The organism is Rhizobium pisi (assembly GCF_003938655.1).
GTDB classification, from domain to species: domain Bacteria; phylum Pseudomonadota; class Alphaproteobacteria; order Rhizobiales; family Rhizobiaceae; genus Rhizobium; species Rhizobium pisi.
The window spans coordinates 172,349-227,710 of record NZ_RJJT01000010.1; the positions used below are offsets into that span (position 1 = coordinate 172,349).

The following is a 55,362-nucleotide window of genomic DNA, read 5'->3' on the forward strand; positions in this document are numbered from 1 at the left end:
TTGCCGCGCACCGCCTGCTTGAAGTAGGCCGCGCGTGCGCCAAGCTGCGGCAGCCGATCGATGACGTCTTCGACAAGATGAAAGCGATCGAGCTGGTTCAGAACGACCATGTCGAACGGCGTCGTGGTCGTTCCCTCCTCCTTATATCCTCGAACATGCAGGTTCTTGTGGTTGGTCCGCCGGTAGGTCAGCCGGTGGATCAGCCAGGGATATCCGTGGAAGGCGAAGATGATCGGCTTGTCCTTTGTGAAGAGCGCATCGAAGTCAGGATCCGAAAGCCCGTGGGGATGTTCGCTCGATGGCTGCAGCTTCATCAGGTTGACGACATTGATGACCCGCACCTTCACCTGGGGAAGGTGCTCGCGGATCAGCTCGACCGCGGCGAGCGTCTCGAGGGTCGGCACATCGCCGCAGCAGGCCATGACCACATCCGGCTCCGCATCCCGGTCATTGCTGGCCCATTGCCAAATTCCGAGGCCTTCGGCGCAGTGCTTGATGGCTTCATCCATGGTGAGCCATTGCGGAGCGGGCTGCTTGCCCGCTACCACCACGTTCACATAGTTGCGGCTGCGCAGGCAATGATCGGTAACAGACAAAAGCGTATTGGCGTCCGGCGGAAGATAGACCCGGATGACCTCGGCTTTCTTGTTGATCACGTGGTCGATGAAACCAGGATCCTGATGAGAAAAGCCATTGTGATCCTGCCTCCAGACATGTGAACTCAGGAAGTAGTTGAGCGACGCGATCGGCCGCCGCCAGGGGATGTGGTTGCACACCTTCAGCCATTTGGCATGCTGGTTGAACATCGAGTCGATGATGTGAATGAAGGCCTCGTAGCAGGAGAAGAAGCCGTGGCGACCGGTCAACAGATAGCCTTCAAGCCAGCCCTGGCATTGATGCTCGCTTAGGACCTCCATGATGCGACCGTCGGGCGAAAGGTGATCGTCCTCGGGATAGATCTCGGCCATATAGCACCGATCCGTCACTTCCAGCACGTCCTGCCAACGATTGGAATTGTTCTCGTCGGGGCTGAACAGGCGGAAGTTCTTGCTGTTGAGGTTGAGCTTCATCACATCGCGCAGGAACTTGCCCATGACGCGAGCGGATTCAGTGACCACCGATCCGGGCTTGGGCACCGAGACGGCATAATCGCGGAAATCCGGCATCTTCAGATCGCGCAGCAAGAGGCCTCCGTTTGCGTGCGGATTGTCGCTCATCCGGCGATGCCCCGTCGGCGCCAGCGACGCGAGCTCGGCGCGTAGCGTCCCATCACCGTCGAAAAGCTCCTGAGGTCTGTAGGTGTTCATCCAGTGATGAAGGACCTTGATATGCTCCGGCTTGTCCATGTCGCCCATCGGTACCTGGTGCGAGCGCCAATAGTCCTCGCATTTCTTGCCGTCGATCTCGGGCGGGCAGGTCCAGCCCTTCGGCGTGCGGAAGACGATCATTGGCCAGGCCGGGCGGCTGACATTTCCTTTGTTGCGAGCCTCCGTCCATATCCTCTTGATCGTCGCGACGGCGGTGTCCATGGCGGCGGCGAGCTGCTGCTGTACCTGATCGGGCTCGTGTCCTTCGACGAAAAGAGGGGCGTATCCCATTCCCTCAAAGAACTTCACCAATTCCTCTTTGGGAATGCGGGCGAGGAAGCAGGGATTGGCGATCTTGTAGCCGTTGAGATGCAGGATGGGCAGAACGCAGCCGTCACGGGCAGGATTGAGAAACTTGTTTCCATGCCATCCCGTCGCGAGCGGCCCGGTTTCGGCTTCCCCATCACCGACGATGCAGGCGACGATCAGATCGGGATTGTCGAAGGCCGCACCATAGGCGTGGCTAAGGGCATAGCCGAGCTCGCCGCCTTCATGAATACTTCCGGGCGTTTCGGGAGCGACGTGGCTCGGGATGCCGCCGGGAAAGCTGAACTGCTTGAAGAGCCGCTTCATGCCCTCCTCGTCCTGGCCGATATTCGGATAGACTTCGCTGTATGTTCCCTCGAGATAGGCATGTGCAACAAGCGACGGGCCACCGTGGCCGGGGCCGATCACATAGATCATGTTGAGATCGTCCCGCTTGATCACCCGGTTGAGGTGCACATAGAGCATGTTCACGCCGGGCGAGGTTCCCCAATGGCCGAGCAGCCGCGGCTTGATGTGCTCCCGAGCCAAGGGCTTTTTCATGAGTGGATTGTCGAGCAGGTAGATCTGCCCGACCGACAGATAGTTCGATGCCCGCCAGTAGGCGTCCATCAGGCGAAGTTCCTCGGCGGAAAGCGTCGTCTTGGCACGCGATGTTACCGAGGCTGTTTTGTTCATCACTGCCGTTTCAGCCGAAGCCATCTCAGTCTCTCCATCAAAATGACATTGTTGAATCTCGCCGGTTCGGTTTCGCCAGGGCGGCGCCGTTCATGTCGACGCTGCGGCACTATTGAGGAGGAGATTCCGGGAAATGCTCCACCACCCCGCGAACACCGTTGACTCCCTCAGCCAGGACCCGCGCGGCCCGCCGGCAAGCGGATGTATCGACCTTGCCCCAAAAATGCACGATCCCTTCGGTGACCGTGACGGTCACATCCAGTCCTTCCAGACCGGTGTTTTCACCGAGCCGGATCAGAATGCTGCGCCGAATGGCTTCGTCGCCCGTTGCCGTGTCGTCTGGTTTTGCCGAGTAGATGACCTGCAAGAGATCGGCGCGGCTGACGATGCCGATGAGTTTGCCGTCCCGCAGGACGGGAATGCGCTTGATGCCACGGTCCTGCATCAGCGCGGCGACTTGGGAAAGAGGTGCATCCTCGTCGATGACAACAGGATCGGGCGTCATGACATCGCCTACTCTCCACCCGCATCGCTTTACAAAAGCGTTCGCCCTCTCATCAGGCCCAAGCCCCATATCCGCCTTCAGGACAAAGGCCCCGCTCGACAGTTCCGTTCGACGGATTAGATCGCCCTCGCTGATGATGCCCAGCAAGCGACCACCATCGTCGACAACAGGTATGCCGCTTACGTGTTGGTCGGACATCAGCCTAGCTGCATGCCGAACGCCATTGTCAGGTGATAGTGTGACGACCGTCGTCGTCATGACATCTTTGACGAGCATGTCGATCTACTCCGGCCGCGTCTCCTCAGGTTCGGAGACGTTATTGTCGGCACCTAGTGCCTTCCGACAAAACTCCAAGAGCCTAGTCGGATATCAGCCCGTTTTGCATTGAGCAGGATCAATCGGGCTCGGGAAATTTGCAACGAAAGACTCGAGAACGCGTAGCTTCAGGCAGCGGCTTATTTGATTTTGAAGATATCCGTGATGCCGATTCGGCGCAGCTGATGGCGACGCCAACACACGCCACACGGACGTTAATGCCCTTAGTGCGTCTCGCGTATTGACTTTCTTAGGAAAACTGGAGCGGGCGAAGGGATTCGAACCCTCGACCCCAACCTTGGCAAGGTTGTGCTCTACCCCTGAGCTACACCCGCTCAATCCGCATCGGTCCGGGGTAGTCGTTGGACCGTGGGCGCCGCCTCGTGGCGACGGGCGCTATATGGCCTAACGGATTTTCAAATGCAACAGGGAAATGACGAAGAGGCGAAGAAAAAATTCGGGCGCCTGTGCAGGCGGGGCGGAAAGGCCGCAAATGCAGGGGTAAAGCGTCGGTTGCGAAGATTGCCAAACGATGTGGACGGACTTAATCAGGACGCCTCGACTTTTCCCTATCCCATTCCATGGATTGCCCGATGCCAGAAAACGCGCCCAAGACAAGAGAAGAACTGTTCGCCTTCCTCGACGGGCACGGCATCGCCCACAAGACGGTCGATCATGCGCCTGTTTTCACCGTGGCCGAATCGGTTGCGCTGCGCGACGAGATCCGCGGCGGCCATACCAAGAACCTCTTCATCAAGGACAAGAAGGACCGGTATTTTCTGCTGACCGTGGAGGAAAATGCCGAGGTCGACCTCAAACAGGTGCATAATCTGATCGGCGGGTCCGGCCGCGTCTCCTTCGGCAGGGCGGAAAAGCTGATGGAATATCTCGGCGTCATTCCCGGGGCCGTTACCGCGTTCGGCGCGATCAACGACACCGCCGGGAATGTCACTTTCGTGCTCGATGCCGATCTGATGCGCGAGGAGATCGTCAACTGCCACCCGCTGTCCAACGATGCGACGACGTCGATTGCGAGTGGCGACCTCATCCGTTTCATGGAAGCGACCGGACATAAGCCGCTTGTCTTGAAAGTGACGTCCTGACATACGATTTTAGCGCTCAAGCGCGTCGTGGTCGTTTAGATTGGCCTGTCGCGCTTGAGCCTCTGGTTTTGCGCATGTCTTTATCGCAAAACCGCAAGACAGTTTTGCGCGATATGCTTTAGCAAAAGATGCCGGCAGGATCGGCGCGGCGGGAGACACCTATGAGCGGCAGCAACAATCCCTATAACGGTTCCTTCGGAAATCAGATGTCGGCGACGGCAAGCTTCGGCGCGACACCGGAACCCGCGGCGGCGGCCGGCAGCTACATCAAGGACACGACGACCGCGACTTTCGGCAGGGACGTCATCGAGGATTCGCGCAACCAGCCGGTGCTGGTCGATTTCTGGGCGCCCTGGTGCGGTCCGTGCAAGCAGCTGACGCCGATCCTGGAAAAGGTGGTCAACGAAGCCAAGGGCCGGGTCCGGCTGGTCAAGATGAACATCGACGATCATCCCTCGATCGCCGGCCAGCTTGGGATTCAGTCCATCCCCGCCGTCATCGCCTTCGTCAACGGCCGCCCGGCCGATGGCTTCATGGGCGCGGTCCCGGAGAGCCAAGTCCGCCAGTTCATCGATCGCATCGCCGGTCCCGCCGGCGCCGATGAGGCAGCCGAGATCGAAGCCGTGCTCGCGGAAGCGGCGGAGTTGCTTGCAGCCGGCAATATCAACGAAGCTGCACAGCTTTACGCCGCCGTGATGCAGGCCGCGCCCGAGAACGCCAAGGCGCTTGCCGGAATGGCCGAATGCATGATCGCCGCAAACCAGCATCAGCGGGCGCGCGAAACTCTGACCGATCTGCCGGAAGAGGTGGCCAAGGATGCTGGCATTCAGGCCGTGCTGAAGAAGCTCGATCAGATCGAAGAGGCCCGCAAGCTCGGCGATCCCGTCGCTCTCGAAGGTGAGCTGGCGGCAAATCCCGATAATCACGAGGCGCGGCTGAAGCTCGCCAAGATCCTCAATGTCGAGGGCCGGCGCGACGAAGCGGCCGAACACCTGCTTCAGATTATGCGCAAGGACCGCGCCTTTGACGATGACGGCGCCCGCCGCCAGCTGCTGCAGTTCTTCGAGGTCTGGGGTTTCAAGGATCCGGCGACCGTTGCTGCCCGCCGCAAGCTTTCGGCGATGCTGTTCTCGTAGCGGCTACGCGTCTGGCCGGACGCGCTGGGGATGCTCTATCGCTTTGACGCCACGCATCGTCCTTTCGAAAATCGATTCCGATTTCGGGTTATGCGCCAAGTTTCGAGTATCCGCTCTTGCGTTTTCCGACGAGGGCACCACATTCTCGTGAGGAACGGGCATGCCCGTTACAAGAATGCGGGACGGTTTCATGCAAGTCGGGAATGCCAGATACCTGAAGCCGGGCGATCTGCCTGATGCGATCGCCGTCTTCCCCTTGACCGGTGCCCTTCTCCTGCCGGCTGGGCAGCTCCCCCTCAACATTTTCGAGCCGCGTTATCTTGCGATGCTCGATGCAGCCCTTGCCGGAAACCGGCTGATCGGCATGGTGCAACCGGCGCTCGGCGAACATGAGGACAAGGGCGGCGAGCACAGTCTTGCTGCCGTCGGCTGCCTTGGCCGCATCACGTCCTTCGCCGAGACGGGCGACGGGCGTTACATCGTGTCGCTGACCGGTGTTTGCCGCTTCCGGCTGCTGGAGGAGAAAGCGACAGGCGATCCCTTCCGCACCTTCCGCATCGCTCCCTTCATCGCCGACCTCTCGGCTGAAAACGAGGAGGAGGCCGTCGATCGCGCCGCGCTTCTGACCGCCTTCAAGGCCTACCTCGATGCCAACAAGCTTGAGGCAGACTGGGAGAGCGTCGAGCGGGCGAGCAATCTGACGCTCGTCAATTCGCTCGCCATGATGTCGCCCTTCGGGCCGGCCGAAAAGCAGGCGCTGCTCGAGGCGCCCGACCTGAAGACGCGGGCGGAAACGTTGATCGCCATCACCGAGATCGTGCTGGCGCGCGTCTTCGGTGACTCCGACACGGTTCTGCAGTAGACTTCGGCCATGGACGAAAAACTCAGCCGCGTCGATCCGAAACTGCTCGAACTCCTGGTCTGCCCGCTCTCCAAGGGGCGGCTTTCATATGATCGCGAGCACAATGAACTTGTTTCGGAAAAGGCTCAGCTTGCCTATCCGATCCGCGATGGCATTCCAATCATGCTGGTGTCCGAGGCCCGTCGGCTCGACGAGTGATGTCTCTTAAAAATCGTCTTTAAATCGTCTGGCCGGCCAGCAGGCGCGGATTGTCCTTTGCCGTCGTTCCCGCAGCCTGGCCGATGAAGAAGGATTTGAGACGCGGCAGGCGGTCGACGATGCCGAGGCCGACGTCGCGGGCGATGCGGATCGGCGTCGCGTCGTTGGAAAAGAGCCGGTTCAGCACGTCTGTTGTCACGCCCATGCGGAAGGTGTCGAAGCGCCGCCAGGTCTGGTAACGCTCGAGAATGTTGATCGAGCCGATGTCGAGGCCGAGGCGATCGGCCTCCACCACGGTTTCGGCGAGTGCCGCCACATCCTTGAAGCCGAGATTGAGGCCCTGCCCGGAAATCGGGTGAATGCCGTGGGCTGCGTCGCCGGCAAGCGCGAAACGCGGCGCGACGAAGGAGCGGGCGAGCGTCAGGCCGAGGGGAAAGGCGCGCTTGTCGCCGATGACCTTCAGGCTCCCAAGCTTGTGGCCGAAACGGCGTTCCAATTCCTCCTCGAAGATCAGGTCGTCGGCGGCAACCAGCCGGTCGGCGTCATGCGTCAGCTCCGTCCAGACGAGCGAGGAGCGATTGTTTCTGAGCGGCAGGATGGCGAAGGGGCCGGCCGGCAGGAAATGTTCTTCGGCGCAGCCCTCGTGCGGCCGCTCGTGTTCGACGGTCGCGACGATGCCGGACTGGCCATAATCCCAGGTGACGGTCCTGATGCCGGCGAGATCGCGCAGTTTTGAGCGCACGCCGTCGCAGGCGACCAGCAACCGGGTTTCCAGCGCGCTGCCGTCGGAAAGCTTGACCGTGACATGGCTGTCCTGCGTCTTCAGTTCCGTGGCGCCGAGCCCATGGCGGATCTCGATGCCGAGCCGCTCGCAGGTGCGGCGCAGGGCTGCGACCATGGCGACGTTCGGGATCATGTGGGCAAAAGGCCGGCCTTCCGTCACTTCGCCATCGAAGGTGAGAAAAACCGGGCGCACCGGATCGGACGTCCTTGAGTCGGTGACGATCATCTTGTTGATCGGCTGGGCTTCGGGCTCGATCTCGTCCCAGATGCCGAAGACCTCAAGCATTTTCGCAGCCGCCGTGATGATGGCGGAGGCGCGCGTATCGCCTTTCCAGACATGCTCGGGGGCCGCCTCGACGACCGCGACATCAAGATGCGGCGCCGCCTGCTTGACCGCTACAGCGGCGGAAAGGCCGACATAACCCCCGCCCACAACCAGCATGTCCAGCATCGCGCCGCTCCCGTACCTTGTACCTCAGATGTGATCTATATAGATCATCGCAACCTCACTTCCTACCACCGGGAGACGCACAAAATGACGCGCGAGACATCAGGGCCTTCGGCGATGGAGACGCTGCTTGCCACACTCGACCTGGAGCCGATCGAGGTCGATATCTTCCGTGGTAGGAGCCCTCAGGCCGGCTGGCAGCGGGTCTTCGGCGGCCAGGTGATCGGCCAGGCGCTGATGGCGGCGCAGCGCACCATCGAGGGCGACCGTTTCGTGCATTCGCTGCATGCCTATTTCATGCGCCCCGGCGATCCCTCGGTGCCGATCATCTACCAGGCGGAGCGCATCCGCGACGGATCGAGCTTCAACACCCGGCGCGTCGTGGCGATCCAGCATGGCAAGGCAATCTTCGCGCTGTCGGCTTCCTTCCAGGGGGAGGAGCCCGGCTTCGACCACCAGATCGCCATGCCCGAAGTATCGGCGCCGGAGACGCTGCTCGGCGAGCAGCAGATCAAGGAGCAATATCTCGCGCATGCGCCCGAAGCGATCCGGAAATACTGGCAGCGCGAGCGGCCGATCGAGATCCGCCCCGTTTCGCTGACGCATTATTTTTCCGATAAGAAGCTCGATCCCAAACAGGACGTCTGGGTGCGCGCCACTGGCCCGGTTCCCGACAACCGGCTCGACCAGGCGGCGGTGCTTGCCTATCTCTCCGACATGACGCTGCTCGACACCGCGCTCTATGCGCATGGCACGTCGATCTTTGACCAGAGCCTGCAGGTGGCGAGCCTCGATCATTCCATGTGGTTCCACAGGCCCTGCAAGCTCGACGACTGGCTGCTCTACACGCAGGATAGCCCCTCGGCTTCGGGCGCCCGTGGATTGACTCGGGGCAGCCTGTTTACGCGATCGGGCGAGCTGGTCGCCTCCGTCGCCCAGGAGGGTTTGATTCGGAAAAAGGCAAATGAATAAATAATGTGCATCTTGATAAATTTGCGCATTATTTGTGCGCTTATCGGCCGGTCATTTGCCTGTTTATTAGCATCCATAATTATAATATTTATTTTTCAATAAGTTAGGTCCTGCTTCGAATCTGGCACGTCCCTTGAATGTATATCGCCGGTCGCTGTTCAGGAACGTCAGCGGCAAGGAGAGTCGGCTCCGCGCCGAGGATAACGAAGGATGGGAAACCAGATGAAAATTGTGATGGCTATTATCAAGCCGTTCAAGCTCGATGAGGTCCGCGAAGCCCTTACGGCGATCGGCATTCAGGGCCTGACCGTGACCGAAGTGAAGGGCTACGGCCGCCAGAAGGGGCACACTGAAATCTATCGCGGCACCGAATATGCGGTCAGCTTCCTGCCGAAGCTCAAGATCGAAATCGCGGTTGCATCGGAACTCGTCGACAGGGCCGTCGAAGCCATCGCGGCCTCGGCCAAAACCGGCCAGATCGGCGACGGCAAGATTTTCGTCTATTCGATCGACCATGCCGTACGCATCCGTACGGGCGAAACCGATTCAGAAGCGCTGTAAGAGCGGCAGATCAAGGAGCTTTATTCCATGTCAATTTCGAAGTTTTCCTCTACCATTGCGCTGGCTTGCGCAGCAACGGCTGCGCTTCTGGCGCCCGCCGTCGCTTTCGCGCAGGAGACCGCGCCAGCTGCTGCCGCCGCTGCTGCTCCCGCCTTCACCATGGACAAGGGTGACAACACCTGGATGCTCATCTCCTCGGCGCTCGTCCTTTTGATGACGATCCCGGGCCTTGCGCTTTTCTACGGTGGTCTCGTTCGCGCCAAGAACATGCTCTCCGTGCTGATGCAGGTCTTCATGATCACTGCCGTCGTGGCGCTGATCTGGGTGACCTACGGCTATTCGCTGGCCTTCACCGACGGCGGCTCGCTGAACAGCTTCGTCGGCGGCTTCTCCAAGGCGTTCCTTGCCGGTGTCAATACCTCGTCGCTTGCCGAAACCTTCTCGAAGGGCGTCGCCATTCCGGAATACACCTTCATCGTGTTCCAGATGACGTTCGCCTGCATCACGCCTGGCCTCATCGTCGGCGCATTCGCCGAGCGTGTTAAGTTCTCGGCCGTTATGCTCTTCGTCGTGCTCTGGGTCACGTTCATCTACTTCCCGATGGCGCACATGGTCTGGTTCTGGGGCGGTCCGAGCTCCTACACCTCGCCGGCCGGCCTGATCTTCTCCTACGGCGCAATCGACTTTGCCGGCGGCACGGTCGTTCACATCAATGCCGGTATTGCAGGCCTCGTCGGCGCCATCATGCTCGGCAAGCGCACGGGCTATAAGAAGGAAATCATGGCTCCGCACTCGATGACGCTGACCATGGTCGGCGCCTCGCTGCTGTGGGTTGGCTGGTTCGGCTTCAATGCCGGCTCCAACCTCGAAGCCAACGCTTACGCCTCGCTTGCCTTTATCAACACCTTCGTTGCGACGGCCGCTGCCGCCGTATCCTGGTGCATCGTTGAAAGCCTCGCCCGCGGCAAGGCTTCCATGCTCGGTGGCGCTTCCGGCGCTGTTGCCGGTCTCGTCGCCATCACCCCGGCAGCAGGCTTTGCCGGCCCGATGGGCTCGATCGTTCTCGGCCTCATCGTCTCGCCGGTCTGCTACTTCTTCGTCGACGTCGTGAAGAACAAGTTCAACTACGACGACAGCCTCGACGTCTTCGGCGTGCATTGCATCGGCGGCATCCTCGGTGCTCTCGGCACCGGTATCCTCGTCAACCCGGCCCTCGGCGGCGCCGGCATCGTCGATTACTCGACGGCCGACTTCGCTGCCTCCTATGCCGGTACGGCAACCCAGGTCCTGGCCCAGGCCAAGGGTGTCCTGACGACGCTCCTGTGGTCGGGCATTGGTTCGGCGATCCTCTACAAGATCGTCGACGTCGTCATCGGCCTGCGCGTGAGCGTCGAAGCCGAACGCGAAGGTCTCGACCTCTCGACCCACGGCGAAGCCGCCTACCACTCTTCCTGATCACAGGGTTTGCGGCGCCCGTCATAAGGGCGCCGCTGCACAGCCCGTCGCGGCCTATCTAACAATAAGCCGCATTTGGCCCGGACCATCCAAGGTTCGGGCCTTTTTCATTTCCCCGTCAGGAATGCGCATCCGGGCATGCATGGTTAACATCGCTTTAACCCGGCTCTGGTTAGGTAGAGCGGACGCATTTTGGCACGGCGAAGCTTTAGCGATTCGCGTGTCCTCAGGCATTGGACGGGTTAGACACATGGCAAGAAGCACGTCGCCGGCAATGGATGGCCGTCCGGATCGGTTCTCCTTCTCGGCATTCATGCTGCGGCAGATCCAGGCGCTCATCGGCTTTGCGATCTTTCTGCTGCTGGCGCTCTGCGTCGCCGCGCTGGCGACATGGAATGTCGCCGATCCCAGCTATTCCTATGCCACCGCCAACCTGCCGACGAATGTCCTCGGTTACAGCGGGGCCGCCTTTGCCGATCTCGTCATGCAATTCCTGGGGCTTGCCAGCGTCGTTTCGATGCTGCCGATCGTCGCTTGGGCGCTGGCGCTGATCTCTGGCCGCTGCTTCAGCCGTATTCCCGCCCGCATGGGCGCCTGGCTCGCCGGCTCGGTGCTTTCCTCGGCTGTCATCGGCTGCTTTCCGCCGCCGCTCACCTGGCCGATCCCGAACGGCATCGGCGGTGTCGTCGGCGACATGATCCTGCGTTTTCCCGCGCTCTTCGTCGGCGCTTATCCCACCGGCACTTTTGCCATGGTCGTCGGCTGCATCTTTTCCCTGCCGACAGCGTGGCTGATGCTGTTCGCATCGGGCATCGTCGGCCATAGCGATGCTGACGAGATCGAAGAGGATTACGTGGATACGACAAGCAAGGCTCGTGTCGTCGGAGACGAGGACGAAGAGGATGAGTCCCGCTGGGTTGCTCTGAGCGGCGCCGTCACGCATGCCTGGTATATGAGCCAGGGCCGCCTGCGCCGGCTCTTCGGCATGGGGCCGCGCAAGCGCCGCCAGGGCGATTTCGAATCACCCTATGATTTCAACGATGACGAGTTCGGCACGCTGAACGAACCGGTTCGCGCCAAGACGCCGATGGTCCGGGGCGAGCGCATGGAGCCGTCGATGGAGCCGCGGGCGGCTTCGCCGCGGCGCATCGTCGCTGCGCCGTCGCTTTCGGTCGACGACGATGATGATGACGACAATCTGCCCTTCGATACCGATATGCCGCCGCGCCCGGCCGATATCCTGCCCGACGACGATGACGACGAGTGGATGATCCGCGCGCCGGCAAAGGCCGCCGGCAAGCCGGAACCGCGCGTCGTCCCCGCGGTCACGCGTCCGAAGCCCGGCGCCCGTGTCGAGCGCGAGGCGCAAGGCTCGTTCATCCGTCCCGAAGGTTTCCAGCTCCCCTCGATGCATCTGCTCGCCGAGCCAAAGAATGTTGTCCGCGATTCCACGCTTTCGGCCGACGCGCTGGAGCAGAATGCCCGCATGCTCGAAGGCGTGCTCGAGGATTTCGGCGTCAAGGGCGAGATCATCCATGTCCGCCCGGGTCCTGTCGTCACCCTCTACGAGCTCGAGCCGGCGCCCGGCATCAAATCGTCGCGCGTCATCGGCCTTGCCGACGACATCGCCCGCTCGATGAGCGCGATTGCCGCCCGCGTCGCCGTCGTGCCCGGCCGCAACGCGATCGGCATCGAACTGCCCAACCAGACGCGCGAGACCGTCTATCTTCGCGAACTCATCGCTTCCCGGGATTTCGAGGGCAGCAAGGCGAAGCTCGCCATGGCGCTCGGCAAGACGATCGGCGGCGAAGCCGTCATCGCCGACCTCGCCAAGATGCCGCACCTGCTCGTCGCCGGCACCACCGGCTCGGGCAAATCGGTCGCCATCAACACGATGATCCTGTCACTGCTCTACCGCATGACGCCGGAGCAATGCCGCCTGATCATGATCGACCCGAAGATGCTCGAACTCTCCGTCTATGACGGCATTCCGCACCTGCTTTCGCCTGTCGTGACCGATCCGAAGAAGGCCGTCGTCGCGCTGAAATGGACCGTGCGCGAGATGGAAGAGCGCTACAAGAAGATGTCGAAGATCGGCGTGCGCAATATCGACGGCTTCAACACCCGCGTCGAGCAGGCGCTGTCGAAGGGCGAGGCGATCTCGCGCACGGTGCAGACCGGCTTCGACCGCCACACCGGCGAGGCGATGTACGAGACCGAAGAATTCGATCTCAGCCCGATGCCCTATATCGTCGTCATCATCGACGAGATGGCCGACCTGATGATGGTCGCCGGCAAGGATATCGAAGGCGCCGTCCAGCGTCTGGCGCAGATGGCGCGCGCCGCCGGCATCCACGTGATCATGGCGACACAGCGTCCGTCGGTCGACGTCATCACCGGCACGATCAAGGCGAACTTCCCGACCCGCATCTCCTTCCAGGTGACATCGAAGATCGACAGCCGCACGATCCTCGGCGAGCAAGGCGCAGAACAGCTGCTCGGCATGGGCGACATGCTCTATATGGCGGGTGGCGGGCGTATCCAGCGCGTGCACGGGCCGTTCGTCTCGGATGTCGAAGTGGAAGAGATCGTCTCCTACCTGAAGACGCAGGGCTCGCCGCAATATCTCGATGCGATCACCGCCGATGACGACGAGGACGGCGATTACGGCGGTGGCGGCGGCCCGGCCGGTACGTCGAACCTTTCGGATTCGGAAGATCCCTATGATCAGGCCGTCGCCATCGTGCTGCGCGACGGCAAGGCCTCGACCTCCTATGTCCAGCGCCGTCTCGGCATCGGTTACAACAGAGCCGCTTCGCTTATCGAGCGCATGGAGAAGGAAGGCATCATCGGGCCTGCCAATCACGCCGGAAAGCGCGAAATTCTTGTTCCGACCGAGGCCGATATCCTCGACCGCTGAGATAACGGCCATATATTTCCAATGCGGCCGTTTTTGCGGAACCTGACGGTATGGAAGCCGTTCGCTCTCGCGAGGCTGATCGCGGCCTTGAAGACGCCGCCTTTCGACGGCATGCAGATCTCATAAAGGAGATTTAGATGAGTAACTCCAGTTCCCTCCTCTCCGGCCTGACGATGACGCGCCGCGAAATTCTGGGCGCCTTTGCCGTTGCTGCGATGGCGACCGCCGTTCCTCTCGGCGCCTTCGCGCAGGCGGCAGCGCCGGCTTCCGGCACCGCGCAGGCGATCGCCGACCATTTCTCCGGCGTGACGACGATGCAGGGGGAATTCGTGCAGTTCGGTCCGCGCGGCGAGCAGACCGGCGGCAAGTTCTTCATCCAGCGGCCCGGCAAGCTGCGCTTCAACTATGACGATCCGTCGCCGATGCGGGTGATCGCCGACGGCAAGAACGTCGCCATCGGCAACACCAAGCTCAAGACCTGGGATCTCTATCCGCTCTCCAAGACGCCGCTCAGCCTGTTGCTGGCGCAGCATATCGACCTGTCGGCCGGCATGGTGAAGGGCGTGAAGGAAGAATCGGACCTGACGACGATTGCGCTTGGCAACAATACGGTGTTCGGAAACTCGACCATCACCATGATGTTCGACCCCAAGACCTATGACCTGCGCCAGTGGACCATCACCGACAATCAGGGCAAGGACACGTCGGTGATGATCTTCAACGTCAAGACGGGCGTGCAATTCGACGACCGGGTCTTCCGCGTGCCTTACGAGAACATCCCCGGTACGGCGGCCTCGCGCGACTGAGCCTTTTCGGTTGATCGCCGGCCGCTCCCTCAAGTGGGTTCCCTCCCGCCTGCCTTTGTTTTAAAGCCCTTTCATGAAAGCGCGTCGCATCGAACATCGCCGCGCGGTTCACGTTGAGCATTGGCCGTGAAGGGGCATGGGGAATGGGCTTTTCGATTACCACCTGGAACATCAACTCGGTGCGGCTGCGCATGCCGATCGTCGAGCAGCTCGTTCTCAAGCACAGGCCGGATATTCTCTGCTTGCAGGAAACCAAGGTGCCGAACGAGCTCTTTCCGGCAGCCCCCCTGCGAGCCATGGGCTATGACCACATCATCATCCACGGCCAGAAGGGCTATCACGGCGTGGCGATCGCCTCGCGCATTCCGCTGACGGAGGATCACCGGCAGGATTATTGCGGCGTCGGCGATGCCCGCCATATATCGGCGATCTTCGAGCGCGGCAATCGCCGCGTCCGGCTGCACAATTTCTACGTCCCGGCAGGCGGCGACGAGCCGGATCGCACCATCAATCCGAAATTCGGCCACAAGCTCGATTTCATCGAGGAGATGAAGCAGCTGAAAGCCAATGGCGAGGCCAACACCTCCGCCATCCTCGTCGGCGACCTGAACATCGCGCCGCTGGAGCACGACGTCTGGTCGCACAAGCAGCTCCTGAAGATCGTCAGCCACACGCCTGTCGAGACCGACGGGCTGCTCGAGGTGATGAAGCGCGGCGCCTGGCTCGATCTCATGCGTCATCATGTGCCGGCCAGCGAAAAGCTCTATACTTGGTGGAGCTACCGCGCCAAGGACTGGGAAGCGGCCGACCGCGGCCGCCGTCTCGACCATATCTGGTCGTCCTCCGATCTCGGGCCGCATCTCAAGCGGATCGAGATCCTGAAGGAAGCGCGCGGCTGGGATCGCCCCTCCGACCACGTGCCGGTGACGGCGCATTTTGATCTCTGACAAAGATCAAAGGATCAGCTGAAGCGGTAGAACTGGCTAGCGGCCTTTGCCGCGAGTTCGGCGAGATTGTCGCGGATGCGGTTTTCGATCAGCCGGGCCGCGTCCGGATATTCCTCGATCAGCCGATGGAAGAGGGCGCGGGTGATGCGGATGATGCTGGTATCCTCGCGGGCGATCGCCGTGAACTTGCGCTCTACCAGCGTAACCAGCGCAAGCTCTGAGATCATCGTTCCGGGGCCGGCGACGGCCTCGGCCCTCTGCATGCCGTCGCTGCTCGTCGTCATCAGCTCAAGGCTGCCGCTGATGACGACATAGGCGCTCTCGGCCGGCGAGCCCTGGCGAAACAGCATCTGGCCGGCAGCGATCATGCGGCGGTCGGCGCCGAAGGCGATCAGCCGCAGCTGATCCTCGTTCATGTCCTTGAACAGCGGAAGCTGCGAGAGCAGATTGATATCGTCGGTCAGCGCCATACGGGCTTTTCGCCTTAGAGCAATTCCAGCAAAGGTGCTTGGCGGTTTTGCCAGGCAAAGCGTGAAACGCTTTTGCCGGGAATTGCGTGAAAACAAAGAGATAGAGCATTACCGCGATTCGGGGAACGGAAATGCCCTAGGGTATGATCTTGTAGCCGCCGTTTTCCGTCACGAGGATTTCGGCATTCGAGGGGTCGCGCTCGATCTTCTGGCGTAGCCGGTAGACATGGGTTTCCAGCGTATGGGTCGTCACGCCGGAATTATAGCCCCAGACTTCTTCGAGAAGCACGTCGCGGGTAACGACCTTCTGCTCGGCGCGGTAGAGGTAGCGGATGATCGCCGCTTCCTTTTCCGTCAGGCGGATCTTCTGGCCATTGTCGGTGGTGAGCAGCTTCTGGCTCGGCTTGAAGAGATAGGGGCCGACGGTGAAGGTTGCGTCCTCGCTCTGCTCGTGCTGGCGCAGCTGCACGCGGATGCGCGCAAGCAGCACGGCAAAGCGGAAAGGCTTGGTGACATAGTCGTTGGCACCGGCTTCGAGGCCGAGGATCGTGTCCGAATCGGTGTCGTGGCCGGTCAGCATGATGATCGGCGCCTTGAAACCGCCCTTGCGCAAGAGCTTCACCGCTTCGCGGCCGTCCATATCGGGCAGGCCGACATCCATGATCAGCAGGTCGATCGGCGTCGATCGGGCGGTCGAAACGCCCTTGCCGGCATTGGCTTCCTGCAGAACCGTGAATTCCTCATAAAGCGACAGTTGTTCCGTCAGCGTCTGCCGAAGGTCATCGTCGTCATCCACCAGAAGAATGGTGCGTGCGGTCATGCCGTTGTGTCCTCAAGTTCGTTCTCTAGTCCTACGCCAAATTCGTGGTTTGGCAAGGATCGGCCGGCGGGGCTGTTGCCGGGCAGGTTTTCATATGATTTCAATCAAAACGTCAGGCAATGCAAGACATGCGAGAAAAATGGAAAAAGCAAGGCGTGAGCCGGGGATGAGGCCGTCCACGGTCGTGGTGCGCCCCGCGCCGGGTAACAAGAGCCGCGCGATCGTCCGGCTCGGCGCGATCACCGTGCCGGCCGCGATCGGCCGCTCCGGCCGCACCATACTGAAACGCGAGGGCGACGGCGCGACGCCGATCACATCGATGAGGCTGATATCGGGCTTCCGTCGCGGCGAGCGGAACGGCCGCCTTGTCACGCCGCTTGCCCTTCGCCGCATTCGCCCTGACATGCTCTGGTGCGATCAGCCTGATAATGCGAGCTACAATCGCCTTGTCAGGGCGCCGTTTAACGCCAGTCATGAGGAGATGCGGCGCAGCGACATGCTTTACGACGTCTGCCTGGTGATGGACTGGAACATTTCCTCGCGGGCGCGTCATCGCGGCTCGGCGATCTTCTTCCATCTCATCCGACCGGGCTACGAGCCGACGGCCGGCTGCGTGGCGGTGAGCCTGCGCGACATGCGCCGGCTTCTGCCCCATCTTCGAAAGGGAACGATTGTCCGCGTGCTCTGATTGTTTTGTGGATGCGGCCGCCTATATGCTCTCGGTGACCGAACGCTCCGGCTGAAATGCGTTCAGGGACGTCCGCATGCGCGGACGCAATCCATGCCTCGTCCAATTCTTCAAACTTCCGGAGATATATTGTGACCGCTCAACCCATCATCACTTTCCATGACGGACATTCCATTCCCCAGGTCGGCCTCGGCGTCTGGCAGACGCCGCAGGAGATTGCCGCTCCGACGGTGCGCACCGCCATTGCCGCCGGCTATCGCCATATCGATACGGCGTCCGGCTACGACAATGAAGAAGGCGTCGGCGAAGGTATCCGCTCCTCAGGTCTCGACCGCAAGGACATCTTCGTCACCACCAAGCTCAGGAACACCGACCAGGGCTACGACAATGCGCTGCATGCCTTTGACGGCAGCCTGAAGAAGCTCGGCTCCGAATATGTCGACCTTTACCTCATTCACTGGCCGTCGCCGCATCGCGGTCTTTATACCGAGACCTGGAAGGCTTTCGTGCGCATCCGGGAAGAGGGCCGCGCCCGTTCGATCGGCGTATCGAATTTCTACCCTGAACATCTGGAACGCATCATCGGCGAAACGGGCGTCGTTCCCGTCATCAACCAGATCGAACTGCACCCCGATTTCCAGCAGAAAGCGGCGCAGGAGGTTCATAAGAAGCTTAATATTGCCACCGAATCCTGGAGCCCGCTCGGGCAGGGCAAGTTTATCTCGAACCCCGTCATCGGCGAGATCGCCAGGAAGCATCGGAAGACGCCGGCCCAGGTCATCATCCGCTGGCACATCGACACCGGCCTCGTCGTCATCCCGAAGTCGGTTACGCCGTCGCGCATCGAAGAGAATTTCCAGGTGTTCGACTTCAAGCTCGATGCCGATGATATGGCCGCGATCGCAAAGCTCGACAGCGCCGGCGCCCGCATGGGACCGGATCCGATGACGGCGTCTTTCTGACCAGTACCCAACGCATCAGCGGCCGCCGCGGAGGAGAGACCAACCGTGGCGGCCGCCGCTTGACCGAGGCATGCAGCCTTCAGTCAATAGTTGCAATTGGACGATCCGTTGGTCGGGGTGAAACCGTAATTGCAGGTATTGCTTGGGTTTTGCGGCCGTCCAATTGAGCCGGTATAATCGTCGAAGGCGCGCGCGGGATACCAATAACCGTTCGAGCTCTTGATATAGCCGGGCCGGCCACTGCTAGAGCCGCGATATCCGTTGAGCGACGGTATCTTCTTCTGCGCAACCTGCTGCAGTTGGTCCGAAGCAACGGTGATTGGAGGCATGCTTGGATGCATCGGCCCGGCGCCGGCGGCGTCGATCGATGCCAGCGGTGCAAAAATCAGGCCGGCTTGGAGTAAACTCCATACTAATTTCTGCCTCATGGCGCTTCCCCGATGGCGCGGTGTTCGCGAAGCCTGAACGGTATCTGTCGGGTGTCGCGCCTGATTATCGATGAGGCCACAGGACTTTATCGATGTCGATTGCCCGAAAGGATGAAATTGGGAATGCGGGCCATGCACAAAAGGGCTCGCCCGCCATGACATAAGTAAATCGCAAGCGATTTAAAGAATCAGGGCAACAATCCGGACGTCGAAGCGACAGGCGCGCCAAATGCGAAGCCGCCCGACGCGCTAGGAGCGCATCGGGCGGCTTTCATTCTCGTCCGTCGAGCGGATCAGATCAGTTCCACTCGCGGATATCGACGAAGTGTCCGGCGATCGCAGCGGCGGCGGCCATGGCTGGCGAGACGAGGTGCGTGCGGCCCTTGAAACCCTGGCGGCCTTCGAAATTGCGGTTCGAGGTCGAGGCGCAGCGCTCGCCCGGCTTCAGGCGGTCGTCGTTCATGGCAAGGCACATGGAGCAGCCCGGCTCGCGCCAGTCGAAGCCAGCGGCCTTGAAGATCTTGTCGAGGCCCTCGGCTTCCGCCTGTTCCTTGACGAGGCCGGAACCCGGCACGATCATCGCGTCGACGGTTGCGGCAACCGTCTTGCCCTCGACGACCTTGGCGACTTCGCGCAGATCCTCGATGCGGCCGTTGGTGCAGGAGCCGATGAAGACGCGATCGAGGGTGATGTCGGTCATCTTGGTGCCCGGCTTCAGGCCCATATAGTCGAGCGCGCGCCACTTGGAGGTGCGCTTGGTTTCGTCCTGGATATCGTCAGGGTTCGGAACGATGCCCTGGACGGAGATGACGTCTTCGGGCGAGGAGCCCCAGGAGACGATCGGCGGCAGGCTGGCAGCATCGAGCACGACGACGCGGTCGTAGTGGGCGCCTTCGTCGGTCTGCAGCGTCTTCCAGTAGGCGATCGCCTGTTCCAGCGCTTCGCCCTTTGGCGCGCGCGGCTTGCCCTTGATGTATTCGAAGGTCTTTTCATCTGGCGCGATCAGACCGGCACGGGCGCCGCCCTCGATCGTCATGTTGCAGATGGTCATGCGGCCTTCCATCGACAGCGCGCGGATCGCTTCGCCGGCAAATTCGATGACGTGGCCGGTGCCGCCGGCCGTGCCGATCTCGCCGATGATGGCGAGAATGATGTCTTTGGCGGTGACGTGCGGCGGAAGCACGCCGTCGACACGCACCAGCATGTTCTTCGCCTTCTTCTGGATCAGCGTCTGGGTCGCCAGCACATGCTCGACCTCGGAGGTGCCGATGCCGTGCGCCAGCGCGCCGAAGGCACCATGTGTCGAGGTGTGGCTATCGCCGCAGACGATGGTCATGCCGGGCAGGGTGAAACCCTGTTCCGGACCGACGATGTGAACGATGCCCTGGCGCTTGTCGCTTGCCGAATAATATTCGACGCCGAATTCGGCGGCATTGGTGGCCAGCGCCTCGACCTGGATGCGGCTTTCCTCGTTCTTGATGCCGAGATGGCGATCGGGCGAGGTCGGAACGTTATGGTCGACGACGGCGAGCGTCTTTTCCGGCGCGCGAACCTTGCGGCCGGTCATGCGCAGGCCTTCGAACGCCTGCGGCGAGGTCACTTCGTGGACCAGGTGGCGGTCGATGTAGAGAAGACAGGTGCCGTCTGCCTGTTCGTCGACCAGATGATCGTCCCAGATCTTGTCGTAGAGGGTACGCGGTGCGCTCATGGCGTTAAGTCCGTTTTTGAAAGCCTTGGAAAATCGGAAAATGGCGGATCAGGCTCCGCCGGCCGTCATTCGTTCAACGAAGTCGGCTGTTGAGCGCACCGGACACGCACGCAAAAAACCGCGCCGGCAGGCGATAATGGTCCTGCAGCACGAAAATATGCGCGCCAATGCATCTGAACTTGGATTCCATGGCTTGCATATAACGATTTTTCGCGGCGGCTTCAATTTGAATCATCAGGAGCGCTTCGCGACGCCTTCAGCGCGATTTCATCCATTTCTCGGTTCGCCGCAATGCCAGCGAAAGTCCGATCGTCAGGATCAGGTAGATATAAGTGACGATCGAATAGGTCTCGAAGAAGCGAAACGAGCCGGCGGCGTAGACCTTGCCCATCTGGGTGATGTCGGCGACGCCGAGCACGGAGACGAGCGAGCTGTCCTTGACCATGGAGACGAAATCGTTGGAGAGCGGCGGAAAGATCACCCGGATCGCCTGCGGGAAGATGACGGAGCGGAAGCGCCGGTAGCGCGAGAGGCCGAGCGCCTTGGCCGCCTCGATCTGACCGAGATCGACCGACTGGAAACCGGCGCGGAAGATTTCGGCGATGAAGGAGGAATAACCGATCGTCAGCGCGATGATCGCCCGCCACATCAGCGAGAGATCGCGGACTAGAATGGGTTCGGCCATGCCTGCCGTCACCAGCGGCGAGATCAGGAAATTATAGGCTGCGACCAAAGCCGGCGCGCCGACGAAGGCGACATAGAACAGGAGCACGAGCATCGGGATGCCGCGGATCATCTCGATGTAGAAGCGTGCGATCTGGCGCAGCACCGGATTGTCAGCCATGCCGAGCAGGCAGATGCCGAGTCCGAGTACGGTGGCAAGCACGAAGGCGACCAGCGTGACGAAGACGGTGATGCCGACGCCGTTGACGACGGTGCGGAAAACCTGGGCATAGATATCGTTGGCGACGATGACGGCGGCAAGGACGATGCCGATCGCGACGAGCGCGACCAGCCACCAGGGATAATCGTCCTTGACGTGTCTGTCGGGAGATGGCCTCAACGCCATTAGCGGCTGCTCGGCGTCATTCGCCCATCTTGTAGTCGAGGAACCACTTCTTGTTCAGCGCATCCAGCGTGCCGTCGGCCTTGAGTGCTGAAATGGCGGCATTGACGGGGGCGACGAGATCGGAGCCTTTCGGGAAGATGAAGCCGAAATCCTCGGTGCCGAGCGGCTCGCCGATCAGCTTCAGAGCGCCGTTCGAAGCATCGACATAACCCTTGCCGGCGGTGCCGTCGGTCAGCACGACGTCGACGTCGCCGGCTTTGAGCGCCTGGACAGTAGCGCCGAAGGTTTCGAAGAGCTTGATGCGCGGATTTTGCTCGTTACCGTCGAGCACTTCATAGACGGCTGTGTAGAAGGGCGTGGTACCGGGCTGAGCGCCGACCAGGCCGTCCTTGAATCCGCCGAAGGACTTGGCGTCGGTGAAGCGCTTCTCGTCGCCGCGCACCAGCATGAACTGCTGCGAGCGCATGTAGGGATCGGAGAAGTCTACCTTCTGCTTGCGGTCTTCCTTGATGGTGATGCCGGTCATGCCGATGTTGTACTGGCCGTCGGAAACCGCCTGGATCATCGCGTCCCAGCTGGTGTTCTGGTATTCGACCTTGAAGTTCAGCCGCTTGGCGATCTCGTTCATCGCATCATATTCCCAGCCGATTGCCTTGCCGGATTTCGGGTCGACGAACTGCAGCGGCGGATAGGCATTCTCGGTGACGATGACGACGCTCTTGCCGCCGAGATCGGGCAGGCCGGCGGCCGATGCGGTGAGGGGTGCGAGAGCAAGGGCGGCGAAGCTCGCAAGGACAGTACGACGAAACAACATTGAACGGCTCTCCGGGATTGAACGGCGAAAATTGTCACGGAAGGCGTGCAGAAGGCAAGGCCGCCGGCTGCGTGCCGACGCAAAAAATAGAAAAGGCGACCCGAAGGCCGCCTTTCCAAGCGAAGAATTTTGCGTGGCGCAGATCTTATTCCGCAGCCGGTTCCGCTGCGGCTGCTGCTGCTTCCGCGGCGGCCTTTTCGGCAGCTGCCTTTGCTTCCGCAGCTTCGGCTGCTGCCTTTTCGGCGGCGAGCGCCTGGGCTGCTGCAACCTTTTCAGCTTCGATGCGTGCCTTTTCCTCAGCAATGGCGGCGCGCTCGGCGTCGTTGAGCTTGCGGGCGCGGACGCCGGTGTCTTCAACGATACGGGCGGACTTGCCGCGACGGTCGCGGAGGTAATAGAGCTTGGCGCGACGGACCTTACCGCGGCGAACGACGTCGACGCTTTCGATCATCGGCGAGTAGACGGGGAATACGCGCTCGACGCCTTCGCCGTAGGAGATCTTGCGGACCGTGAAGTTTTCCTGCAGGCCGCCGCCGGAGCGAGCGATGCAGACGCCTTCATAGGCCTGAACGCGGGTACGGTTGCCTTCCGTGACCTTCACGTTGACGCGGACGGTGTCGCCCGGGGAAAATTCGGGAAGGGTGCGCTTGGCTTCGATCTTGGCGGCCTGTTCGGCCTCAAGCTGCTGAATGATGTTCATCGTCTTAACCTTTGGTTCTTCTGAAACAGCCAGAGCGCTCTCACTGTCCTTCGGTCTCAAGCCTCCGGAGTTTGCCCTTGCAGGCGGGAGCGGATTCGCCATTCTTTGTTTACTGGCAGACGGGGATAACCCCATTTCCGCGTGCGCCAATACACCAAAGGCCAGGGCTTGTCATCCCTCGCACGACATTTTTGTGAAAAGGGCGGTGAAATCAGCCGTTTTTCTCAATTTTGGCGCTTTCGAGCAGATCCGGGCGCCGTTCTCGGGTCAGGCGCATCGCCTCTTCATGCCGCCATTTCTCGATAGCACCGTGATTGCCTGAGGTGAGGATCGGGGGAATCTCGCGGCCTTCCCACTCCTGCGGACGGGTATAGTGCGGATGCTCGAGCAGCCCGCCTTCAAAGCTTTCGTGCAGGCCGGAAAGATCGTTGCCCATCACACCAGGCAGGATGCGGATGATCGCATCGAGCAGGATCAGCGCCGCCGGCTCGCCGCCTGACAGCACATAGTCGCCGATCGAAACCTCTTCCAGTCCGCGCGCCTCGATCACCCGCTGGTCGACGCCCTCGAAGCGGCCGCAGACGATGATGACGCCTTCGCCTGCCGCCAGCGCGCGCACGCGCTCCTGGGTCAGGGGCCGGCCGCGCGGGCTCATCAGCAGCCGTGGGCGGGCATCGTTTTCCGAGGCGCTGTCGATCGCGCGGGCGAGAACGTCCGGTTTCAGCACCATGCCCGCGCCGCCGCCGGCCGGGGTGTCGTCGACGGTGCGGTGCCGATCGGTGGCGAAGTCGCGGATCTGAACCGCATCCAGCGACCATTGCCCGCGCTCCATCGCCTTGCCGGCGAGCGAGAAGCCCAGATGCCCCGGAAACATCTCCGGATAGAGTGTCAGTACGCTCGCCCGGAAAGCCATGGCGTCACTTCTTCTTTTTCGGCTTGTCCGGCGTGAATTTCGGAGCTTCTTCCGGATCATCGACCAGCCCAGCCGCCAGCGGATCGATCAGCAGCGTGCCGGCTTCGAGGTCGATTTCCAGCACCGAAGCTTCCGAAAAGGGGATCAGTACCGGGCGCTTGCCCGGGCCTTTGAGCTCCAGGAGATCGCCGGCGCCGAAATCGAAAACGCCGGTGACCGTGCCGTAGCTGACGCCCTTGTCGTCCCGCGCTTCCAGCCCTTCGAGATCGGCATAGTAGAACTCGTCGTCCTCCAGCTCCTCGTCGGGCAGGTTGTCGCGTTCGATATAGAGTTCCAGCCCGTTCAGCGCCTCGGCGGCATTGCGGTCGTTGATGCCGCGGAAACGGACGACGACCATATTCTTCATCTCGCGGATTTCGAGGATTTCGAAGCTGCGACCGTCCATGCTGTGGAGATGGCCGTAGTCGCCAAGCGCAGCCGGATCGGCCGTGTAGGCCTTGGCGCGCACTTCGCCGCGCAGGCCCTGCGCGCCGCCGATCGTCGCCATCAGAACGGGGTTTTCAAGCTTTGTCATGGGTTCCTTCATGTGAAGCCGGAAAAGACAGGCTTCTCATAAACGAAGTGCGGGCGATTGGAAACGAAAACGGGCGGCATGTTGCCATGCCGCCCGGTCCAATAAGGGGATATCCCGATTATTCCGCTGCGTCGGCAGCAGCAGCGGCGTCGGCCGCCTTCTGAGCCTTCTCGGCAGCGCGTTCCTGGGCGCGCTTGCCCGGCTTTGCCTTGATCGGGTTGTTCTTGGTTTCGCGCTTGGCAACGCCGGCTTCGTCGAGGAAGCGCAGAACGCGGTCGGTCGGCTGGGCGCCGTTTTCGATCCAGTGCTTGATGCGCTCGGCGTTCAGCTGAACGCGCTTCTCGTCATCCTTGGCAAGCATCGGGTTCCACGAGCCGAGGTTTTCGAGGAAGCGGCCGTCACGCGGGCTGCGCGCATCGGCGAGAACGACGTGGTAGTACGGGCGCTTCTTGGAGCCACCGCGGGCGAGACGAATTTTCAGTGCCATGTTCTTTACTCCTTAGGCTTTTCTTGACCGCTTCGTGAGGCGGTAACGGTTATCGGGCAGCGGCGCTCTGTTCAGCGTGATCCGCAGCGATCTGCTCATGATGCCGGATGACTTCCTTGATGACGAAGTTCAGGAACTTCTCGGCGAAATCCGGGTCCAGATGCGCATCTTCGGCAAGCTGACGAAGACGAGCGATCTGGTATTCCTCGCGCGCCGGATCGGCCGGCGGCAACTTGTACTTAGCCTTCAGCACGCCGACCTCTTTGGTGCAGCGGAAGCGTTCGGCCAGAATGTGGACGAGCGCCGCATCGATATTGTCGATCGACTGGCGGTAGCTCGAAAGCTGGGCTTTGACGTCTGGATCAATCATGGGGCAGGCGATCCTTTCACTTCTTCTTGGGCAATCCGGGCAGGCCCGGGAAACCACCACCGAGGCCCGGCAGCTTTGCGCCGCCAAGACCGGGCAATCCGCCCGGCAAGCCTCCGCCTAGACCGGGCATACCCCCACCCGGCTTTCCGAGACCCGCGGCTTCCGCCTGCTTCTGCAGCGCTTCAAGCTGCTTCGGGTCGATATTCGAGAGATCGGGCATGCCGCCACCCATGCCGCCTAGGCCGCCGCCGAGCCCCATCTTACTGGCAAGGCCGCCCATCATCTGCTTCATCATGCCGCCTTTGCCCTTGCCACCCATCATCTTCATCATGTCCGCCATCTGGCGGTGCATCTTCAGAAGTTTGTTGATGGCGGCGGCATCGGTGCCGGAGCCGGCGGCGATACGCTTCTTGCGCGAATGCTTGAGCAGGTCAGGATTGGCGCGCTCGGCTTTGGTCATCGACTGGATGATGGCGATCTGGCGGCCGAAAAGCTTGTCGTCGAGGCCGGCTGCGGCCATCTTGTCCTTCATGCCTGACATACCCGGCATCATGCCCATGATGCCGCCCATGCCGCCCATCTTCTGCATCTGGCGCAGCTGGTCGGCGAGGTCGTCAAGGTCGAACTTGCCCTTCGCCATCTTGGCCGCCATGGCGGCGGCTTTTTCGGCGTCGATATTCTCCGCCGCGCGCTCGACGAGCGAGACGATGTCGCCCATGCCCAGGATGCGGTCGGCGATGCGACGAGGATGGAATTCCTCGAGCTCGCTCATCTTCTCGCCGACACCGATCAGCTTGATCGGCTTGCCGGTGACGGCGCGCATCGAAAGGGCCGCACCGCCGCGGCCGTCGCCGTCCATGCGGGTCAGAACGAGACCGGTGATGCCGACGCGTTCGTCGAAGTTGCGGGCGAGGTTGACGGCATCCTGACCGGTGAGGCTGTCGGCGACCAGCAGGATTTCATGCGGATTCGAGCGCTTCTTGATGTCGGCCATCTCGACCATCAAGGGCTCGTCGATATGCGTACGGCCGGCGGTATCGAGGATGACGACGTCATGGCCGCCAAGCTTGGCCGCTTGCACGGCCCGGGCGGCGATATCGGTCGGAGACTGGCCTGCGATGATCGGCAGCGTGTCGATGCTGGCCTGCGCGCCAAGCTGGCGAAGCTGCTCCTGTGCTGCCGGACGACGCGTATCGAGCGACGCCATCAGCACTTTCTTCTTGTCGCGTGTCGACAGGCGGTTGGCGATCTTGGCCGTCGTCGTCGTCTTGCCGGAGCCCTGCAGGCCGACCATCATGACGACGACGGGGGCCGGTGCATGCAGGTCGATGCCGACACCTTCGCCGCCCAGCATCTCGATCAGTTCGTCATGGACGATCTTGACGACCATCTGGCCGGGCTTGATCGACTTCAGGATCTCAGCGCCGACGGCTTTTTCCCGCACGCGGTCGGTGAAGGAGCGCACGACGTCGAGCGCGACGTCGGCTTCCAGCAACGCACGGCGAACCTCACGCAACGCTGCGGAAACATCGGCTTCCGAAAGCGCGCCACGGCCTGTCAGTCCATTCAGAATGGATCCAAGACGGTCCTGGAGGTTTTCAAACATCGGCTCTTCCTTGATACGTTTCGGGCGGGTTCGATATGCCCGGAAACGTCGTGCTTTTCCTTGACGAAAACAAGACGCAAAGCCAAAAAGCACCCGAGGGCGCATCGCGCTGTCGGGTGTTGACCTCCGGGATCTCAAGGTCCCGGTCGGCGGCTCGGAGTCATGCGGCTCGTCGCGGATTGGGCGCGATAAACAGGAAAGCAATGGGAAAGTCAAGGCGAATGCGCGGAATGACCGCGCTGCAGGCTTTCCAGAAGCCGCGCGACGTGGCGCGAACAGTTAAAAATTCCGGCCGCCAGTCCAAATTCGCTATAGAGGCCAGTTGCAAAATATTCCACTTATGATTCTACTTTCTATTCAAGTGCATCCTGTAAAATGATTCGTAAATATCCTTGATGCCGAATGATTCGGCGGAGATATCGAATGATAAAGCCTGATATTGAGAGCTGGGCGCTGGCGCGGGCTCATCATATTGTCCTGAATGAAGGCCTGAACCTTGCAAAGGCGGCACAGGACCTGGACCGCAAACGGTCCCGCTCCCTGGTCTACGAGCTGAGAAAAGTCATCACCGCCGCGATCGTCGAAGCCCATGCGGCATCGTTCAATGCCGACGGTACGCAGCGCTAAAAGCCGCACAGCCTCGAGGGTTGGTCTTCGCAACCCACGCCTGGCACTCACCCACTGGTAATTCCCACGCATTTCCGCCATATACACCGGAAAAGCAGACGGAATGATATCATGAGCGCAACGGTCGAATTCGCGAGGATGAACGGGCTTGGCAACAAGATCCTGGTCGTCGACATGCGCGGGCGGCCGGACAAGGTGACGCCTGCGGCGGCGATCGCGCTCAATGCCGATCCGCAGACCGAGTTCGACCAGATCATGGCGATCCATGATCCGAAGGCCGAAGGCACGGATGCCTTCATCGATATCCTGAATTCCGACGGCTCGAAGGCGCAGGCCTGCGGCAACGGCACGCGCTGCGTCGTGCAGGCGCTTGCCGCCGAAACCGGCAAGAAGGTTTTCACCTTCCAGACGGTCGCGGGCATCCTCAATGCGGTCGAGCACGAGGACGGGACGATCTCTGTCGATATGGGCCGGCCGGTCTTCGATTGGAACAAGATCCCGCTGGCGGAAGAATTCCACGACACCAGCCGCATCGAGCTGCAGATCGGCCCGATCGACGATCCGGTGCTGCATTCGCCGTCCGCCATGTCGATGGGCAATCCGCATGCAATCTTCTGGGTGGACCGGGACGTGATGTCCTACGATCTCGCCCGCTTCGGGCCGCTGCTCGAAAACCATCCGATGTTTCCGGAGCGCGCCAATATCACCCTGGCGCAGGTGACGTCGCCGACCTCGGTGACGACGCGGACCTGGGAGCGCGGCGCGGGGCTGACGCTCGCCTGCGGCTCGGCCGCCTGTTCCGCTGCCGTCAGTGCTGCACGCACCGGCCGCACAGGCCGCGAGGTGACGATCAATGTGGCGAGCGCAAGGCCTCCGGCCACGCTTTCCATCGAATGGCGCGAGCGCGACGACCACGTCATCATGACCGGCCCGGCCGAATGGGAATGGTCCGGCCGGCTCGATCCTTCGACCGGTCTTTGGTCGCGCGATGGTACCCGAGAGGCGGGGGCGCAGTGAGCGGCATCGAGGTCATTACCTTCGGCTGCCGCCTCAACACATATGAATCCGAAGTGATGAAGGCGCAGGCCGAGAAGGCGGGGCTCAACAACGCCATCCTGGTCAATACCTGTGCCGTAACAGGCGAGGCCGTGCGCCAGGCCCGCCAGGCGATCCGCCGCGCGCGGCGCGACAATCCGCATGCCCGCATCATCGTCACCGGCTGCGCCGCGCAGACGGAGAAGCAGACTTTCGCTGAAATGGCAGAGGTCGACGCCGTGCTCGGCAACGAGGAGAAGCTGACAAGCGCTTCCTATCGCAGCCTGCCGGATTTCGGCGTTTCGGCCGAAGAGAAGCTCCGCGTCAACGATATCATGAGCGTCAAGGCGACGGCGCCGCAGATGGTCAAGCACATTGACGGCCATGTGCGCGCCTTCATCCAGGTGCAGAACGGCTGCGACCACCGCTGCACCTTCTGCATTATCCCCTATGGCCGCGGCAATTCCCGCTCCGTGCCGATGGGGGCTGTCGTCGACCAGGCCCGCAGACTTGCCGACAGCGGTTATCGCGAGATCGTGCTGACCGGCGTCGACGCCACCAGCTATGGCGTCGATCTGCCGGGCGGGCCGACGCTCGGCTTTCTGGCGAAGACGCTGCTGAAGCATATCCCCGATATCCGCCGCCTCAGGCTTTCTTCGATCGACAGCATCGAGGCCGACGCCCATCTGATGGATCTGATCGCCGACGAACCCCGCTTCATGCCGCATCTGCATTTGTCGCTGCAGCATGGCGACGATATGATCCTCAAGCGCATGAAGCGCCGGCATTTACGTGCCGATGCGCTGCGTTTCATCGAGGAGGCGCGCCGGCTTCGCCCCGAGATGAGCTTCGGCGCTGATATGATCGCCGGCTTCCCCACAGAAACCGAAGAGATGTTCGATAATGCCGTGCGACTGGCCGAAGAGGCCGATATCGCGCATCTGCACGTCTTTCCCTACAGCCCGCGCCCCGGCACGCCGGCAGCCCGCATGCCGCAGCTCGACCGGTCGCTCGTCAAGGATCGCGCCGCAAGGCTGCGCGCCATTGGACACGGGCTGCATCAGTCCCATCTCGATCGCATGGTCGGAACCCGGCAATGGCTGCTTGTCGAAAACAACGGCCTGGCGCATACGGAAAACTTCACGCTGGTCGCAGCCGCCGGGCTTCGTCCCGGCGAACTTGTGCCGGCCACGATCACCGGCCACAATGGCAAGCATCTCGACATGCAATTGACGGCCGCAGCGGCCTGACTTTCACGGAATCCCCATGGCGCTCAGTTTCATCAAAAAGGTCTTCACCTTCGGCAAGGACAAGCCGGCGGGGACGAGTGCCGTGGAGGTCGAGCTGGAACAGCGGTTGCAGGACGAAGCTCTGCCGATCGCCGCGGATCCCGTTCTGCCTGAAGAAATGGACACGGCCGGCGGCCCGGCTCCGGATGTCGGCGAGGGTGGGGTCGAGGCGCCTATCGCCGAAGATGATGCGGAACCCGCAATCCTGCCGGCCGTCGACCAACTGAGCGACATGGGTGTCGTGCCGCTTTTATTGCTGGAAGCCGAGGCGGCAGCGGAGGCGCAGACCGAAATTCAGGCACCGGTCGAACCCGTTGCCGAAATACCCCCCTCTGTCCCTTCCGAACGTCTCCTCCACAAGGGGGGGGATCATTTGGAGACCGATGCGCCGGAACAGCCGGATGACCTCGAAGACATCATTGAAAAGCTTACGGAAGAGATTCCGACTGAGAGTGATGCAGAGCTGAATTCGCCCGCCCAGCCAATCTCCCCACCTGTGGGGGAGATGCCCGGCAGGGCAGAGGGGGGTAGCCCCACAGCAGAATCGGAGACCCGCTCTCCCGCCCTCCCCAAAGGTTTCGCCACCGGCCCGAAGATCGCCGAACCGGAGCCCGTTGCCCCGCAGCCGAGGCTCAGCTGGTTCCAGCGCCTGCGCAATGGGCTGGCGCGTACGTCCTCGCAGCTGACCAGCCAGATCACCGCGCTCTTTACCAAGCGCAAACTCGACGACGAGACGCTGCAGGATCTCGAAGACCTGCTGATCCAGGCTGATCTCGGCGTTGAGACTGCGCTGCGCGTCACCGATACGCTGGCTTCCGAGCGCTACGGCAAGGACGTGACCGGCGAGGATGTTAGCCGGATCATGGCGGCCGAAATTGCCAAGGTCCTGAAACCGGTCGCCAGGCCGCTGCAGCTCGACCTGTCGCACAAGCCGCATGTCATCCTCGTCGTCGGCGTCAACGGCACCGGCAAGACGACGACGATCGGCAAGCTTGCAGCGAAACTCTCTGGCGCCGGACTGAAGGTGATGCTGGCCGCCGGCGACACCTTCCGCGCGGCGGCGATCGAGCAGCTGAAAATTTGGGCCGACCGGACGAATTCCGAATTTATTGGCACCAAGCTCGGCGCCGATGCCGCCGGCCTTGCCTATGATGCCTTCGAACAGGCGAAGGCGAAAAAATGCGACGTGCTGATCGTCGATACCGCCGGCCGCCTGCAGAACAAGGCCGAGCTGATGGCCGAACTCGAGAAGATCGTACGCGTGCTCGGCAAGCTCGATCCGGATGCGCCGCATACCGTGCTGCAGACGCTCGACGCCACGACGGGACAGAATGCGCTGAGTCAGGTCGAGATCTTCCGCAATATCGCCGGCGTCAACGGGCTGATCATGACCAAGCTCGACGGCACGGCGCGCGGCGGTATCCTCGTCGCCATTTCCGCCAAGCACAAGCTGCCGGTCTATTTCATCGGCGTTGGCGAGGGTGTCGACGACCTGGAGCCGTTCGAGGCCGAGGATTTCGCCCATGCCATTGCCGGACTTGGGCAATGATGCCACAGATATGCCGCCGAAAGCCTGCAAGGCACGGCAGAAGCAGGTTCCAGGAATAGCAGGTTTGAAGAACGCATGAGCACCGAAAGCGATATCACCCCGTCGGCGGCCGACCGGCATCATCCGCTGCTGAAGCTGGCGCTGGAACTCGGACCACTGCTGATCTTCTTCTTCGCCAATCTGCGCGGTCAGTGGCTGGTGGAGCGGTTTCCTGCGCTTTCCGAGCTGGGCGGCCCGCTGTTCGTCGCAACCGGGCTCTTCATGGCGGCGACGGTCACGTCGCTGGTCGTTTCGAAGATCGTGCTCGGCCATCTGCCGATCATGCCCTTCGTTTCGGGCATCGTCGTCCTCATCTTCGGCTCTCTGTCGATCTGGCTGCAGAACGAGACCTTCATCAAGATGAAGCCGACCATCGTCAATGCGCTGTTCGGGGTCGCGCTGCTTGGCGGGCTTGCCTTCGGCCGGTCGCTGCTCGGTTATGTCTTCAACGCCGCTTTCCAGCTCGATGCTGAGGGATGGCGCAAGCTCACCATCCGCTGGGGCATCTTCTTTCTTTTCCTTGCCGTGCTGAACGAAGTCGTCTGGCGCAACTTTTCGGACGATACCTGGGTCGCCTTCAAGGTCTGGGGCACGATGCCGATCACCATCATCTTCACGCTGGCGCAGATGCCGCTGGTGCTGAAGCATAGCCTCAACCCGGAAACGGACGGCGAAAAGTGAGCGCTGCAGATGCCGAATATCGCGTGAGACACCAGACCTTCTGGTTCGTCGCCTGCCTCGCGGTTCTGGTCACCCAGGTCGTCGTCGAATATCTGATGGGGCGCGTGCCGATTTGCGCCTGCGGCTATGTCAAGCTGTGGGAGGGCGGGGTCAATACCAGCGGCAACTCGCAGCATCTGTCGGACTGGTACACGCCATCGCACATCATCCACGGCTTCCTGTTCTACGGGCTCGGCCATCTCATTCTGCGTCGCAAGCCCTTAGCGGCACGGCTGCTCCTGGCGCTGTTCATCGAATCCGGCTGGGAGCTGCTGGAGAATTCGCCTCTCATCATCGACCGCTATCGCACGGCGACGATTGCGCTCGACTATTATGGCGACAGCATCCTGAATTCGGCGATGGACACAGTCTTCATGTGCCTCGGCTTCCTCTTCGCATCGCGCGCGCCGGTGGCGCTGACGGTGGCGATCGCGATCTTCTTCGAGATTTTCACCGGCTACATGATCCGGGACAACCTGACGCTCAACGTGCTGATGCTGATCTGGCCGGTGGAGGCGATCAAGGTCTGGCAGGGTGGGGTCTAACGGATCACCTGTTATGAAGCGGGCTTGCCGAGCGCCTTTTCCATCGCCGGAAACAGCCCTTCCTTCAGGCTGATATCGTCGAAGGGGCCGACGCGCTTGTAGAGGATCGTGCCGTCGGGGGCGACGAGATAGCTTTCCGGAATGCCGTAGACGCCCCAGTCGATCGCCGCCTTGCCGTTCGGGTCGATGCCGATGGCATGATAGGGATTGCCGAGCTCGCCGAGGAAACGCAGGGCGTTCTCGTTCTTGTCCTTGTAATTGATGGCGACGATGTTCAGCCGTCCGTCCTTCGCCAGTTCCTTCAGAACAGGATGCTCGTCCCGGCAGGGAATGCACCAGGAGGCGAAGACGTTGACGAGGGTGAGCTTGCCCTTGACCGCGGCATCGGTCAGTGCGGGCAGGTTCGCGCCGTCGAGCGGCGGAAGGTTCAGCGCCGGTGCCTTGGTGCCGATCAGGGCGGAGGGGATTTCGGCTATGTCCTTGCCGTGGAAATCCTGGTCGTAGAGCATCTTGGCGGCGGTTGCCGCGATGCCGCCGAAGACGATCAGCGGCAGAAGCGCCAGCACGTAACTGCCGCGCCCGCGCGGCTTGACGGTCGTGATTTCCGGTGTCTCGCTCATTGCCCGTCCCCAGTGCGTGCTGAGCGGCGGCGGATGCCCGCGGCTTCGAGCGCTGCGAGTTCCCGGCGGCGCGCACGACCGTCGGCCCAGGTCCACAGGATGACCGCAGCAGCCACCAAGGCGGCGAAGCCATAGGATGTGTAGACGTAGAAGGCATGCGTCACGGCCTATTCCTCCCGGCTCGCCATGCGGGCGGCGAGACGGCGCTGGGCGGCGATGCGGCGGCGCCAGATCTCGTTCCTCATCGCCATGATGTGCAGCGTGAAGAAGAGCAGCGTGAAGGCGATCGCCATGACGAAAAGCGGGCGCAGGAATTCCGGATCGATCGCCGGGCCGTCGAGGCGCAGCACGCTTGCCGACTGATGCAGCGTGTTCCACCATTCGACCGAAAACTTGATGATTGGAATGTTGACGAAGCCGACGAGGATGAGCACGGCGGTAACGCGCGCCGCCTTCGACGGATCGTCGATGGCGCGGCCGAGCGCAATCAGGCCGAGATACATCAGAAAGAGAACGAAGACGGAGGTCAGCCTGGCATCCCAGACCCACCAGGTGCCCCACATCGGTTTGCCCCAGAGCGAGCCGGTGACGAGCGCAAGCAGGGTGAAAGCGGCGCCGAGCGGAGCTGCGGCCTTGGCGGAGACATCGGCGAGCGGATGGCGCCAGACGAGCGTGCCGATCGCTGAAACACTCATGATCGTGTAGCACATCATCGCAAGCCAGGCGGATGGCACATGGACATACATGATGCGCACGGTCTCGCCCTGCTGGTAATCGCCTTCTGTGGAGAAACTGAGATAGAGGCCAACCGCGAAACAGAGGGCGGTAATGCCGGCCAGCCACGGAATGACACGTGCCGCCAGCGCCAGAAACCGTGTCGGGTTGGCGAGGTCGCTGAATTTGCTGATGGCAAGGCTCGTTTCGCTCATGTCCGCTTCCTTATCTTGATCCGGCTTTTCCCGCAATCGAACGGTCCATCAATCCGCTGTGTTTCGCAGCGCAAGGGCGGCCGCTGCCGGGCCTATGACGGCGAAGAACAGCGTCAGCGCGATGAGGATGAGGAAGGGCGGCAGGAACGGCGCGGGCTCTTCCACTGCGGCATAGGTGGCACTGACGCCGAAGATCAGCACCGGGATCGTCAGCGGCAATACGAGGATGGAGACCAGGAGGCCGCCGCGGGGCAGCGCCACTGCGACGGCGGCGCCGACGGCGCCGATGAAGGTGATCGCGGGCGAGCCGACAAGCAGCGTCAGCATGGTGGCGCCGATCGCCGCCTCGTCCATATTCATGAAGAGGCCGAGCAGCGGCGAGGCGACGACAAGCGGCAGGCTGGTGGCCGTCCAGTGGGCGAGACATTTGACGAGCACGGTGAGGACGAGCGGCGTTTCCTGCATCAGCATCAGGTCGAGCGACCCGTCATCGCGCTCGGCCTGGAACAGCCGGTCGAGGCCAAGAAGCGCGGCAAGCAGCGCGCCGATCCAGACGATTGCGGGCCCAATGCGCGAAAGCAGCTTGAGATCGGGACCGACGCCGAAGGGGATGACGGCGACGACGGTCAGGAAAAACAGTACGCCGATCAACGCACCGCCGCCGGCGCGGATCGAGAGCTTGAGGTCGCGGAAGAAGAGGGCGGTCATGCGGGGCGCTCTGTATGGAGGCGTGAGAAAGCGCCCTTGCTGCGGGTGGGAGAAACCCCCTCCCCAACCCCTCCCCACAAGGGACGGGTGGGAGAAACCCCCTCCCCAACCCCTCCCCACAAGGGTGAGGGGCTAAGTTGTGGTTCGCGGCGGCGGCCAAAAGCGAAGATCTCGCAGGCGGTTACCGTTCTGGGAATTGCAACGATGAGGTTTGCATGGGACAGCGCGGCGTCATAGTCCCTCCCCCTGGTGGGGAGGGGTTGGGGAGGGGACTTCACGTCATTCACTGGCAAACATCCGCAGACCATCAACCCCATACCCCATGATCCACGCCGGCAAAGCCCGTCATCTTCAATTCCCGCGCATTCTCCAGCCCCAGCGGCTGGTGCGTCGCCGCCAGCACGATGCCGCCCTTTGCCTGATGCGCTGCGATCAATTGGGCCAGCAGCCGGTCGGCGCTGGCATCGAGTGCGGCGGTCGGTTCGTCGAGGATCCAGACGGGGCGGTGGGCGACCAGCAGTTTGGCGAAGGCTATCCGGCGTTGCTGGCCGGCGGAGAGATAGCCGAAGGGAAGGTGGGTAATTCCGGAGAGGCCGACTGCTTCGGCTGCGTCCTCGACAGGAAGACCGGCAGCGTCGGGATTGGCGAGGAAGGACTGCCAAAAATCCAGATTCTCTACAACTGTAAGTTCATTCTTCATCGCGTTTCGATGGCCAAGGTAGTGGCTGACCTCGCCGGGATGCCGGCCTTCCGGGCTCCCTTCGTCGCGGAAAATGACAGTACCTTTTTCCGGCCTCAGGAGGCCCGCGACGACACGCAGCAAAGTGGACTTTCCCGATCCATTTCTCCCCGTGAGGACAAGGGCCTCGCCTGCTGCCAAGTGAAAGGAAATGTTAACGAAAATGAGATCCTCACCGCGCCTTGCAGCCAGATTTTCGGCGGTGAGATGCATGCTTCGGCTCTTTCTTCGTTTCGGCTTCCGGAGGGGTCAAAAAATGTCCGATTTTGACCGTGCTCGGGTATGGCAAGTTTTTAGGAAATTATCTATAAGACCTGCAACCACGCCAGCGGTCGGCGTGAATTTCATCCTTGCGCCGAACTTGGAGCGTCTCCTCCACGTGCGGACAGCGGAAATGGCCGTACCCGCATCCTGATGTGCATTAAGTGCATAGGCGTTCGCACGACTGTGTTGGCTATCAGAAACGGGGTCTCTCGTGTCTAAATCTCTTGACAGTTTCAATTGTCGTTCCACGCTTTCCGTGAACGGGAAGGACTATGTCTATTACAGCCTGCCCAAGGCTGAGGCAAACGGTCTGGCCGGCGTGTCGAAGCTTCCCTATTCGATGAAGGTGCTGCTCGAAAACCTGCTGCGCTTCGAAGACGGCCAGTCGGTCACCAAGGAGCACATCCTGGCTGTTGCCGAATGGCTGAACAACAAGGGCGCGGTCGAAAACGAAATCGCCTATCGCCCGGCGCGCGTGCTGATGCAGGACTTCACCGGCGTTCCCGCCGTCGTCGATCTTGCCGCGATGCGCGACGCGATGGTGTCGCTCGGCGGCGATCCCGAGAAGATCAATCCGCTCGTTCCCGTCGATCTCGTCATCGACCACTCCGTCATCGTCGACGAATTCGGAACGCCGCAGGCTTTCGCGAGGAATGTCGAGCTGGAATATCAGCGCAACGGCGAGCGCTACCGCTTCCTGAAATGGGGCCAACAGGCTTTCAAGAATTTCCGCGTCGTGCCCCCCGGCACCGGCATCTGTCACCAGGTCAATCTCGAATATCTCGGCCAGACCGTCTGGACCAAGGAAGAGGACGGCGAAACGATCGCCTATCCGGATACCTGCGTCGGCACCGACAGCCACACGACGATGATCAACGGTCTCGGCGTTCTCGGCTGGGGTGTTGGCGGTATCGAAGCGGAAGCAGCCATGCTCGGCCAGCCGGTCTCGATGCTCCTGCCTGAAGTCATCGGTTTCAAGCTGACCGGCAAGCTGAAGGAAGGCGTCACCGCGACCGACCTCGTTCTGACCGTCGTGCAGATGCTGCGCAAGAAGGGCGTCGTTTCCAAGTTCGTCGAATTCTTCGGCCCCGGCATGGACAACATGCCGCTCGCCGACCGTGCGACGATCGGCAACATGGGCCCGGAATACGGCGCGACCTGCGGCTTCTTCCCGGTTGACGGCGAAACCATCAACTACCTCACCATGTCCGGCCGCACGCATGACCGGATCGCCCTCGTCGAAGCCTATTCGAAGGCGCAGGGCATGTGGCGCGAAGGCGACGGTTCCGAGCTCGTCTTCACCGACACGCTGGAACTCGACCTCGGCGATGTCGTGCCGTCGATGGCCGGCCCGAAGCGTCCGGAAGGCCGCATCGCGCTCGAAAACATCGCGTCCGGTTTCGCCGGCTCGATGGATGCCGACTACAAGAAGCCCGGCCAGCTTACCAACCGCTATGCGGTCGAAGGCACGGATTTCGATCTCGGCCATGGTGACGTTGCGATCGCCGCTATCACGTCGTGCACCAACACCTCCAACCCGTCGGTGCTGATCGCTGCCGGTCTTCTCGCCCGTAACGCCGTCGCCAAGGGCCTGAAGACCAAGCCGTGGGTCAAGACCTCACTGGCGCCGGGATCGCAGGTGGTTGGCGAATATCTCGCCAAGTCAGGCCTGCAGGCCGACCTCGACAAGCTCGGCTTCAACCTCGTCGGCTTCGGCTGCACGACCTGCATCGGCAATTCCGGCCCGCTGCCGGCGCCGATCTCGAAGACGATCAACGACAAGGGGCTCATCGTATCCGGCGTTCTCTCCGGCAACCGCAACTTCGAAGGCCGTATCTCGCCGGACGTCCAGGCGAACTACCTGGCCTCCCCGCCGCTCGTCGTCGCTTATGCGCTGGCCGGCACGGTGCAGAAGGATCTCACCAAGGAGCCGATCGGCGAGGACCAGAGCGGCAACCCGGTCTATCTCAAGGATATCTGGCCGACTTCGAAGGAAGTTCAGGAATTCATCCTGAAATACGTCACCCGCGAGCTCTACGAATCCAAGTATGCCGATGTCTTCAAGGGCGACGTCAACTGGCAGGCCGTGCAGGTTCCGCCGGGCCAGACCTATGCTTGGGATGACAATTCGACCTACGTGCAGAACCCGCCCTACTTCGTCGGCATGGGCAAGAAGGGCACCGGCGTCTCCGATATCAAGGGCGCTCGCGTCCTCGGCCTGTTCGGCGACAAGATCACCACCGACCACATTTCCCCGGCCGGTTCGATCAAGGCTGCTTCGCCGGCCGGCGCCTATCTGATTGGTCACGACGTCGCCGTTGCCGACTTCAACCAGTACGGCACGCGCCGCGGCAACCATGAAGTGATGATGCGCGGCACCTTCGCCAACATCCGCATCCGCAACCACATGCTCGGTCCGAACGGCAAGGAAGGCGGATACACCATCCACTACCCGTCGAAGGAAGAGACCTCGATCTACGACGCCGCCATGCAGTACAAGCAGGAAGGCGTGCCGCTCGTCATCTTCGCCGGTGTCGAATACGGCAACGGCTCCTCGCGCGACTGGGCTGCCAAGGGCACCAACCTGCTCGGCGTCAAGGCTGTCATCGCCCAGTCCTTCGAGCGTATCCATCGCTCGAACCTGGTCGGCATGGGCATCATTCCCTTCGTCTTCGAAGAGGGCACGACCTGGCAGAGCCTCGGCCTCAAGGGCGATGAACTCGTCACCATCGAAGGCCTGGAAAAGATCAAGCCGCGCGAGAGGAAGATCGCCAAGATCACCTATGGCGACGGCTCCGTGAAGGAAGTTCCGCTGCTGTCGCGCGTCGATACGCTCGATGAGGTCGTCTACCTCAACAATGGTGGCATCCTGCAGACGGTCCTGCGCGATCTCGCTGCCTGATTCTTAAGAGACGTGACTGATAATGGCCGCCGGAGAGCAATTTCCGGCGGCTTTTCTTTGCGGGGACGGTATTCGATCGGGTTCACGATGATTTGTTTTATGCAGGTTCTGGCCGAGCTACGTCTCACCCGTTCGTGACTTTTCGTTTGGACCCGGAAGGATTATTCGTACGTTCATATCTCAGAGCCTCCGGTTCAAACACGCTGTCGGCGCTGAAAAGAGGTGCAGCTGAATGTCCCCCCGTTTTCTGATTCCGTTGATCGCCGGCATTGTTCTCGCAGGCCCCTTGCAGGCCGAAGACGGCACGCCGAAAGGTGTCGTCGAACTCTTCACGGCGCAGGGCTGTTCTTCCTGTCCTCCCGCCGATGCCGCCTTCCGCAAGCTGGTGAGCCAGGGCGATGTCATCGCGCTCGCTTACCACGTCGATTACTGGAATTATCTCGGCTGGGCCGATACACTAAGCTCCAAGGAAAATACCGAGCGGCAGTACGGCTATGCCAGGACGATGGGCCGCAGCAATGTTTACACGCCGCAGGCGATCGTCAACGGACGCGGCCATCTGGCGGGCTCCGATCTCAACGGAATCAACAGCAAGATCGACACCTACAGCAGCGAAGGCAATGGGCTGACCATTCCCATCAGCGCATCGATGCGCGGCGACGAGCTCGAGATCAAGATCGGCGCGGGGCAGGGCAAGGCCAATGTCGTGATGGTCTATTTCGACAAGGAAAAGACCATCGAGGTCGAAAAGGGCGAGAACAGCGGCAAGAAGCTCTCTTATCTCCACAGCGTCACCAATGTCGAAACCGTCGGCATGTGGGATGGCAAGGCGACCAGTCTGACGCTGCCGGCGAGCGTTTTGCAGCGACCGCAGCTCGAGGGCTGCGCAATCCTGCTGCAGTCGGCGACCGCGGACGGCGATCCGGCGGCGATCCTCGGCGCAACCGTGGTGATGGCGGGAAAAAATATATGAGATTTCATCCTGTTGCGGATGAAGTACCGGGCGGCCCGGCTGAGCGTATTCGGGGCTGGGGTTAAGGTCGATACGCTCCGCCGGGCCCTTTGGCGCGCTGGCGCCAAACCGGGATGCATAATTCTCCTGCAAATGAGGCGCTGTTTTGACTGAAATGCGGCACCACACAGAAAGGTCACTCTGGCCGGCGCGTTGTGGCCTTCCGAAAATCGGCGCCGACTTTCGGAAGGCACGATGCGAGGATTGAAAGCTACGGTGTTCCCGCGCCTCTGAAGAGATGGGCGCTGTGGTGCGGCTGAATGTGACGGGCGGCGCTCTTGCAATTTGCGGCGGCTCGGGCAAACTGTCACTCTCCTGTCACAAGCGGAGGCCCTGGGAGACTGATGACAGATCAGCCGGATTTGCGACACGGCGAAAGCCGCTCCGTCGACAATAGTTTCTCAGTCGTCGTCGATCTCAAAGAATACAGACAAAGCAAGGACCCGGTTCCGGTGACCTTCCACCGGCGCGAGCTGGACGCGATCCTCTGGATCTACGGCCGCATGGTTGGCGAGGGCGAGTGGCGCGACTACGCCATCGATCATCTGAAGGACAAGGCGGTGTTTTCCGTCTTCAAGCGCTCCGGCGAAATGCCGCTCTTTCGCATCGAGAAGAACCCGAAGCTCGCCGCCAAGCAGGGCGCCTATTCCGTCATCAACGTCAATGGCGTGATCCTGAAGCGTGGACACGAGCTGAACCAGGTCCTCAAGGTTTTCGACAAGGTCCTGAAGCTGGTGGACAAATAAGCCGTATCAACCGGCAAACAGCGTGCCGGGATAGCTGGACGGATCGGGATCCGTCGCCATGCCCTCGCCGAGGGTGCGCTGCATGAGCATTGTGTCGAGCCAGCGGCCGTGCTTGTAGCCGGTGCCTTTCATCAGGCCGACCTCCACAAAACCTGCCTTGAGATGGAGCGCGATCGAGGCGGGACTTGCACCGCCGATGACGGCCACCATCTGACGAAAACCAAGGGCAGCGCAACGGTCGATCAGCTCGGCCAACAATGTTTTGCCGATGCCCCGGCCACGCGCTTCCGGGGCCAGATAGATCGAATCCTCAACCATCCAGCGATAGGCCGGGCGGGTGCGGAAGGCCGAGGCATAGGCGTAACCCAAGAGCTTTCCGCTCGCATCTGCCGCGGCGATGTAGGGATATTGCTGGCCGGCGATCGCCGCAAAGCGCTGCATCATCTCGGCCTCTGAGGGCGGGACGATCTCATAGCTTGCAACGCCGTTCAGGACGGAATCGCGATAGATCTCGGCAATGGCGGGGATATCGGCTTGCGAGGCATCACGCAGAAGAAAGGACATTTCGGCGACTGGTCCATCGGGAGAGCAAGACCTTCCTAAAATCATTCCGAGGAAACCGGCGCAACAAAAAAGGCGGCCGAAGCCGCCTTTTCGATCTCAGTCTGCCCTGCTTATTTACGGTTGCCCATGAACTGCAGCAGGAACATGAAGAGGTTGATGAAGTCGAGATAGAGCGTCAGAGCACCCATGATCGCCTTGCGGCCGGCGACTTCAGAAGCGTCACCGTCGAAATACAATTCCTTGATTCGCTGCGTATCGTAGGCGGTGAGGCCTGCGAAGATCAGCACGCCGATCACCGAGATCGCGAATTGGAGGGCTGACGAAGCCAGGAAGACGTTGACGAGCGAAGCGATGATCACGCCGAACAGACCCATGATCAGGAACGAGCCCATCGCCGACAGGTCACGCTTCGTGCTGTAACCGTAGAGCGACAGCGCGCCGAAAGAGGCGGCGGTTACGAAGAAGGTCTGGGTGATGCTCGACTGCGTATAGACCAGAAAGATCGACGACAGGGAGAGACCAACCAGCGCGGCGTAAGCCCAGAAAGTGGCCTGCGCGGATGCCACGCTCATGCGATTGATGCGGAAGCTCAGGAAGAAGACGACCGCAAGAGGCGCAAGGATCACGACCCAGCGCAGAGGCGACCGGAACAGCAGCTCGCCAAACTGGGTAAGCTGGTTGTCCTGAACGGCCAAATTGAATCCGATGTACGCGGCCACACCAGTGATCGCCAGACCCAGCGCCATCAGGTTGTAGACCTTGAGCATATATGCGCGCAGGCCTTGATCAATCATCTCGCCGGTCTGTGCGCGGCTTTGATAGTTACGAAGATCAGCCATAGTTTCCTCTTACAAGCTCCGATGGATATACGGTGTCGGGTTTTCGACCCGGGCGCCGCTGCGGAGCTCCAGCATGCCTGTCGACAATATGAGGCTTTCGCCGATTGCAAACAAGAGGCTTGCAAAGGCGCGGTCGGTTAAATCGCCGTAAGGTGAAGGGTTTGAGGGCATTGCTATCCCCTCAAAGCTCCCGCAGCACGGGCGCCGCCTTCTGCCCCAGGATGCGCCAGGTACCGATGAGGCCGATGCCGACGGTGAGCACGAGTGCGGTCACGAGCGTCAGTCCCGCCACATCCGGCAGGAAGGCGGATGGCAGGTGCATGATGCGGGCGACGATGAACCAGGCGGCAATGGCGCCGGCGATCAACGCGAAGATCGCGGTCGCGAGCCCAAGGATCAGATATTCGTAGCTGAAGGCGCGGATCAGCATGGCGCGCGTGGCGCCAAGCGTCTTCAGCACCACCGCGTCATGGGTGCGCGCCCGGTTTCCGGCGGCAAGCGCGCCTGCAAGGACGAGGATCGAGGCGACGAGGGCGACGGAGGCTGCGGCGCGGATCGCGGTCGCAAGCTCGCCGACCAGCTGATTGACGATATCGATCGCGTCCTTGACGCGCACGCTGGTGATCGTCGGGTAGGTGTTGGTGACGGATTTCAGGATCGCCGCGTCCTCGGCCGGCGTCGAGGAGGGATCAGTCAGCGTCGCGAGCCATGCATGCGGGGCGCCGCGAAAGGTGTTCGGCGAGAAGACCATGACGAAATTGATCGACAGCGATTCCCATTCGACGCGGCGCAGATTGGCGATCTTTGCTGTGATGTTGCGGCCGAGCACGTTGACCGTCACGGTGTCGCCGATCTTGAGGCCGAGTTCATGCGCCTCCTGCGAGGAGAAGGAGACGAGCGGTTCGCCGCTGTAATCTTTGTCCCACCAATTGCCCTTGGTGAGGGCGGCATTTTCCGGCAGGGTGTCGGCATAGGTGATGCCGCGATCGCCGTTCAGCACCCAGCGACCGGCGGCCGGCACGTTCATCTTGGCGACGTCTTCTCCATTGAAGGCGACGATCCGGCCGCGTAGCATCGGCACTTCCACGAGCTTGCCCTTCGGCGCCTGCGCTTGGACGAGATCCCGGAAGGCGTCGACCTCGGCGCTCTGGATATCGACGAAGAAGAAATTAGGCGCGCCCTCGTTCATGCGGCCGGTCAATTGCTGGCGCAGGTTGCCGTCGATCAGGGTCAGCGTCACCAGCAAGGCCAGGCCGAGGCCGAGCGAGAGCACCACCGACGGCGTGAGCGCGCCGGGGCGGTGGATATTGCCGATCGCAAGCCGCAATGCCGGCGAGTTGACGCGCGGGGCGCGGCGCGCAAGCCAGGCGATCGCTGCTGCGACGAGGCGCAGGACGACGAAGGCGAAGACGATCGCGCCGACGAAAACGACGGCGATGAAGCGATCATAGGCGGTGAGGATGGCAAGGCCGGCAAGGGCTGCCATGAAGAGCGCGGCCAGCAGAATATACGGCCAGGACGGCAGGTGGCGAGCTTCGAAGCCCTGCTCGCGGAAGAGTGCGGTCGCAGGCACTTCGCGGGCATGGCCGAGCGGCAGAATGGCAAAGGCGAGCGTCGTCAGGATGCCGAAGAGTGTCGCGAGAAGCAGGGCGCCGGGATAGAGCGTCGGCGCGGTCGAGACCGGCAGGAATTGCGCCAAAAACTGCGCGGCTAAGATCGGCGACAGGGCGCCGATGACAAGGCCGATCAGGATGCCGCCGAGGGCGATGATGGCGATCTGGAAGAGATAGATCAGGACGACGGTCATCGCCGGCGCGCCGAGACATTTGAACGTGGCGATGGTGGTGCGCTTGGAATCCAGGAAGGCGCGCACGGCATTGGCCACGCCGACGCCGCCGACGATCAGCGCGGTCAGGCCGACCAGTGTCAGGAACTGGGAGAAGCGGGTGATGTTTTCGGTCAGCGAGGGTGCTGCGCGGTCGCTGGTGCGGATCGCCCAACCAGCAGAGGGGAATTCCCTGTTGGCGCGTGCCTGGATGCCAGACATCTGACCCTTGTCTTCGAGCCGGATCTTGTAGGCATGTTCGACAAGGCTTCCCGTCTGGATGAGCCCTGAGGCTTCAAGCGCCCGGCGGCTGACGAGCAGGCGCGGCGCAAAGCCGAAACCTTCCGAGAGCGCATCCGGCTCGGTCTTGACCGTACCTGTTATGCTGAGCTTGACGTTGCTGAGCAGCAGTTCGTCGCCGACCGAAAGGCCGAGGCGATCGAGAAGCAGGGGTGCTGCCACTGCGCCGTAAGTACCGCCTTCGCCTGCGAGCAGTGCTGTGAGGGGATAGTTCGGCTCGGCCTCGAACCGGCCGTAAAGCGGATAGGCGTCGTCGACCGCCTTGACCTCGACCAGCGCCTGGTCAGAACCGTCGGGCTTGCGGGCCATCGAGCGCAGGCCTGTCGAAACCGAAACGGTGCCGAGGCCTTCAAGGAAACCCATTTCCTGAGGCGTGGCCTCGCGGTTGTTGAGCTCGAAGCGAACGTCGCCGGCAAGAAGCTCCTGCCCCTGCGAGGCGATCGTGTCGGTGATCGACTGCGAAACGGAATTGACGGCGGCGATGGCGCCGGTGCCGAGCGCGATGCAGGCGAGAAAGATGTAGAAGCCGCGGATACCGCCGCGCAGCTCGCGGAGCGCCAGGCGAAAAGCGAGCGAGACGCGCGGCGCGACGATCCTCATGCGAACGCCGCCGCGTTGTGGCGGGCAGCGCTGTCGCCCTCAATCCTGCCGGAGCGGACGCGGATCTGGCGCGAGCAGCGGTTTGCAAGCGAGATGTCGTGAGTGACAAGAAGCAGGGTCATGCCGCGTTCGGCCTGCTTGGCAAACAGCAGGTCGGCGATCTGGCGGCCGGTCTCGGTATCGAGATTGCCGGTCGGCTCGTCGGCGATCAAGAGGGCGGGCGAAGGGGCGAGCGCTCTCGCGATCGCCACGCGCTGCTGTTCGCCGCCGGAAAGCTGGCCAGGATAGTGGTTCAGCCGTTCGCCGAGGCCGACCGAATTCAGCTCGCGATGGGCGATCTCGAAGGCGTTGCGGACATTGGCGAGTTCCAGCGGCACGGCGACATTCTCGAGCGCCGTCATATTGGCGATCAGATGGAAGGACTGGAAGACGATGCCGATGTTGCGGCCGCGGAAATCGGCGACCTGATCCTCGCTCAGGCTGTGGAGCGGCGTATCGTTGATGTTGATTTCGCCGCTGTCGAGCTTCTCCAGTCCGGCGAGCACCATCAGCAGGGTTGATTTGCCGGAGCCGGAAGGGCCGACGATGCCGACGGATTCACCGGCGGCGATATCGAGATCGATGCCCTTCAGCACATGGACGGAGGCGGCGGCGCTGCCAAGGGTCAGATCGGCGCTCTTCAACTCGATGATGGTTTTTGCCAACAGAAATCGCCCTATATAAGTCCGTAATCGAATGGCCGCATAACGGTACTTCGCCAATCTAGGGAAAGCAGGATGAGATTTAAAGTTGCCGCCCTTCAATTCACCGTCATTGCCGTCTCGCTGATCTTTGCCGCCGGAGTGAATGCGCGGACGATCAATCTCGTCGGATTCGGGGACAGCCTGATGGCGGGCTATCAGCTGCCGCCCGGCGACGGCTTTCCCGAGAAGCTGCAGGCTGCCCTGAAGGCGAAGGGGCTCGACATCGCTATCGCCAATGCCGGTGTTTCGGGCGACACGACGACGGCAGGCCTCGCCCGCATCGACTGGTCGGTTCCCGACGGCACGGACGGCGTGATTCTGGAGCTCGGCGCCAACGACGCGCTGCGCGGCATCCCTCCTGAAGAGAGCGAGAAGAATCTCGACCAGATGATTACTCGGCTAAAGGAGCGAGGGATCGCGGTGCTGCTCGTCGGCATCATAGCGCCGCCGAACATGGGGGGGGAGTATGCCGCGCGCTTCAATCCCATCTATCGGGAACTTTCGGAAAAACACAGGGTTCCGCTCTATCCCTTTTTTCTCGACGGCGTCGCCCTGGATGCGGGGCTGAAACTCGAGGACGGAATGCATCCGAATGCAAGAGGCGTCGACGTCATGGTCGGGAAGATGGAAACCGATGTCACAAATTTCGTCGGGACGATTTCTTCTGTGAAGAAATAGGGGCTTGCGCGGTTGTTGATTGCGTGATTCCGTGTGAGCACCTGCAAAAGATTCGGGGAGTGCTCGTGATGCCGAGACTGTTTACCGCCCTCGAAATTCCGCGCAATGCGGCGATGAGCCTTTCATTGCTGCGCGGTGGTCTCCCCGGAGCACGATGGATCGATGTGGAGAATTACCACATCACCCTGCGCTTCATCGGTGACGTTGACGGCCGCACGGCCGATGAAATCGTTGAACGCCTCGACCGGATCGACCGGCCGGAATTCCAGTTCCGGCTCGAAGGTATCGGTTCCTTCGGTTCGAAGAAACCGCATTCGGTCTGGGCCGGCGTCTCGCAATCGCCGGAGATGTACGCCCTGCAGGGCGAAATCGAGCGCATCTGCCAGCGCATCGGTCTGCCGCCGGATCCGCGTAAATTCATGCCGCATGTGACGCTGGCACGGCTCAAATCCTCGCGGCTCGACGATGTCGTGCAGTATCTGGCCGGACGCGGCAACTTCCACACCGCGACTTTCACGGCGCCGCGCTTCGTCCTGCTTTCGTCGCGCGAATCGGTCGGCGGTGGACCCTATCTCACCGAGGAAGTGTTCCCGCTGCACGAGGCGCGCTCGACCAGCGTTTCGAGCAGCTTGCTGCAGCCGGCCAAGAGCCTGGTATAGACCAGCTCGAAACCTTCCGGGCCGCCATAATAGGGATCGGGGATATCCTCTCCGGTTCCAAGGGCGGCATCGCCGAAAAGACGGATATCCGCTTCATCAGGTGCACTCCTGCCGAGTGCGGCGAGATTTTCGCGGTCCATGGCGAGGATCAGATCGAAATCCTTGAAATCCCTCGACTGGATGCGGCGGGCGCGTTGGCCTGATATGTCGATGCCGTGGCTTTTGGCAATGGCGATCGACCGCTGGTCGGGCGAATCGCCTTCATGCCAGCCGCCCGTGCCAGCGGAATCGATCGTAAAATGGCCGGTCAGGCCCGCTTGGGTGACAAGATGGCCGAAAATTCCTTCCGCGAGCGGAGAACGGCATATATTGCCCATGCAAACGAAGAGGATGCGATGCGTTTCATCGGTAGATCCGTCGGAAAGATGAGAGGACCATGGCATGAAATGGGAAAAACTGGAACGGGCGGCGGCCGAGGCTGAGCTGACCAAGCTTACGGGCTGGGCGCTCAACGATGCGGCCTCTTCGATATCGAAGACATTCAAATTCGCAAATTTCGTCGAGGCTTTCGGTTTCATGACGGAGGCCGCCCTTGCGGCCGAAAAACTCAACCACCATCCCGAATGGTTCAATGTCTATTCCAAGGTGGAAGTAACGCTGAACACGCATGATGCCGGCGGACTGACGGAGCTGGATTTCAAGCTCGCCAGGGCGATGGAAAAGGCAGCGGCGCGACGCGTCGCTTGAAAGCGGAACCGATTGAAAGCCGAAGCGCCATCACCATATGTTCGCATGGACGAAAGGATAGAGGGATGGACGACGTCAAATTCGGGGAAATCCTGTTGCCGGGCGACGAGGACACGCAGAGCCGCCGGGAAAAGACCGTGCGGCAGAAATTCTGGCCAACCTTCCGGCGGGCGGTTCGGCAAATTCCGTTTTCGCGCGACGTCGTCGCCGGTTTCTACTGCGCGCTCGATCCGCAGACGCCGACCAAGGTGCGTGGCGTGCTGCTTGCGGCCCTCGCCTATTTCGTCATGCCGGTCGATATGATCCCTGATTTTTTCGCCGGCATCGGCTTTTCGGATGACATCGCCGTGCTTTCGGCCGCCTTTGCGATGGTGCGCGGCAATATAAGGCCGGGCCACTACGAAGCGGCCGACCGCGTTCTCGCCGACCGGCCGGAAGAGGTGATGAAGACGATCTAAGGCCCGTCGCGTTTTAGATCCTTGGTTTTTGCGCGTGTCGTTTTCCCGGGCGAGGTGCTTTAGGCGTTCTCCTGCTCCAGCACTTTGCGGAGCTTGCCGAAGGCAAGCCGGATGCGCGACTTCACCGTGCCGAGCGGCAGCCCGGTCGCCTCGGCGATCTCCGAATGCGATTGACCGAGGAAGAAGGCAGCGCGGAGCATGTCGCGCTGTTCTTCCGGCAGCTGGCCGACGGCGGCGCGTATCTTGGCGTCACGGTCGTCGTTGGCGATCATTTCATCGGCGCCGATCCCGGCCGGCGGCTGCAGGGCCGGGTCGGTCTCATCGAAGGTGTGGGTGCTGGCGCGGCGCTGCAAGTCGATCCGGCGATTGCGGGCAATGCGGAAAAGCCAGGTCGAAAGCGAAGACCGCGTGGCATCGTAGAGACCGGCTTTGTGCCAAAGTACGATCATGACCTCCTGAACCAGTTCCTCGGCCTCGCCACTCGTCATTTGCTGGCGCATCAGCCAGGCCTTCAGGCGGGGCGCGAAATAATCGAACAGGATGGAAAAGGCTTGCTGGTCGCGATCCTCCGCGACGGCCTTCGCGAGGGCAGCGAAACGCTGTCTTTCCTCGGCATCCATGTCCTCTCACGAGCCCCCTGCGGCGAAAATTTCGTCCCGGATTTCCAAGTCTTAATGAGGTACAACGGAATTGGGAAAGGTCAAACTCTTGCCTGAATCTTTGTGTCTTAAATTCAGCCGAACGGACGGTCGGTGCCATCGGAACAAGGTGTCACGACAGATACCGTCAAAAGGGGCAAAATTGACACTCGAGCTGAAATGACACAGGCAGATACAAATCTGCAGCCATTGTTGACCATTTGGTAACCTGAATTAAGTCAAAATAAAGCAGATCGTGATTATGCGCTGCCCGCTATGATCGCTTCGGGCCTTGAATCGCAAGAACCGGCAGGAATCCATGTTTGTAAAAAGTATCGTATCCGCCCTCGCACTCACCCTTGTTATGGCCGGAGTAGCGGCAGCGCAGCAGCCCGCTGCCGCGCCAACCCGCATCCAGCAGTTCCAGGCATGGGGCGCCTATTCCTACAAGTCGGGCAACAGCACCGTCTGCTACGTCCTGTCCGTCCCGACCGCAAAGCAGCCGGCAAGTGTCGATCACGGTGATAATTTCTTCATCGTCTCGCAGCGCCCCGGCCAGAACATCTCCTACGAACCGCAGGCGATGATGGGCTACACGGTGAAGGAAAATTCGAAGATCAACGTCGTCATCGACAACAAGACCTTCGTGATGTTCACCAAGGACAAGGCCGGCTGGGTCGAGAATGCCGCGCAGGAGCCGGCCCTCGTCGCCGCGATGAAGACCGGGCATTCGATGACAGTGAATGCCGTCTCGCGCAAGGGCACAGGCACCTCCTACAGCTATTCGCTCTCCGGCATATCGGCCGCGCTGAAGCAGATCGAAACCTGCAAGTAAGCAGTTTTCATCCGCAAAGTTTCAAGGGCCGGCCTTGCGCCGGCCTTTGCCATTTAGCTCCTTGTTTTATGCATGCCGTTCTCCCAAAACCACTTCACACTTTTGGGCGACATGCTTGATAGTGACGCGCGGGCAAAATGATGCTAAATGCCGCGCAACCAGCGGACAGAGCGGGATATCAGTCGCCGTTCCGCCATTCATTTTCTGCCAATGTGCCGTCATGCGCCCGCAAGTCTTCCGGCTTATCCCGGCAAGCCCTTGGGCTTGCAGCGGTCACATGTTCGACTTCGGGATGAAAGACTATGTCCGTCATGGATGCGATGACCATTAACAAGCCTCAGGCCGCGCGCGCCTTTGCCGACGCCGAAAAGCCGTCGCTGATCGGCATGTCTCGCGACGAAATGGGAGCAGCCCTTCGTGAAAAGGGCGTCGCCGAGAAGCAGATCAAGATGCGCGTCTCGCAGCTCTGGAACTGGATCTATGTGCGCGGGGTCTCCGATTTCGACCATATGACGAATGTCGCCAAGGAGATGCGCGAGATGCTGAAACAGCATTTCACCATAGCGCGTCCCGAGATCGTCGAGGAGCAGGTCTCCAACGACGGCACGCGCAAGTGGCTGCTGCGCTTTCCCCCGCGGGGCGCAGGGCGCCCGGTCGAGATCGAGGCCGTCTACATTCCGGAAGAAGGCCGCGGCACACTCTGCATTTCCAGCCAGGTCGGCTGCACGCTCACCTGTTCCTTCTGTCACACCGGCACGCAACGTCTGGTGCGCAACCTGACGGCCGAGGAGATTCTTTCACAGCTGCTGCTCGCTCGCGACCGGCTTGGGGATTTCCCGGACCGCGAAGCGCCACAGGGTACGATCATGCCTGCCGAGGGCCGCAAGGTTAGCAACATCGTGATGATGGGCATGGGCGAGCCGCTCTATAATTTCGACAGCGTCAAGCAGGCATTGCTGATCGCCACGGATGGTGACGGCCTGTCGCTCTCCAAGCGCCGGGTCACGCTTTCCACCTCGGGTGTTGTGCCGGAAATCTTCCGTACCGGCGAGGAGATCGGCGTCATGCTGGCGATCTCGCTGCATGCGGTGCGCGACGATCTGCGCGACATTCTGGTGCCGATCAATAAGAAATATCCGCTGAAGGAATTGATCGAGGCCTGCCGGGCCTATCCCGGCCTTTCCAACGCCCGACGCATTACGTTCGAATATGTGATGCTGAAGGACGTCAATGACAGCCTGGAAGACGCCAAGGGGCTGATCAAGCTGTTGAAGGGCGTGCCGGCGAAGATCAACCTCATTCCGTTCAATCCCTGGCCCGGCACCAATTACCAGTGTTCCGACTGGGAGCAGATCGAGAAGTTCGCCGACTTCATCAATTCGGCAGGTTATGCCTCGCCGATCCGCACGCCGCGCGGCCGCGACATTCTTGCCGCCTGCGGCCAGCTGAAATCGGAATCCGAACGCATGCGCAAAACCGAGCGCCTGGCCTTCGAAGCGATGATGATCGCCAATCACGGCGCCGACGACTGATCAGCAAGTTTGATCCTCGCTACAATTCTCCTGCATTGATTTAAGCATGCGCTTTTCCTAATAGTGCCGCCAAAATCATTCAGGAGGACACCCATGCGCCCGATTCTGCTCGCTCTTGCCGCAACTTTGGCCCTTTCCCTGCCCGCTAAGGCCGATAACGTGACCGTTGCCGTGACGGCGATCGTCGAGCACCCGGCGCTGGATGCGGCCCGCAAGGGCGTTCTCGATGTGCTGACGGCGGCCGGCTACAAAGAGGGTGAGAACCTGAAATTCGTGTTCGAGTCGGCGCAGGGCAATCCCGCAACGGCAGCCCAGATCGCCCGCCAGTTCGCCGGCGACGAACCCAACGTCATCGTGCCGATCTCTACGCCCTCGGCCCAGGCCGTCGTCTCCGCGACGCGCGACATTCCCGTCGTCTTCACGGCGGTCTCCGATCCGCTCGGCGCCCAGCTCGTCAAGAACATGGACAAGCCCGGCGGCAATGTCACCGGCCTTTCCGACATGTCGCCGGTCGCCGAGCACCTGGCGCTGATCAAGGAAATCCTGCCCGATGTGAAAACCATCGGCTATCTCTACAATTCCGGTGAGGCGAATTCCGTTTCGCTGCTCGCCGTGCTGAAGGCGGAAGCCGAGAAGGCCGGCCTGAAAGTCGTCGAATCGGCCGCCACCAAGTCGGCTGAAGTCCAGGGTGCTGCCCGCGCGCTCGTCGGCCGCGCCGATGCGATCTACATTCCGACCGACAACACGATCATCTCCGCGCTCGAAGGCGCTGTGGCGGTTGCCGAAGAAAGCAAGCTGCCGCTCTTCACCGCCGATACGGATTCGGTTTCGCGCGGCTCGATCGCTGCCCTCGGCTTCAACTATTACGACGTCGGCAAGCAGACCGGCGAGATCGTCGTGCGCGTGCTGAAGGGCGAAAACCCCGGCGACATCGCGGTCAAGACCGCCGCCGGCAGCGACCTCGTCGTCAACAAGGCTGCAGCCCAGAAGATGGGCGTCACCCTGCCGCAGAGCGTGCTTTCGCGCGCCAACAAGGTCATCGAATAATCGGCCGGTACCTTTAACGCGTTCGCCGCATTCAGCCGCTCTCGTTTGCACGAGAGCGGTTCCTTGTATTAAAAGGCTCCGTTTCGCGACGGGCGGAACGGAAACAAAAAAGGGGCTGAAAGCCTTGAGCCAAATCGCATTCTGGGGGGCCGTCGAACTCGGACTGGTCTATTCCTTCGTCGCCCTTGGGGTCTATCTCGCCTTCCGTGTTCTGGACTTTCCCGACCTGACGGTCGACGGTTCCTTTCCGCTTGGCGCGGCGGTGACGGCCGTTCTCATCATTGCCGGCGTCAATGCCTGGCTTGCGGCCCTGATCGCCATGGCGGCCGGTGCGGCGGCGGGCATGGTGACGGCGCTGCTCAACGTGCGCTTCAAGATCCTCAACCTTCTTGCCTCGATCCTGACGATGATCGCGCTCTTTTCCGTCAATCTGAGGGTGATGGGCAAACCCAACGTCGCCCTTATCAATGCCGATACGATGATCAGCCCGTTCTTCGGTCACGGACTTCGTGACTTCTACGTGCGACCGCTCTTCGTCGGCGTTCTCGTCATCGTCGCCCTCATCCTGGTCTGGCGCTTCCTGGAAAGCGACGCCGGGCTTGCCATGCGCGCGACCGGCGCCAATGCGCGGATGGCCCGCGCCCAAGGCGTCGATACCAGCCGGCAGATCTATCTCGGCATGGCGATCTCGAATGCGCTGGTGGCCTTCGGCGGTGCATTGTTTGCCCAGACCAACGGCTTTGCCGACGTCACCTCCGGCGTCGGGACGATCGTCGTCGGTCTTGCCGCCGTCATCATCGGCGAGACGTTGCTCGGACGCCGCGGCCTGCTGATCGCGCTCGTCGGCTGCGTGCTCGGCTCGATCCTCTATCGCATCGCGATCCAGCTGGCGCTTTCGAGCGATGTCATCGGGTTGCAGGCTTCCGATCTCAACTTCGTCACGGCGGTGCTGGTGACCTTCGCGCTCATTCTTCCCCGTCTTCGCCGAGGTGCCGCATCGTGATCAGCGTCAAGGACATCAAGGTTGTTTTCGGACGCGGCACGCCGCTGCAGAAGCAGGCGTTGAACGGCGTCAGCCTGACCATCGAGCAGGGATCCTTCGTCACCGTCATCGGCTCCAACGGCGCCGGCAAATCGACGCTGCTCGGCGTGCTCGCCGGCGACGTCATTCCAAGTGAAGGACAGGTGCTGATCGGCAAGAACGAGGTGACGCGCAAGTCGACGGCGGCGCGCGCCGGACTCGTGGCTCGCGTCTTCCAGGATCCGTTGACGGGAAGCTGCGGCGCATTGTCGATCGAAGAAAACCTCGCTCTGGCCGCCCGGCGCGGTGAGAGGCGCGGGCTTGCGCCGGCGCTCGGTGGTGTCAGGCGCGATTATTTCCGGGAGCGGATCGCCGAACTCAATCTCGGGCTGGAAAACCGGCTGAAGGACCGCATGGATCTTCTCTCGGGCGGGCAGCGGCAGGCCGTTTCGCTCGTCATGGCGACGCTTGCGGGCTCGGAAGTGCTGCTGCTCGACGAACATACGGCGGCGCTCGATCCCGGTATGGCCGAGTTCGTGATGAACCTGACGCAGAAGATCGTCGCCGAGCGCAAGCTGACGACGATGATGGTGACGCACTCCATGCGTCAGGCACTGGACTACGGTCACCGCACGATCATGCTGCATGGCGGCGAGATCGTTCTCGATGTGGCAGGCGACAACAGGAAGAACCTGCAGGTCGAGGACCTGATCGCCATGTTCCGCAAGATGCGCGGCCAGACGCTGGATGACGATGCTTTGCTGATCGGCTGACGCACGACAGCGTGCTGATTGGCTAACGCGGACAGCGCGCGGATCGCTTTGCGACCGTGGGTGAGCCGGCCGTGGGCTACTTTGCCTGGGTGAGCAGGATCTTGGCTGCGAAGATCGAGAAGACGCCGGCGAAGGTATAGTCCATGCCGCGCAGCACTTTCTTGTTGCTCTGCAGCCAGGACGTGAGCCAGTCGGCGGCGAAGATCACGCTGGCATTGACGGGCATGCCGATCAGAATGAAGCAAAGCCCAAGGAAAAGCAGCTTCTGCGTGACGGCGGGATCGCCGGCGCTGACGAATTGCGGCAGGAAGGTCATGAAGAAGATGATGACCTTCGGGTTCAGAAGATTGACCCAGAAGCCGGACGAGATGTTCGCAAGCGCGGTGCCCTTCTGCGCCTCGACCTTGGCGACGGTGAGCTTCGAACCGAAGCGGATCGCATGCACTGCGAGCCAGAACAGATAGGCTGCACCGCCGGTCTTCAGGATCAGGAAGGCGGTCGGCGAAGCGGTGATCAGCGCCGAAATGCCGAAGGCGACCAGCATGGTGTGGACGACGATGCCGAGGCTGGTGCCGACGACGACGAAGAGGGCAGCCTTTTTGCCCTGGGCCAGCGCACGGCTGATCGACAGCGTCATATCAGGGCCCGGGGTGGCCGCGAGCAGAAGCGTGGCGGCGGCAAAGGCAGCAAGGGTCGGCAGGCTGGGCAGGAAATCCATGGCACTCTCTGAAAGCCGGAAAGACCTGATGATCTCTTACCCGGCTTTCGGAAAATTACCAATCAAACCTGCTGATGGCGCCGATCACTTCTGTTCCAGGAAGGCCTTGAACTTGTCGGCATAGTCCTTGTGCCAGCGTGACAGCGGCGGGCGGTTCTCGATGATGTCGCCGGCAGCCCAGGCCATGCGGCGTTCGTCGACCGGGCGGGCAACGTCGTTGTCGGGGCACAGGATATAGAAATCGCCGCGTTCGAGGCTTTCGACCATGAAATCGACCGTCTGCTCCGGCGTCCAGGCGCCGGCCGGCTTTTCGGCGCGGTCGCCCTTGGTGAGGCCGGTGAAGACGAAGCCTGGGATCAGAAGATGCGCGGAGATCTTTGCGCCTTCGGTGTTGCGAAGCTCGTGTTCCAGCGCTTCGGTAAACACCTTCACGCCTGATTTGGAGATGTTATAGGCGGGGTTACCCGGCGGCGTAGTGATGCCCTGCTTGGAGCCGGTGTTGATGACGAGGCCGGGCTCGCCGTGCGACAGCATCTTCGGGCCGAAGGTGCGCGTGCCGTTGATGACACCCATCAGGTTGACGGCGAAGATATTGTCCCAGTTCGCCTGGGGGCTGAAAATCGAGGTTTCCGGGCCGATGCCGGCATTGTTCATCAGCACATGCACGCGGCCGAAACGCTGAAGCACGGCGCGTTCGAGCGCTTCCAGCGAGTCCCGGCTGGCGACGTCGGT

General features: G+C 61.5%; 58 protein-coding genes, 1 tRNA gene and 1 pseudogene (2 of these 60 only partly in view). 30 read left to right on the forward strand and 30 right to left on the reverse strand.

The window, feature by feature from the left end; all coding sequences use genetic code 11:
- The 3 genes from EFD55_RS15915 to EFD55_RS15925 form a co-directional block, all read right to left on the reverse strand.
- On the reverse strand, positions 1–2,333 hold the 5' portion of the coding sequence (locus EFD55_RS15915; protein WP_125846005.1) for a phosphoketolase family protein. 130 nt of this gene lie to the left of the window's left edge; only the first 2,333 of its 2,463 coding nucleotides appear in the window; it begins with the start codon at positions 2,331–2,333; the stop codon falls past the left edge of the window.
- A gap of 85 nt (positions 2,334–2,418) precedes the next feature.
- Entirely contained in the window at positions 2,419–3,090 is a 672-nt protein-coding gene (locus tag EFD55_RS15920; RefSeq protein ID WP_125846006.1) for a CBS domain-containing protein, read from the reverse strand.
- Between the two features lie 299 nt (positions 3,091–3,389).
- Positions 3,390–3,464, reverse strand: a tRNA-Gly gene (locus tag EFD55_RS15925).
- A 258-nt stretch (positions 3,465–3,722) separates the two neighbouring features.
- On the opposite strand from EFD55_RS15925, the gene EFD55_RS15930 reads away from it, so the two are divergent.
- From EFD55_RS15930 to EFD55_RS15945, 4 genes are all read left to right on the forward strand, one after another.
- Positions 3,723–4,232 carry a prolyl-tRNA synthetase associated domain-containing protein gene (locus tag EFD55_RS15930; protein ID WP_125846007.1) on the forward strand — a complete coding sequence of 170 codons (510 nt, stop codon included), beginning with the start codon at positions 3,723–3,725 and terminating at the stop codon, positions 4,230–4,232.
- Between the two features lie 161 nt (positions 4,233–4,393).
- Positions 4,394–5,368 carry a thioredoxin gene (gene trxA / locus EFD55_RS15935; protein ID WP_125846008.1) on the forward strand — a complete coding sequence of 325 codons (975 nt, stop codon included), beginning with the start codon at positions 4,394–4,396 and terminating at the stop codon, positions 5,366–5,368.
- A 175-nt stretch (positions 5,369–5,543) separates the two neighbouring features.
- Entirely contained in the window at positions 5,544–6,230 is a 687-nt protein-coding gene (locus EFD55_RS15940) for an LON peptidase substrate-binding domain-containing protein (RefSeq protein ID WP_183736742.1), read from the forward strand.
- 9 nt (positions 6,231–6,239) lie between these two features.
- Complete coding sequence (locus EFD55_RS15945; protein ID WP_003567459.1) at positions 6,240–6,428, forward strand: Trm112 family protein; 189 nt, start codon at positions 6,240–6,242, stop codon at positions 6,426–6,428.
- A 19-nt stretch (positions 6,429–6,447) separates the two neighbouring features.
- On the opposite strand, the gene EFD55_RS15950 is transcribed toward EFD55_RS15945, so the two are convergent.
- The gene (locus EFD55_RS15950) at positions 6,448–7,662 is read right to left on the reverse strand and encodes a ubiquinone biosynthesis hydroxylase (RefSeq protein WP_125846009.1); all 1,215 of its coding nucleotides are present in this window, start codon (positions 7,660–7,662) and stop codon (positions 6,448–6,450) included.
- A gap of 84 nt (positions 7,663–7,746) precedes the next feature.
- Here EFD55_RS15950 and tesB point away from each other — a divergent pair, with 84 nt between their 5' ends.
- The 6 genes from tesB to EFD55_RS15980 all read left to right on the forward strand — a co-directional run bounded on the left by tesB (position 7,747) and on the right by EFD55_RS15980 (position 15,320).
- Entirely contained in the window at positions 7,747–8,631 is an 885-nt protein-coding gene (tesB, locus tag EFD55_RS15955) for an acyl-CoA thioesterase II (protein ID WP_125846010.1), read from the forward strand.
- A gap of 210 nt (positions 8,632–8,841) precedes the next feature.
- On the forward strand, positions 8,842–9,192 hold the full coding sequence (locus EFD55_RS15960; RefSeq protein ID WP_003543684.1) for a P-II family nitrogen regulator: 351 nt from the start codon (positions 8,842–8,844) through the stop codon (positions 9,190–9,192).
- Between the two features lie 27 nt (positions 9,193–9,219).
- The gene (locus EFD55_RS15965) at positions 9,220–10,647 is read left to right on the forward strand and encodes an ammonium transporter (protein ID WP_125846011.1); all 1,428 of its coding nucleotides are present in this window, start codon (positions 9,220–9,222) and stop codon (positions 10,645–10,647) included.
- Between the two features lie 250 nt (positions 10,648–10,897).
- Positions 10,898–13,567 carry an FtsK/SpoIIIE family DNA translocase gene (locus EFD55_RS15970; RefSeq protein ID WP_125846012.1) on the forward strand — a complete coding sequence of 890 codons (2,670 nt, stop codon included), beginning with the start codon at positions 10,898–10,900 and terminating at the stop codon, positions 13,565–13,567.
- Between the two features lie 137 nt (positions 13,568–13,704).
- Positions 13,705–14,373 carry an outer membrane lipoprotein carrier protein LolA gene (locus EFD55_RS15975; protein ID WP_125846013.1) on the forward strand — a complete coding sequence of 223 codons (669 nt, stop codon included), beginning with the start codon at positions 13,705–13,707 and terminating at the stop codon, positions 14,371–14,373.
- 143 nt (positions 14,374–14,516) lie between these two features.
- Positions 14,517–15,320, forward strand: a complete 804-nt coding sequence (locus tag EFD55_RS15980) for an exodeoxyribonuclease III (protein WP_125846014.1) — start codon at positions 14,517–14,519, stop codon at positions 15,318–15,320.
- 14 nt (positions 15,321–15,334) lie between these two features.
- On the opposite strand, the gene EFD55_RS15985 is transcribed toward EFD55_RS15980, so the two are convergent.
- Together EFD55_RS15985 and EFD55_RS15990 are read right to left on the reverse strand one after the other, a co-directional pair.
- Positions 15,335–15,790 carry a cyclic nucleotide-binding domain-containing protein gene (locus tag EFD55_RS15985; protein ID WP_125846015.1) on the reverse strand — a complete coding sequence of 152 codons (456 nt, stop codon included), beginning with the start codon at positions 15,788–15,790 and terminating at the stop codon, positions 15,335–15,337.
- 136 nt (positions 15,791–15,926) lie between these two features.
- Positions 15,927–16,610, reverse strand: a complete 684-nt coding sequence (locus EFD55_RS15990; RefSeq protein WP_075224968.1) for a response regulator transcription factor — start codon at positions 16,608–16,610, stop codon at positions 15,927–15,929.
- Between the two features lie 166 nt (positions 16,611–16,776).
- Between EFD55_RS15990 and EFD55_RS15995 the strand changes: the two genes are divergently transcribed.
- Together EFD55_RS15995 and EFD55_RS16000 are read left to right on the forward strand one after the other, a co-directional pair.
- Positions 16,777–17,298, forward strand: a complete 522-nt coding sequence (locus EFD55_RS15995) for a L,D-transpeptidase family protein (RefSeq protein WP_125846016.1) — start codon at positions 16,777–16,779, stop codon at positions 17,296–17,298.
- Positions 17,299–17,429: 131 nt separating this feature from the next.
- Positions 17,430–18,260: an aldo/keto reductase gene (locus tag EFD55_RS16000; protein WP_125846017.1), complete on the forward strand. Its 831-nt coding sequence runs from the start codon at positions 17,430–17,432 to the stop codon at positions 18,258–18,260.
- Between the two features lie 83 nt (positions 18,261–18,343).
- Here the strand turns inward: EFD55_RS16000 and EFD55_RS16005 are convergent, their stop codons facing one another.
- From EFD55_RS16005 to ffh, 11 genes are all read right to left on the reverse strand, one after another.
- Entirely contained in the window at positions 18,344–18,688 is a 345-nt protein-coding gene (locus EFD55_RS16005) for a cell surface protein (protein WP_125846018.1), read from the reverse strand.
- Positions 18,689–18,986: 298 nt separating this feature from the next.
- On the reverse strand, positions 18,987–20,396 hold the full coding sequence (gene leuC / locus EFD55_RS16010; RefSeq protein WP_125846019.1) for a 3-isopropylmalate dehydratase large subunit: 1,410 nt from the start codon (positions 20,394–20,396) through the stop codon (positions 18,987–18,989).
- 73 nt (positions 20,397–20,469) lie between these two features.
- Positions 20,470–20,631: a hypothetical protein gene (locus EFD55_RS16015; RefSeq protein WP_003567430.1), complete on the reverse strand. Its 162-nt coding sequence runs from the start codon at positions 20,629–20,631 to the stop codon at positions 20,470–20,472.
- 21 nt (positions 20,632–20,652) lie between these two features.
- A complete protein-coding gene (locus tag EFD55_RS16020) occupies positions 20,653–21,465 on the reverse strand; it encodes an amino acid ABC transporter permease (RefSeq protein ID WP_125846020.1) in 813 nt (270 codons plus the stop codon).
- A gap of 16 nt (positions 21,466–21,481) precedes the next feature.
- Positions 21,482–22,279 (reverse strand): transporter substrate-binding domain-containing protein, encoded by a 798-nt coding sequence (locus tag EFD55_RS16025; protein WP_125846021.1) that lies wholly within the window; start codon positions 22,277–22,279, stop codon positions 21,482–21,484.
- A 145-nt stretch (positions 22,280–22,424) separates the two neighbouring features.
- Positions 22,425–22,979 (reverse strand): 50S ribosomal protein L19, encoded by a 555-nt coding sequence (gene rplS / locus EFD55_RS16030; RefSeq protein WP_028758031.1) that lies wholly within the window; start codon positions 22,977–22,979, stop codon positions 22,425–22,427.
- Positions 22,980–23,190: 211 nt separating this feature from the next.
- The gene (gene trmD / locus EFD55_RS16035) at positions 23,191–23,892 is read right to left on the reverse strand and encodes a tRNA (guanosine(37)-N1)-methyltransferase TrmD (protein ID WP_125846022.1); all 702 of its coding nucleotides are present in this window, start codon (positions 23,890–23,892) and stop codon (positions 23,191–23,193) included.
- A 4-nt stretch (positions 23,893–23,896) separates the two neighbouring features.
- Positions 23,897–24,466 carry a ribosome maturation factor RimM gene (gene rimM / locus EFD55_RS16040; protein ID WP_125846023.1) on the reverse strand — a complete coding sequence of 190 codons (570 nt, stop codon included), beginning with the start codon at positions 24,464–24,466 and terminating at the stop codon, positions 23,897–23,899.
- 118 nt (positions 24,467–24,584) lie between these two features.
- Positions 24,585–24,953 carry a 30S ribosomal protein S16 gene (gene rpsP / locus EFD55_RS16045; RefSeq protein WP_125846024.1) on the reverse strand — a complete coding sequence of 123 codons (369 nt, stop codon included), beginning with the start codon at positions 24,951–24,953 and terminating at the stop codon, positions 24,585–24,587.
- Positions 24,954–25,002: 49 nt separating this feature from the next.
- Positions 25,003–25,323 (reverse strand): chorismate mutase, encoded by a 321-nt coding sequence (locus tag EFD55_RS16050; protein WP_037101839.1) that lies wholly within the window; start codon positions 25,321–25,323, stop codon positions 25,003–25,005.
- A gap of 16 nt (positions 25,324–25,339) precedes the next feature.
- Positions 25,340–26,929 (reverse strand): signal recognition particle protein, encoded by a 1,590-nt coding sequence (ffh, locus tag EFD55_RS16055; protein ID WP_125846025.1) that lies wholly within the window; start codon positions 26,927–26,929, stop codon positions 25,340–25,342.
- 402 nt (positions 26,930–27,331) lie between these two features.
- Here ffh and EFD55_RS16065 point away from each other — a divergent pair, with 402 nt between their 5' ends.
- From EFD55_RS16065 to EFD55_RS16090, 6 genes are all read left to right on the forward strand, one after another.
- On the forward strand, positions 27,332–27,556 hold the full coding sequence (locus EFD55_RS16065) for a hypothetical protein (RefSeq protein ID WP_183604874.1): 225 nt from the start codon (positions 27,332–27,334) through the stop codon (positions 27,554–27,556).
- Positions 27,557–27,667: 111 nt separating this feature from the next.
- Positions 27,668–28,573, forward strand: coding sequence for a diaminopimelate epimerase (dapF, locus tag EFD55_RS16070; RefSeq protein ID WP_125846027.1), 906 nt, complete (start codon positions 27,668–27,670; stop codon positions 28,571–28,573).
- On the forward strand, positions 28,570–29,841 hold the full coding sequence (gene mtaB / locus EFD55_RS16075; protein WP_125846028.1) for a tRNA (N(6)-L-threonylcarbamoyladenosine(37)-C(2))-methylthiotransferase MtaB: 1,272 nt from the start codon (positions 28,570–28,572) through the stop codon (positions 29,839–29,841). The genes dapF and mtaB overlap by 4 nt, the downstream gene beginning before the upstream one ends.
- Positions 29,842–29,857: 16 nt before the next feature.
- Positions 29,858–31,429 carry a signal recognition particle-docking protein FtsY gene (gene ftsY / locus EFD55_RS16080; RefSeq protein ID WP_125846029.1) on the forward strand — a complete coding sequence of 524 codons (1,572 nt, stop codon included), beginning with the start codon at positions 29,858–29,860 and terminating at the stop codon, positions 31,427–31,429.
- A gap of 75 nt (positions 31,430–31,504) precedes the next feature.
- Positions 31,505–32,149, forward strand: a complete 645-nt coding sequence (locus tag EFD55_RS16085) for a septation protein A (protein ID WP_125846030.1) — start codon at positions 31,505–31,507, stop codon at positions 32,147–32,149.
- Entirely contained in the window at positions 32,146–32,733 is a 588-nt protein-coding gene (locus EFD55_RS16090) for a DUF2585 domain-containing protein (RefSeq protein ID WP_125846031.1), read from the forward strand. The genes EFD55_RS16085 and EFD55_RS16090 overlap by 4 nt, the downstream gene beginning before the upstream one ends.
- Before the next feature lie 11 nt (positions 32,734–32,744).
- Here EFD55_RS16090 and EFD55_RS16095 read toward each other — a convergent pair whose 3' ends face one another.
- From EFD55_RS16095 to ccmA, 5 genes are all read right to left on the reverse strand, one after another.
- Positions 32,745–33,353, reverse strand: coding sequence for a DsbE family thiol:disulfide interchange protein (locus tag EFD55_RS16095; protein ID WP_125846032.1), 609 nt, complete (start codon positions 33,351–33,353; stop codon positions 32,745–32,747).
- Positions 33,350–33,517 (reverse strand): heme exporter protein CcmD, encoded by a 168-nt coding sequence (gene ccmD / locus EFD55_RS16100; RefSeq protein ID WP_125846033.1) that lies wholly within the window; start codon positions 33,515–33,517, stop codon positions 33,350–33,352. Before ccmD ends, EFD55_RS16095 begins: the two co-directional genes overlap by 4 nt.
- Positions 33,518–33,520: 3 nt before the next feature.
- The gene (locus EFD55_RS16105; RefSeq protein ID WP_125846034.1) at positions 33,521–34,282 is read right to left on the reverse strand and encodes a heme ABC transporter permease; all 762 of its coding nucleotides are present in this window, start codon (positions 34,280–34,282) and stop codon (positions 33,521–33,523) included.
- Positions 34,283–34,330: 48 nt separating this feature from the next.
- The gene (gene ccmB / locus EFD55_RS16110) at positions 34,331–34,990 is read right to left on the reverse strand and encodes a heme exporter protein CcmB (protein ID WP_125846035.1); all 660 of its coding nucleotides are present in this window, start codon (positions 34,988–34,990) and stop codon (positions 34,331–34,333) included.
- Between the two features lie 307 nt (positions 34,991–35,297).
- Complete coding sequence (gene ccmA, locus EFD55_RS16120) at positions 35,298–35,942, reverse strand: heme ABC exporter ATP-binding protein CcmA (protein ID WP_125846036.1); 645 nt, start codon at positions 35,940–35,942, stop codon at positions 35,298–35,300.
- Positions 35,943–36,204: 262 nt separating this feature from the next.
- Here ccmA and acnA point away from each other — a divergent pair, with 262 nt between their 5' ends.
- From acnA to EFD55_RS16135, 3 genes are all read left to right on the forward strand, one after another.
- Entirely contained in the window at positions 36,205–38,895 is a 2,691-nt protein-coding gene (gene acnA / locus EFD55_RS16125; protein ID WP_125846037.1) for an aconitate hydratase AcnA, read from the forward strand.
- Between the two features lie 232 nt (positions 38,896–39,127).
- Positions 39,128–39,868, forward strand: coding sequence for a DUF1223 domain-containing protein (locus tag EFD55_RS16130; protein ID WP_125846038.1), 741 nt, complete (start codon positions 39,128–39,130; stop codon positions 39,866–39,868).
- A 383-nt stretch (positions 39,869–40,251) separates the two neighbouring features.
- Positions 40,252–40,653, forward strand: a complete 402-nt coding sequence (locus EFD55_RS16135) for a DUF2794 domain-containing protein (protein WP_125846039.1) — start codon at positions 40,252–40,254, stop codon at positions 40,651–40,653.
- 6 nt (positions 40,654–40,659) lie between these two features.
- Here EFD55_RS16135 and EFD55_RS16140 read toward each other — a convergent pair whose 3' ends face one another.
- From EFD55_RS16140 to EFD55_RS16155, 4 genes are all read right to left on the reverse strand, one after another.
- Positions 40,660–41,217: a GNAT family N-acetyltransferase gene (locus EFD55_RS16140; protein ID WP_125846040.1), complete on the reverse strand. Its 558-nt coding sequence runs from the start codon at positions 41,215–41,217 to the stop codon at positions 40,660–40,662.
- 110 nt (positions 41,218–41,327) lie between these two features.
- Entirely contained in the window at positions 41,328–42,056 is a 729-nt protein-coding gene (locus tag EFD55_RS16145; protein WP_125846041.1) for a Bax inhibitor-1/YccA family protein, read from the reverse strand.
- A 181-nt stretch (positions 42,057–42,237) separates the two neighbouring features.
- Positions 42,238–44,781, reverse strand: a complete 2,544-nt coding sequence (locus EFD55_RS16150; RefSeq protein WP_125846042.1) for an ABC transporter permease — start codon at positions 44,779–44,781, stop codon at positions 42,238–42,240.
- Positions 44,778–45,485 (reverse strand): ABC transporter ATP-binding protein, encoded by a 708-nt coding sequence (locus EFD55_RS16155; RefSeq protein ID WP_125846043.1) that lies wholly within the window; start codon positions 45,483–45,485, stop codon positions 44,778–44,780. Before EFD55_RS16155 ends, EFD55_RS16150 begins: the two co-directional genes overlap by 4 nt.
- Before the next feature lie 72 nt (positions 45,486–45,557).
- Between EFD55_RS16155 and EFD55_RS16160 the strand changes: the two genes are divergently transcribed.
- Together EFD55_RS16160 and thpR are read left to right on the forward strand one after the other, a co-directional pair.
- On the forward strand, positions 45,558–46,202 hold the full coding sequence (locus tag EFD55_RS16160; protein ID WP_125846044.1) for an arylesterase: 645 nt from the start codon (positions 45,558–45,560) through the stop codon (positions 46,200–46,202).
- A gap of 68 nt (positions 46,203–46,270) precedes the next feature.
- Entirely contained in the window at positions 46,271–46,861 is a 591-nt protein-coding gene (gene thpR / locus EFD55_RS16165) for an RNA 2',3'-cyclic phosphodiesterase (protein WP_125846046.1), read from the forward strand.
- Here the strand turns inward: thpR and EFD55_RS16170 are convergent.
- Positions 46,771–47,267, reverse strand: a pseudogene (locus EFD55_RS16170) (low molecular weight protein-tyrosine-phosphatase). The gene thpR and the pseudogene EFD55_RS16170 sit on opposite strands and share 91 nt — an antisense overlap.
- Positions 47,268–47,302: 35 nt before the next feature.
- Between EFD55_RS16170 and EFD55_RS16175 the strand changes: the two are divergent.
- On the forward strand, positions 47,303–47,608 hold the full coding sequence (locus EFD55_RS16175) for a 4a-hydroxytetrahydrobiopterin dehydratase (protein WP_125846048.1): 306 nt from the start codon (positions 47,303–47,305) through the stop codon (positions 47,606–47,608).
- Positions 47,609–47,673: 65 nt separating this feature from the next.
- A complete protein-coding gene (locus EFD55_RS16180; protein ID WP_125846050.1) occupies positions 47,674–48,066 on the forward strand; it encodes a YkvA family protein in 393 nt (130 codons plus the stop codon).
- Positions 48,067–48,125: 59 nt separating this feature from the next.
- Here the strand turns inward: EFD55_RS16180 and EFD55_RS16185 are convergent, their stop codons facing one another.
- Positions 48,126–48,686: a sigma-70 family RNA polymerase sigma factor gene (locus tag EFD55_RS16185; RefSeq protein WP_125846051.1), complete on the reverse strand. Its 561-nt coding sequence runs from the start codon at positions 48,684–48,686 to the stop codon at positions 48,126–48,128.
- Positions 48,687–49,023: 337 nt separating this feature from the next.
- Here EFD55_RS16185 and EFD55_RS16190 point away from each other — a divergent pair, with 337 nt between their 5' ends.
- The 5 genes from EFD55_RS16190 to EFD55_RS16210 all read left to right on the forward strand — a co-directional run bounded on the left by EFD55_RS16190 (position 49,024) and on the right by EFD55_RS16210 (position 53,912).
- The gene (locus EFD55_RS16190; RefSeq protein WP_125846052.1) at positions 49,024–49,539 is read left to right on the forward strand and encodes an invasion associated locus B family protein; all 516 of its coding nucleotides are present in this window, start codon (positions 49,024–49,026) and stop codon (positions 49,537–49,539) included.
- A gap of 302 nt (positions 49,540–49,841) precedes the next feature.
- Positions 49,842–51,071, forward strand: a complete 1,230-nt coding sequence (gene rlmN, locus EFD55_RS16195; RefSeq protein ID WP_125846054.1) for a dual-specificity RNA methyltransferase RlmN — start codon at positions 49,842–49,844, stop codon at positions 51,069–51,071.
- A 93-nt stretch (positions 51,072–51,164) separates the two neighbouring features.
- A complete protein-coding gene (locus EFD55_RS16200; protein WP_125846055.1) occupies positions 51,165–52,118 on the forward strand; it encodes an ABC transporter substrate-binding protein in 954 nt (317 codons plus the stop codon).
- Positions 52,119–52,242: 124 nt separating this feature from the next.
- Complete coding sequence (locus tag EFD55_RS16205) at positions 52,243–53,121, forward strand: ABC transporter permease (RefSeq protein ID WP_125846057.1); 879 nt, start codon at positions 52,243–52,245, stop codon at positions 53,119–53,121.
- A complete protein-coding gene (locus tag EFD55_RS16210; RefSeq protein ID WP_125846058.1) occupies positions 53,118–53,912 on the forward strand; it encodes an ABC transporter ATP-binding protein in 795 nt (264 codons plus the stop codon). The genes EFD55_RS16205 and EFD55_RS16210 overlap by 4 nt, the downstream gene beginning before the upstream one ends.
- A gap of 76 nt (positions 53,913–53,988) precedes the next feature.
- On the opposite strand, the gene EFD55_RS16215 is transcribed toward EFD55_RS16210, so the two are convergent.
- Together EFD55_RS16215 and EFD55_RS16220 are read right to left on the reverse strand one after the other, a co-directional pair.
- Positions 53,989–54,630, reverse strand: a complete 642-nt coding sequence (locus EFD55_RS16215; protein ID WP_125846060.1) for a LysE family translocator — start codon at positions 54,628–54,630, stop codon at positions 53,989–53,991.
- Positions 54,631–54,714: 84 nt separating this feature from the next.
- Positions 54,715–55,362: the 3' portion of an SDR family NAD(P)-dependent oxidoreductase gene (locus EFD55_RS16220; protein ID WP_125846062.1), read on the reverse strand. 204 nt of this gene lie beyond the right edge of the window; 648 of the gene's 852 nt are visible here — the last part of the coding sequence; its start codon lies beyond the right edge, outside the window — the gene reads right to left on this strand; the stop codon is at positions 54,715–54,717.

What these genes read in the sequence shown, in the direction of transcription:
- EFD55_RS15990 (WP_075224968.1), bottom strand. Translation starts at nt 16,610, where the DNA reads ATGACCGCACGCACCATTCTTCTGGTGGATGACGACGATGACCTTCGG.
- EFD55_RS16025 (WP_125846021.1), bottom strand. Translation starts at nt 22,279, where the DNA reads ATGTTGTTTCGTCGTACTGTCCTTGCGAGCTTCGCCGCCCTTGCTCTC.
- EFD55_RS15960 (WP_003543684.1), top strand. Translation starts at nt 8,842, where the DNA reads ATGGGAAACCAGATGAAAATTGTGATGGCTATTATCAAGCCGTTCAAG.
- EFD55_RS16180 (WP_125846050.1), top strand. Translation starts at nt 47,674, where the DNA reads ATGGACGACGTCAAATTCGGGGAAATCCTGTTGCCGGGCGACGAGGAC.
- dapF (WP_125846027.1), top strand. Translation starts at nt 27,668, where the DNA reads ATGAGCGCAACGGTCGAATTCGCGAGGATGAACGGGCTTGGCAACAAG.
- EFD55_RS16050 (WP_037101839.1), bottom strand. Translation starts at nt 25,323, where the DNA reads ATGATTGATCCAGACGTCAAAGCCCAGCTTTCGAGCTACCGCCAGTCG.
- EFD55_RS16065 (WP_183604874.1), top strand. Translation starts at nt 27,332, where the DNA reads ATGATTCGGCGGAGATATCGAATGATAAAGCCTGATATTGAGAGCTGG.
- ffh (WP_125846025.1), bottom strand. Translation starts at nt 26,929, where the DNA reads ATGTTTGAAAACCTCCAGGACCGTCTTGGATCCATTCTGAATGGACTG.
- leuC (WP_125846019.1), bottom strand. Translation starts at nt 20,396, where the DNA reads ATGAGCGCACCGCGTACCCTCTACGACAAGATCTGGGACGATCATCTG.
- EFD55_RS16005 (WP_125846018.1), bottom strand. Translation starts at nt 18,688, where the DNA reads ATGAGGCAGAAATTAGTATGGAGTTTACTCCAAGCCGGCCTGATTTTT.
- EFD55_RS16015 (WP_003567430.1), bottom strand. Translation starts at nt 20,631, where the DNA reads ATGATTCAAATTGAAGCCGCCGCGAAAAATCGTTATATGCAAGCCATG.
- EFD55_RS16160 (WP_125846044.1), top strand. Translation starts at nt 45,558, where the DNA reads ATGAGATTTAAAGTTGCCGCCCTTCAATTCACCGTCATTGCCGTCTCG.
- thpR (WP_125846046.1), top strand. Translation starts at nt 46,271, where the DNA reads ATGCCGAGACTGTTTACCGCCCTCGAAATTCCGCGCAATGCGGCGATG.
- EFD55_RS15970 (WP_125846012.1), top strand. Translation starts at nt 10,898, where the DNA reads ATGGCAAGAAGCACGTCGCCGGCAATGGATGGCCGTCCGGATCGGTTC.
- EFD55_RS15975 (WP_125846013.1), top strand. Translation starts at nt 13,705, where the DNA reads ATGAGTAACTCCAGTTCCCTCCTCTCCGGCCTGACGATGACGCGCCGC.
- EFD55_RS15945 (WP_003567459.1), top strand. Translation starts at nt 6,240, where the DNA reads ATGGACGAAAAACTCAGCCGCGTCGATCCGAAACTGCTCGAACTCCTG.
- EFD55_RS16085 (WP_125846030.1), top strand. Translation starts at nt 31,505, where the DNA reads ATGAGCACCGAAAGCGATATCACCCCGTCGGCGGCCGACCGGCATCAT.
- EFD55_RS16135 (WP_125846039.1), top strand. Translation starts at nt 40,252, where the DNA reads ATGACAGATCAGCCGGATTTGCGACACGGCGAAAGCCGCTCCGTCGAC.
- rlmN (WP_125846054.1), top strand. Translation starts at nt 49,842, where the DNA reads ATGTCCGTCATGGATGCGATGACCATTAACAAGCCTCAGGCCGCGCGC.
- trxA (WP_125846008.1), top strand. Translation starts at nt 4,394, where the DNA reads ATGAGCGGCAGCAACAATCCCTATAACGGTTCCTTCGGAAATCAGATG.
- EFD55_RS16175 (WP_125846048.1), top strand. Translation starts at nt 47,303, where the DNA reads ATGAAATGGGAAAAACTGGAACGGGCGGCGGCCGAGGCTGAGCTGACC.
- rpsP (WP_125846024.1), bottom strand. Translation starts at nt 24,953, where the DNA reads ATGGCACTGAAAATTCGTCTCGCCCGCGGTGGCTCCAAGAAGCGCCCG.
- ccmA (WP_125846036.1), bottom strand. Translation starts at nt 35,942, where the DNA reads ATGCATCTCACCGCCGAAAATCTGGCTGCAAGGCGCGGTGAGGATCTC.
- ftsY (WP_125846029.1), top strand. Translation starts at nt 29,858, where the DNA reads ATGGCGCTCAGTTTCATCAAAAAGGTCTTCACCTTCGGCAAGGACAAG.
- EFD55_RS15940 (WP_183736742.1), top strand. Translation starts at nt 5,544, where the DNA reads ATGCGGGACGGTTTCATGCAAGTCGGGAATGCCAGATACCTGAAGCCG.
- EFD55_RS16145 (WP_125846041.1), bottom strand. Translation starts at nt 42,056, where the DNA reads ATGGCTGATCTTCGTAACTATCAAAGCCGCGCACAGACCGGCGAGATG.
- ccmB (WP_125846035.1), bottom strand. Translation starts at nt 34,990, where the DNA reads ATGACCGCCCTCTTCTTCCGCGACCTCAAGCTCTCGATCCGCGCCGGC.
- EFD55_RS15950 (WP_125846009.1), bottom strand. Translation starts at nt 7,662, where the DNA reads ATGCTGGACATGCTGGTTGTGGGCGGGGGTTATGTCGGCCTTTCCGCC.
- EFD55_RS16095 (WP_125846032.1), bottom strand. Translation starts at nt 33,353, where the DNA reads ATGAGCGAGACACCGGAAATCACGACCGTCAAGCCGCGCGGGCGCGGC.
- EFD55_RS16185 (WP_125846051.1), bottom strand. Translation starts at nt 48,686, where the DNA reads ATGGATGCCGAGGAAAGACAGCGTTTCGCTGCCCTCGCGAAGGCCGTC.
- EFD55_RS15980 (WP_125846014.1), top strand. Translation starts at nt 14,517, where the DNA reads ATGGGCTTTTCGATTACCACCTGGAACATCAACTCGGTGCGGCTGCGC.
- EFD55_RS16140 (WP_125846040.1), bottom strand. Translation starts at nt 41,217, where the DNA reads ATGTCCTTTCTTCTGCGTGATGCCTCGCAAGCCGATATCCCCGCCATT.
- EFD55_RS16200 (WP_125846055.1), top strand. Translation starts at nt 51,165, where the DNA reads ATGCGCCCGATTCTGCTCGCTCTTGCCGCAACTTTGGCCCTTTCCCTG.
- EFD55_RS15985 (WP_125846015.1), bottom strand. Translation starts at nt 15,790, where the DNA reads ATGGCGCTGACCGACGATATCAATCTGCTCTCGCAGCTTCCGCTGTTC.
- EFD55_RS16190 (WP_125846052.1), top strand. Translation starts at nt 49,024, where the DNA reads ATGTTTGTAAAAAGTATCGTATCCGCCCTCGCACTCACCCTTGTTATG.
- rimM (WP_125846023.1), bottom strand. Translation starts at nt 24,466, where the DNA reads ATGACAAAGCTTGAAAACCCCGTTCTGATGGCGACGATCGGCGGCGCG.
- EFD55_RS15920 (WP_125846006.1), bottom strand. Translation starts at nt 3,090, where the DNA reads ATGCTCGTCAAAGATGTCATGACGACGACGGTCGTCACACTATCACCT.
- EFD55_RS16105 (WP_125846034.1), bottom strand. Translation starts at nt 34,282, where the DNA reads ATGAGCGAAACGAGCCTTGCCATCAGCAAATTCAGCGACCTCGCCAAC.
- EFD55_RS16130 (WP_125846038.1), top strand. Translation starts at nt 39,128, where the DNA reads ATGTCCCCCCGTTTTCTGATTCCGTTGATCGCCGGCATTGTTCTCGCA.
- EFD55_RS16150 (WP_125846042.1), bottom strand. Translation starts at nt 44,781, where the DNA reads ATGAGGATCGTCGCGCCGCGCGTCTCGCTCGCTTTTCGCCTGGCGCTC.
- tesB (WP_125846010.1), top strand. Translation starts at nt 7,747, where the DNA reads ATGACGCGCGAGACATCAGGGCCTTCGGCGATGGAGACGCTGCTTGCC.
- EFD55_RS15930 (WP_125846007.1), top strand. Translation starts at nt 3,723, where the DNA reads ATGCCAGAAAACGCGCCCAAGACAAGAGAAGAACTGTTCGCCTTCCTC.
- EFD55_RS16020 (WP_125846020.1), bottom strand. Translation starts at nt 21,465, where the DNA reads ATGGCGTTGAGGCCATCTCCCGACAGACACGTCAAGGACGATTATCCC.
- trmD (WP_125846022.1), bottom strand. Translation starts at nt 23,892, where the DNA reads ATGGCTTTCCGGGCGAGCGTACTGACACTCTATCCGGAGATGTTTCCG.
- EFD55_RS15965 (WP_125846011.1), top strand. Translation starts at nt 9,220, where the DNA reads ATGTCAATTTCGAAGTTTTCCTCTACCATTGCGCTGGCTTGCGCAGCA.
- rplS (WP_028758031.1), bottom strand. Translation starts at nt 22,979, where the DNA reads ATGAACATCATTCAGCAGCTTGAGGCCGAACAGGCCGCCAAGATCGAA.
- EFD55_RS16215 (WP_125846060.1), bottom strand. Translation starts at nt 54,630, where the DNA reads ATGGATTTCCTGCCCAGCCTGCCGACCCTTGCTGCCTTTGCCGCCGCC.
- EFD55_RS15995 (WP_125846016.1), top strand. Translation starts at nt 16,777, where the DNA reads ATGAGGCCGTCCACGGTCGTGGTGCGCCCCGCGCCGGGTAACAAGAGC.